We start from the raw sequence: 54,763 nt of genomic DNA on the forward strand, positions 1-54,763 counted from the left end.
GAACACTTTGAAGAGGCCGATTCTTTAGCAACAGACCCTACCGCGCTCTATTCCAGATACGATTCGCCTTCGAAGCGTGAAAGTCCAATACGGAATCGTAGGTTCGTTATAGCGAAATAGCATAAGAGAGCCAACGGCATAAGAGGAGTCCGGAGACGGCACGAATGCGTCTAAAACATATGGCATCAGACGATGGGATGACCTTTGTCTTCGAAAACCGACAGTACTGGCCGACGGTTCGCTGTGCACTGTGAAAGACCCTTCACGCGCCGATCTGTTTCTACGAAACAGAAGGTCCTGAGGAGACTTCGACAAAGTAACTCATTACGTCCCATCCCACAACTCGCAAGGCAACAACGGGAGCTGGGTTATGGCGCGCAACGAAACGAAGCACTTGGAGTCGGTAGTCGCACTTTCGGAGGAGCTGAACTTCACCTTGGCGGCCCAGAAACTGCATGTCAGCCAACCGGTCGTCTCGCGGAATCTCGCGGAGATTGAATCTAGACTTGGCGGCAGGCTTTTTGACCGAGATAGAAAGAATGTGCGACTGAACAAGGCCGGACGAGCATACGTCGATCGGGCGAGGATGGCCCTTCTGTACGGTGATCGAGCATTCGACGCGGCAAAAGCTGCGATGCACGATACAGATACGATTGTTCATGTGGGCAAGTCGCCGTATGTCGATCCTTTCTTGCCGTCCACCTTGGTCTCAGTGCAGAGATCTCGGTTTCCCCACATGAGGCTTGAGCTGTCAAGCCAGTACTCGTTCGATTTGGCTCATGAAATCATTGCGGGAGAGCTGGATCTTGCGATTGCGAATGACCCTCCCGAATCTCCCTCGCTAACGACGGTGAAGATAGCGGAGGCACCGTTCTACATAGCGATGTCGGACACGGATGATCTTACGCGAAATCCGTCAGTCACTCTGAACGATCTGGCAGACCGCTGCTGGATTACGTTTGAGCGACGCCTACATCCCACCCTCTATGACAACGTTCTCGCAGTTTCTCAGGCAAAGGGAGTTGCAGCCTCACGAATCCAACATGTCAGAGGGCCTGAGGAGGCTTTCCCATCTGTGGCAGAAGGAGGATGTATTGCCTTCGTCGTCAAAGCTGGGGCGCTTCGCATTGCTCGAGACGGCGTCACCGTCCGTCCTCTTGCGGAGGGCTCTCTATCACTAAAGACCTATTTAGTCTCCCGTTCGGACAATGACTCTAAGACCTTGAGTGCCTTGGTTAGGTGTTTCATCCGCCAGCTTGAGGGCGCCACGCGTGATATATCAAGGGATGGTCTCACCTCAGCGTAGTGTCTCGTACAGAAGAGTTCATCTGTAACTAGCCGGAGATGCGGTTTCCACGGCGACTAATTTAGCCAACCGCTCCACCGCAGCTTCGATCACAAGCTTCTTCGACCGGAATCGGCGAGGATGAAGTGCCTTGTGTTGTCCAAATCCCATCGCTTCAGATCAACGCGGGATCGTAGCCGTGTAATCTCGGAGAACAGTTGGCTCGCCGCTTGGTCATGAATGTATCTTGCCTCAATGGAGACGTTGGTTTTCAGACAGGCGGAGAAAGTAGTGCCGTCGGTGAATTCAATATGCACTTCCGGACCATATGTGCCGTCTTCATAGATGGTCAGTAGTCGAACGACCTTATCGCTGAGTTCTTTACAATGAATCATCGCTTCTCCATTTTTAGCAGAGCGTGGACCTCAGTTGGCGACTGCTTTTTGTTTCGTCATTCCCAAGGATTTTCGGACTTGGAGCTTTGTTTCGCTGGCCTGACAGGATCGTTTACCGCCAGCGGACTATTCTGTCTTCCAGCGACGCCCCGGCGGCGTGGCCCGCAGCCCGTTTTGACCGGGAGAGTGCATCCACTAAATATAGTGCTTCCACTAAGTCAATGCTGGATGAATGGACCCCGATGTTTGCATCCAGGTTGGCGACCGAATTCGGCAGCTCCGCAAGAAGCGAAGCTGGCGACAAATCGACCTTGCCGAGCAGTCTGGGATTCACGAGGTCCACATCTCCGATCTTGAACGGGGCGCGCGCGAAGTTGGGCTTCGCCATCTTGCGGCTCTTGCGGCCGCCTTCGAAATGTCCCTCAGCGAATTCCTGAGGGGTGTGAAGGGCAGATAGGGCTATAGTTGTTCTCGCTTACGCCGCGCTCGAGCGATTCGTCCGCAAGGTGTACGTTCGCCATCTATAAAGCGGATTTGGAGTGAGTCGAGAACCGGTGGGATCCATTGCATCACTAGGTCGCACACCTCGCACAAACCTTCAGGGCTCTGATCGGTACCGATTCTTGGTAGAACGTGTGATTTAATTCATCATCGCAAAGATGGAAGTGGAAATTTCGTTTCTCCTGCCTTCAGAGCACGGTGGACCAATAGCAAGTCGTGGCTCAAGCGCTCCGCAAGAAGTTTGCCTATTTTCGCGCTCCATCTGCCCCCTAAACAGCAGAGTGCCCGCCTTGGGTCCGGCGAAGGGATGTGACGCAAGCCTGCCCGAGCGGGCGGGAAGACAGTTAAAGAACTGACGGCGGGCTAGGCGAATACAAGGCGAACATGAAACAATGGTTATCGAGTGGACGGCGACGAGTTTATGACGAAGAGGATTTCTCAAGACGGCTTGGACCGGAGGCTGGGAGCCCTGTTCGAAGTAGACGAAGGACTTCCTTGCCCGGTAGGCACAACTCTCCTTCGTGCCCTTGCTAGCGCTCGACTCGCTGAGTTCAGCTTCCTGAAGCCTGGTGATTTGATCGACCTGCACAACTCCGCTTTCGCGGGAATTCCTGAATGGGACGCTTTCTCTCAGCATTACGGCTCTTGGGAGTCCTGCAATGCCTGAGACCACTCACCCCGTGGTAACCGTGACGCACGCCGAACTTGGATCGCGCAAGATCGTGCATGTCGATATGGATGCCTTCTATGCGTCTGTCGAACAGCGTGACGAGCCATCGTTACGCGACAAACCAGTCGTGGTCGCCTGGAAAGGCAAGAGATCCGTCGTCTGCGCCGCGTCCTATGAGGCGAGAAAGTATGGAATACGCTCTGCGATGCCTGCGGTAACAGCGGCGCGCCTTTGTCCGGAAGCCGTATTTGTGCCTCCGGACTTTACGCGTTATAAGGCCGTGTCAGAAGCTGTGCACGAGATCTTTGGCAGGCACACTGACTCGATCGAACCCCTCTCCCTTGACGAAGCGTATCTCGACGTAACTAAGAACAAATTGGGTTTGCCGACCGCGACTCTCGTGGCAAAGGCGATACGGCAACAGATTCGAGAGGAGCTCAATCTCACAGCTTCGGCAGGCATCGCCCCGAACAAGTTCTTGGCAAAGATCGCCTCGGATTGGAGGAAACCGAATGGACAATTTGTCATTCAGCCACATGAAGTCCAAGCATTGCTTCTGCCTTTGCCGGTGGGTCGTGTTCCTGGGGTAGGAAAAGTGACGGAGGCTCGCATGGCGCAAGTTGGGATAAAGACCGTCGGCGATATCTTTGCGATGATGATGCCCACTCTCGAAGAGCACTTTGGCCGATATGGTCAACGGCTTTACGAATTGGCACGCGGAATCGATCATAATCCGGTGGTATCAGATCGTGTTCGCAAACAAGTCTCCGCGGAGGATACATTCCCGGATGATCTTCTTCTCGATCAATGCGAAACCCACATTCGTCGTCTCGTTGAGAAGGTTTGGAATGCCTCGCACCACAATGCGCGAGCAGCGAAAACCATCGGGTTAAAGCTGAAGACGAAAGAGTTTACTTCTCTTACTCGCAGCATCACTCCGCCTGTGGCGCCGGTTTCCCTTGAGGAGTTCACGAAGATCGCCCTCTCATTGCGCGAGCGAGTAGGTTGCGCCCCGGACCAACTGTTTCGCTTAGTCGGCGTAGGCCTGAGCAATTTTCAGATAGACGCCGAACCGGTGCCGCCGCTTTTCGAAGATGCTGCGCCGAATGACCAATCAGCCTTTCTGGCATCCAACGGATGACTCTATGCCCACAAAAACGACCACAAACTCCCACCGTCGCACAAAGCCCGTCTCCGCGCCACCATCTACCGCTTACCACAGGCTCGACGCACTGCTTCAAACGGTGCGCTGTATCGCGCAACACGAGGACGCCCTGTGCGAACTCTCCCATGAGCTGAAGCGAACAGGTCAGTTATCTCCGGAGTTACGCGACGAGGTCGGAGATCTCCTCGATAAGATTCCCTTTCACGATTTCCAACTGGATCTCGACGCTGCAAGAGGAGAGCTCAACGTATGGCGTGCGTCGACCTCCTCCCATGCCAAGAAGTCCGCCAAATCGCTCACAAAACGCAAGCGTCCCATGATTGCCAAGAAGAGATCCGGGAGGGCGTCATCGAAATAGCTAGCTGGAACGTAAATTCGATTCGCGCACGTGCGGAACACGTCAAAGCGTGGCTGGAGGCGAAGAAGCCCGACGTACTCCTGCTACAGGAACTGAAAGGCACGGAGTTTCCCTCTGCCCTGTTCAAGGAGCAGGGATACTATTCGGCGTCCGTCACACAGAAGACTTACAACGGTGTCGCGATCCTCTCGCGCAGCCCTATCGAGACTTTGAGCACCACATTGCTTGGAGATGAATCGGACAGTCATGCTCGCTTCCTCGAAGTGCTCATCGAGGGCGTACGGATCGTAAACATCTATCTGCCGAACGGAAACCCGATCGGAACAGCAAAGTTCGACTACAAGCTGTCCTGCATGGATCGTCTTACGCAGCAGATGAAGCACTGGTTGAAAAGCGATGTTCCGACAGTCATTGGCGGCGACTTCAACGTCATTCCAGAGGACATCGATTGCCATAAACCGTCATCCTGGATTCACGACGCCCTCTTTCAACCAGAACCGCGCGCCCGTTACCGAGCGATGCTTGAGCTTGGCTACATTGACACGTTCCGATCCTTGCATCCGGGCGAAGGAGGCCAGTTCACTTTTTGGGACTACTTCCGTCAAGCGTTCGAACATAATCGCGGTATTCGGATTGACCACTTCCTTGTCACCCCAGACCTGCTGAAGCGGCTCGAAGGTTGTGAAATCGATAAAGGACCTCGAGCTTTAGAGAAACCTTCAGACCATACTCCGATCGTGCTGCACCTGGAGTAACCGTCCTGTCCGCTCATTTAGTGAGGTTCGGGACAAGTGACTTCACTGTTTCCAATAATGGTATTTGTTCAGCGCGGATCGACTCCCGGGCACGATCTAAGCGGAACCATTCTCCACGATCAATCTCAGGAATCTCGATGCGTTTTCCTGAATGCGGCGGCCATTCGATCTCACAGGTGTTGCTAACGAGTCCCGCAGGGTCGCAGTCGCCCTCGAAGGCCCACGCTACGATAACCTTGCCGCTCTTCTGCCTCACTGAGCCAAGCTCTAAGAACGGGCCGGCTACTTCGAATCCGGTTTCCTCGCGGAATTCACGGATGGCTGCCTCGAGCGGCTCCTCAGAGGAATCGTACTCGCCTTTCGGGATGGTCCAGGAACCTTCGCTCTTCTTTGACCAGTATGGTCCGCCGGGATGAACGAGGAAGACATTCAAGTGCCCATCACGAATTCGATACATGAGGAGGCCCGCGCTCCGCTTCGACATCGACCTCATCTCTTAGGCAGCGACCTGATGCACGTAAAAGGGAGTTTCCTTGTCCGATAGAATCTGGTCCAATCGCTCTCTACTAAGGTGCGTCGGGGAAAGCCATTCGGACAAAAAGCGTTCTTGAAGAGTGATCACAGTGCGCTGATGTCCGGTAGCCGCGACTTCCGGCGTCGGTTCATCGGTGATTGCCGCGAAAGAGTACAAATCGGGAGAACCTGGTCTGCTCCATCTGTCCCACACACATGCAACAAGCATGTCTTGCGACGGATACGGATCGAATTCAAGCACAAGGTTCCTTTCCTTCTCGTCTGCCGAGAGTTCACGGTGCTCGTACAGGTGGAGCGGTACGTTCTCATAAAAGCCGCTACTGACCATGACAGCGTGGTTCCGACCGTACACCTTGCTCCAGTAATCATCGAGGCTGTCACGGCGGGCGTTGTAGGTCCCCGGGTAACGTCTGTCATATTCCGCTGGCTTGCCGGCGAGGCGGCACGTGTAGCGCATCGGACGAATGATTGTCTTTCCGTTTTCTGAAATAAGAACCGGCGCGTACATCATCGGAAAGATGCGCGCATCTTCGTTATTCGGCTCCGTCCTTCGAAGGTCAGCGAGCCGGTCCAGAAACATTTGGCTCTTGTTCGTGGCAATGCGGACGTCTTCTTTGGCCTTCTTGGTTTCCCTCTTGATAAGCGATTCCTGGGCGGTCGCTAGACGGCGTCTCTGGACGAAGACCTCATTTTCCCATTCCGATTTCTTGGTCTTTAGATATTGAGCGATATAGCCCGCCGTTTTTTTCTGCACATCGGTGGAGGGATTCTGGTAATTGCGCTGCAGGTCGCGGGCGACTTTGAGGTCCTCGCCCTCGGCGCGACGCTTGAATACGTCCTCAAACGACTCCCAGTCCACCTCCGCTCCGTGGTGACGAGAGAGTTCATCGAATCTTTGCTTTACTCGCGCAGAAAAGCACATACACACATTTTAGGACTTGAAGTCACTGGGCGGTGAATTTGACCCGAAAATGAGCTCATCATTGGTCATCGCCGCCGACAGCGAGCCCTTTACACCGGCACCAATCTTCCGACGGAGCCGTACCCGTTCGCGCGCGGAACTCGGGCCATTCAACCGGTTGATGAGAAGGTTGAACTATGGCTTCGCGTACCACAGCTGCAACTCAAGACGTCGAATCGAAGGGCAAGGAGGTGGCGACCCCGAAGGGGAAAGCAGTAATCGTCGGCTCCAGCTTGCTCTTCGGGATATTGCAAAGCATCTGCCCGGTCGTTGTCGCAATGAATGGATTGTGACTTGCCAGTGGAATAGGTTCACTGGCGATGTCTATTGGTCTTGGCGCCGCTCTGGAAAGCTTTCATCAGATTACCTGGCTCCGTGTCACGTTTCTTGTCGGTGCCCCGGCAGGATCAATCCTCATGCTCACTCTGGTGCTGCGTGACCGAAGACTTCGGGCACGCCCTGCTTCCCACTGGCGCATTCGGCCTCTTACAGTCGGTCAACGCCGAACTGAAATGTGGCGACTCACCCTGTCTGGGCTAACGCTGATCATGGTCGCTGTCGAGGACGATGTCGGTCGTATGCCCGGTTTGGCCAACGCTTGCGGCTCGTGTCTTTGTAGGCCATATGCAGAAACCATCGTGATGGCGCGTGGTCAGGCAGCCCCAGGTCATGTTTCCGGATTTCGCCGCTGCAGCCCACTGATCCGTATCCAGAGCCGTGGGATTGAAAAGGCTGGGTGAAGAAGTGGCATCACCTCACTCCAGGTGCTGAAAAGTAGCCATACTAAAGCGAAGAAACGTACCGAAGCGGACATCGACGAAGCGCTGTTGTAACTCATCATCGGTGTTATACGGACGGTGTTCAATCCGTTTGCGCGAGACGTGCTGTCTTCGGCGGAGACGCAATGAAATTTACTTAGAGCATGTTTTCATAAACACCTCCGGAGTGTGATCCAGAGGCAGGCGAGATAGAAGAAGGCTCTGGAGGTCAAGAGGAGGTGTTTATGAAACATGCTCTAGGACAAGTCGGTATCGCGACTGGTCTTCGTGCGTCAAGGGTTTCGATCCTACTCGCGGGGATTCATGAATAGTCCTTTGGCGTCAGCTCCACGTAGCCGTGGATCGCGAGGAGTGCCGATATACTCTCCCAGGAAGTCGAGCAAAACATGAACCTTTGGGGTAAGGCGTGATTGGCCTGAGAAGAGCGCACAAAGGGTGACCGGCTGGGCAGTCCAGCGTGGCAGAACAGGGACGAGTTTGTTGCCCATCTCCGGCCATCTAGCCATGTAAAGCGGCAACAGTGCGATACCGGAATGCTTCAATATGAGATCTAGCAGCACTGCTGGATCATTCAGAATTACGGAAGATTGAATGTTTGGAGTCACAGTCCTGTCGCCGCGACTCAGCTGCCATGGTCCCGAACCGATGCATGTGTGTGTCAGCAAGTCCTCAGGTCGAGAAGGCATCCCAAACGTTTTGATGTACTGGGCGCTCGCAAAAAGTCCACGCTTTGTGCCGGGATAAGTGCGCATCCGCCGTATCGAATCCCGCGGTGTTCTTACTTTAAAAACGACGTCGATATCTTCACGGAATTCCTGATCGGCTGCCGGAGTGTAAGACTCAATTTGTAATCGCAATTGCGGGTATCGTTCCTGCAACTCTTTGAGTAATGGCGCGAGGATCAGATGGGTCATCGTCACGGGACATGCTACCTTGATGAGTCCACTCGGCCGTTCTCGTTGAGCTGCCAGCATCTCGCCGCCTTCATCCAGGGTGCGTAGCGCGCGCCGGCAGACCTGCAAATAGTCCCTGCCGGAATCTGTCAGAACGTGGCCTCGCGAACTTCGCCGTATTAGTAGTGCGCCCAGGTTCTTCTCCAGGCGTGTTAAAGCGCGGCTGACCGTCGAAGTCGGCACCTTCAGTTTCACGGCTGCGGAGCTTAGGGTGCCTTCCTGACCCACCACCGTGAAAATACGGATGTCGTTAAGGTCGACTGCGTCCATCCTTTAATTCTACGATGCCCCCGTTTCACTTAAATCGCGCTTCCAAGGGCAACTAGCGCTGTTCCGCGTTTTGCAAGCGCGCAATTCCGTTTTGCGCGGCCGTGGCGTGCAACATCTCCCGGGCAAGCATCTTTAACAACATGGCGGAAACCGCAGAACCGCCCGAAGTATGGATTGGAGGCTGGTATGAAGATTCTGGTAACAGGCGGAACCGGAAATGTGGGCGGCAAGGTTGTGTCGGAGTTATTGAAGCGAGGGGCGGACGTTCGCGTGCTCGCTCGCAAGCGGCCGGAAGAGAAGGTGCAGGCCGGCGTAGAGATTGTCACAGGTGACCTGCTTGACCCAGTGTCTGTCGAACAAGCGATGCAAGGGGTCGATAAGCTTTTCTTGTTGAATGCGGTTGTTGCGGATGAATTGACGCAGGCGTTGATCGCGTACGGCATCGCGAAGCGTCTCGGATTGAGGCATGTGACCTATCTTTCTGTCTTCAAAGTTAAACAGTTCCGCGACGTACCCCACTTCGCATCCAAGCTCGCGGTTGAAGGTGCAGTGCGCGAGTTCGGATTACCATTCACCATCCTTCGTCCCGGGTACTACATCCAGAACGATCTTGGGCTGAAGGACCCGCTAACTAAAGCGGGTGTATATCCCATGCCCCTCGGAACGGCCGGGATCGCGGCGGCCGACATGAGAGACATCGCGGAAGCAGCGGCAATCTCACTGACTGAAGATGGCCATGATGGGCAGACTTACGATATCGTGTCGCCCACGCTGATCAGCGGTCCTGGGAATGCGGCTTTATGGAGCAAGCTGCTCGGTGAGGAAATCAGATACACGGGTCATGATTTCGACCAGTGGGAGCAGGGTATGCGTTCACGGATGCCCGCTTGGAGCGCCTTCGATCTCCGCATGATGCTCGAGGGATATTTCGAACGCGGCTTCGCCTCGACCGAAACGGAAGTCGCCCGTCTCACCAAGCTACTTGGTCACACGCCGCGGACCTACGAAGAGTTTGCGACCGAAACGGCAGAGTCGTGGAAAGCCTGACTTCGGGTCCGCAGGAGCACTGGATAGACACGCTGATATTGGAGTAAGGAATGACGACTTACCATAAGGAACACCTCCTCGATCGTGCCGCAATGGTTCTTATGCGCACGATGCTGGCGGTTCAGCCCAAACTACAATTCACTCCAAAAGCCCGTCCCGACTTTGATAGCCTGATGGAGAAGACACCCGAGGCGGCGGGTGTGACGTATGAAACGGCGGAAATTGGTGGGGTAGCGGGATGGTGGTGTAAACCGCAACGATCACTTCCCGGGTCGGCGATTGTTTACTTCCATGGAGGCGCATACGCCCTCGGTTCTGCGAAGGCGTATCGCAATTTTGTCTCGCAGATTGCAGCAGGCGCGGAAACGGCAATTTTCGTAGTTGACTACCGTCTCGCTCCTGAGCATCAGTTTCCCGCGGCGGTCGAAGACGCTAAGGCCGTCTATCTTGGCCTCGCGGCCCTGGGATTTCCCCGGCTGGTTATAGCAGGAGACTCCGCTGGCGGTGGACTGGCTCTCGCGCTTCTTCTGCTCACGACAGAGGGGGCGCAGGAGGAAGGCATACCGAAGGCCTTGGCCGCGGTGGTGATCTCGCCGTGGACCGATCTTGCGCTCACAGGCGACAGCATGGAGGGTCGCGCAGCAGCGGACCCCTTGCTTACGCGGGAAGCACTTGATGGGGCCGCTCAACACTATCTGGGAGATCAGGATCACCGCGATCCCAGAGCCTCTCCGCTGTACGCGAATATGAGCGGTCTACCGCCTGTTCTGTTCCACGTTGGTGAAGACGAGATCCTGCTGGACGATTCCCGACGCTTCGCGAGCCGGATTGATGTTGCGGGCGGAGTCGCGGAACTGCACATCTGAGAGGGAATGACGCACGTCTTTGCTTCCAACCTTGCGCTCCAGAGTGCCAAGGATGCCCTGGCCAATATAGGCGAGTTTTTGCAACAGATTTTCCGTGAGACCAATACTCGTTAGGCTGCGCATCATCCTCCGACGGAGGATGCGAATGATTATTTTGGATGAGGCATAGCAATGAAAGACGGAAGAGTTGTCGTAATCACAGGAGCGGGCGGAGGCATTGGCCGCAAGATTGTGGATCGCTTTCTCGCCAATGGGGATCGAGTGATCAGTCCGGACCGCGCAAGGTCCTCGCTGGAAGAGTTAGCCACGAGCCGGAACGCTGGCAATCAGCTTTCGACGTCTTGCGTCGATATAACTGACGATTATGCTGTCGCCGAATTTGCGAAGCACATCGGCCAAACGCATGGTCATGTTGACGTGCTTGTGAACTGCGCGGGGTTCTACCCCGTTGTCTCATTCGAGCAGATGACGCAGGAGCAGTGGCTGGAGGTGATCGCGATCAACCTCACGGGAACCTTCCGGGTGACACACGCGCTGCTGCCGCTGATGAAAAGTCGGGGTTGGGGTCGAATCATAAACATAGGCTCCGCATCGGTGTTCGAAGGTGTCGTTGGGCAAACTCATTATGTTTCGGCTAAAGCTGGCATCGTAGGCTTCACGCGCTCCCTGGCAATGGAAGTTGGAGATTACGGGATCACCGTCAACATCGTTGCTCCCGGCCTGACGCTTACAGAACCTGTGCTCAGCGGCATGCCGCAAGAGTTGATCAAGACTCAAGTGGACCTCCGGGCCATCAAACGAGATGAGCAACCAAAAGATCTTGCTGGGCCCGTTTTTCTATTGTGTTCTCCGGATGCCGATTTTGTTTCCGGTCAAATGCTTGTCGTAGACGGCGGAAAGATTAAGCACTAACTGACCAGGAATTTGGAGGAAATGAACGATGCAAGCCAACAAGACACTCAGAGTACTCGCAGTGGGAGCGGCAGGTCCGTCAGCAAGCATGGTGGTTCCAGAGTTGCTGACGCGAAACGTATCGGTGCGAGCGTTCGTCCACAAATCGGAAGATAGACCAACCGTTCAAAAGCTCGGCGTCACTGACATCGTTGTGGGCGAGCTCTCCGACGCTGCTGCGGTCGCCAAGGCATTGGAGGGCATAGACGCTGCTTTCTACATCGCCCCGGCAGCCCTTGAGAATGAAGCAGAAGTCGGCAAACAATTTGCTTCGGCAGCGAAGCAAGCAGGGGTACGGCGCGTCGTCTTTTCGTCCGTGATACACCCAGTCCTTAGCGAACTCGTCAATCACGCCGACAAAGCGCCAGTGGAAGAAGCACTCCTCGATTCCGGAATGGAGTATGTATTCCTGCATCCTGCGATGTTCTTCCAGAACATCGGCGCTGCGTGGGCGAGGATGAAGGAAACTGGCGTATATGGCGAGCCTTGGTCCAATGAGACCCGCTTTTCCCGCGTCGATTACCGTGATGTTGCCGAGGTTGCGGCGATTGCGTTGACCGAAGATCGGCTCCTGTATGGAACATTCGAGCTCTGCGCCGAAGGCAACTTGAATCGGCATGGTCTTGCTGCCTTGATGAGCAAGGTCGTTGGCAAGCAGATAAAGCCGATCAAGGTGGAGATTCCCGCGCAGGCCAACATGTCTCCGAAGCTCACGCGGATGTTCGCCTGGTACGACAGACATGCTCTGCTCGGCAACAGCACAACACTTCGAGCGATCCTTGGGCGGGAGCCGCGGACGCTGCAGGCATTTTTCGAAGAACTCAACAGAAATTAGGAGAGCGGAATGTCTCAGTCGAGCGCGCCTGACATAGCAACGTTTCGCAGTGAAACGGCAATCGTGAATGGGGTACGCCTGCACTATTGGCTTGGCGGCAATTCTCATGGTCGGCCAGTCCTGCTATGGCACGGATTTCTTGGCACCGCTTATAGCTGGTACAAGGTCATGCCGCTTCTCGTGGAAGCCGGCTACTGCGTTCTGGTGCCGGATATGCGCGGCTATGGAGACTCCGACAAACCCGCCGGAACAGACGGCTATGACGCACGGGCACTTGCGGAAGACTTCCGAGCCCTGGTCAGGCAGATCGAATTCGGGAATGGTCAGAAGCTGATCCTCGCCGCCCACGATATGGGGGCACACCCAGCCCTGCTGTGGGCTGCAGATCACCCCGACGAAATCAGGTGCCTCGTGTATATGGAAGTTCCCACCATGCTCGAAGAGTTCCTGACAAAAGTAATTGTGTACACGCCGGAGGCGATGGCAAAGGGTTCCATGTGGTGGTGGATTCTCCCGCTCGCACCTGGCGTACCGGAACGCCTTATCGTAGGCAATGAGCGCGCCTTTCTGACATGGTTCTATGAGGGTGCCACCGCAGATGCATCGGCCATCAGCGAAACATCGATTAAGGAAATTCTCCGCAGTTTTAGTGGCACGGAAGGTGTGCTCGGAGCGCTTGGCCTGTACCGTGCCGCCTTTACGACCATTGAGCAGACCACGCCTTTGAAGAAGAACATGGTCGAAGTCCCGGTGCTTGCCATTGGCGGAGAAAAAGCGCTTGGCGCCAAGGTCGCACAGATGGTTGAGGCGGTCGCGAAGAATGTGACTGGAAAAGTAATCCCGGCATGTGGTCACTTCATCCCGGAAGAACAACCCGCTGAATTCATGCGCCTCTTTCAAGAATTCGTCGGAGAGGTCGCTCGAGTATGACAGACCTTAGCCGACGCTCTGTTCTCGCGCTTGCCGCCATGGCTGGCGCAGGACTCTCTTCTTCCAAACTTTGGGCCTCTGCAGTTTTGGGCAGCCCATCCCCCAAATCAGAGCCTCAAGATTCCACAAGGAGAACTGCTATGTCTGAGTCCACGACGCAACACCCACCCGTTCCGCCCGACGATTTGAAGCGTGCGCTCACGATCGCACGACCGGACAGCGATCAAACAGTGCCCCACATCGGCCTCGTAGGCGATACTTATACCATCACCGTTTCGGGCGAGGATACTGCAGGTCGCTTCTGCGTCATTGACATGCACATCCCACCAGGGGGCGGTCCTGCGCCACATCGTCATGACTTTGAAGAAACCTTCATCCTGCTTGACGGCGAAATGGAGGCCACGTTCCGCGGGAAGAAGTCCCTAGTGCGCGCCGGCGACACCATCAATATCCCCGCAAACGCACCGCATCAGTTTCATAACTCATCTTCCAAGCCGGTTCGTCTGCTGTGCATTTGCTCGCCTTCAGGGCAAGAGCATTTCTTCAAGGAAGTGGGAGTGCCTGTAGCCACTCGCACGACCGCCCCACCCAAACTCGACAAAGAACAGCAGCAACGGTTCATGGAGAAAGCCAAGGCTCTTGCTCCGAAGTACCGTACCGAGCTGCTGAAGGAAGCATAGCCATCGGAAGCTGCGGGCAGATGCAATCTGTTCGCAGCACTTTCCATGCCTGAATCGATATAGAACCCTCCATCGCGACTTGCTGGACGCGGGCACCTATCTGCGCAGCATCCGGCTCTTGCTCGGCCACCGCGATCTGGAGACCACCTCGTGATACCTGCACGTCTCCGAAGCCAGACTGCATGGCACGCCCGGCCCGCTCGACGATCTGCCGGTCCGCATTCCACGCACGCCGCAGGGAGGGAACAGGACCGCATGACAGGACATCGGCTTGAGTGGCCAATGTCTTTCATGCTCACCAGAACCAGTTCCTGCAGCGCTGGCGCCATGTGCTCTCGGACCAGCAGCGCACGGTACTCCGCGACATCGGCCGATGCCGAACGGCGGCGCTCGGCACTCATCTCGAACGATGCGATCGCTGCGACTATGAGACCCTCCCTTACGACTCAAGATCATGCCGACCTGCGTGCCGACCCGGTTTCTCTCACCCAACGGCGCTCATCCAACCAACGCCACCCCATGGCTTGAACCGGCTCCAGGTGACCTCGATGCTTGCGTGAGCCCTCTCACCCGTACCGCAGACGCACCACGGGTCGGCCCCGCTAAGCTCAACGCCATCCCAGCTCGTGCCCAGTTAGCCGCATCGGCTCGCCGCCAACAGCTTTCAATCCTCATACTTTTACCGCGCTAGCGGCTTAGCGCAAATCGCCGTATCCGCACCGCTCCGCAACAGCAGCGCCGACGCGCGAAAGTTCTCGCAGCGGAGCACTACCGATACGGCACTAGAGACTTGGCACTCATGGAGATTGCCGACGAGATAAGTTTCTCGTTGGCAATCCCCACAAAAGAACCACGTGAGCCTTACTACAGAGAGCCGAACCCGGACGAAGTGTAACCCTATCCCATCTTCGCAATCTGCAAAGGATCGCCGAAGTAAACCTCGAGGCGACGGGACTGGATGCGCCAGCCTTCCGGAGTGCGTACGAACTCATCATGAAAGGCGCCGGAAGCGTTGTAGTGAACGTTGAAATCGTTCTCTTTCTTGCCGCGGTGTGTCGCGAAGAAGTCAGTGCGGGCCTGCGCAGAATCCCCGGTGAGCGTCACGATGGGCAGGCTCAGCATGTGCTGCCAATTGGAGAACCCGCTCATGCTGCCCGAAGTCGATCCATCTCCGCGCATCCATTTGGCGAGGTCACGGTACGAGCCCTTCGTTCCGCCAGCGGCGCTGTAGTCGACTGTGCCGTCCTTCGCAAAGGTTATGTCCCACTGCTCCAATATGTTAGAGTCCTCGCCTTGGTGGCTATCTTGCCCCTGCGAGTAACGTGAGATTGTGTCCTGAATATCTTGACGATCCAGAAGTTGCTGAAGAAGAAGTTCTGTGTTCTTTGTGTTGCTTTCCATTACGGGAATCCCTTCCTGTATCGGGTTTGCGAAATGACCGAGTCAAAACAAACGGCAATGTCGAATGACAGGTCTACTGCAGGGTGGCCACCCTTCAGTTATTAGGTTATGCGTTTGGTATACGAAGCACAAGAACTGACCAAAACGTGACATACTAACTAAAAGGTAACCATGAAACGAAAAGCAGCGCCCACCTCTCAGGCATGTTCAGCGCAAGAGCTCGAAGACGCTCTAAGCGTTCTCGATGGGCGATGGAAGACACTGATCATCTACCACCTCTTCACCGCGCCTGTACTTCGTTTTTCCGATCTGCGCCGAGCCGTAGAAGGAATTTCTCAAAAGATGCTCATTCAGCAACGGAGAGACCTCGAGGCCGATGGAGTGATCTTTCGGAAGGTCTACCCTGTTGTCCCGCCCAAGGTGGAATACGGCCTGACGAAAGACGGCCTAGCCCTTCGGCCTGCACTTCAGGCACTTCAGGACTGGGCAAAATCCAGAACTCCCCCGAAAGCTTAGCTTTGTGTAGAGCTTGATGGCCGAAGCTACCAAGCCGGGAGAAGTGTTATGCCGAACTTCGGAGCCGCTGCCTTGAGGCGCTCGATATCTTCAGGTGTCGGCGGCCCAACAACCTCATTAGGCGACTTCACGTGGCCCCCCTCCGCCAGAAAGCCTTCAAAGCCGCTCGGCGTGCAGAGCAGCATGTAGTGGGATGGGGATCCACTTGTGTTCATAAGCTGGTGAGGTATGCCACGAGGTAGGAAGATTGACTCACCAGCTTGGATCGTTTGTTCCTTGCCGGAGATGACTGCTTGCATCTCTCCTTCGATGATGAAGAGAGTTTCGTCATCGTTCGCGTGTACATGGATAGGCGTCTTCGACTGCCCGCCGCTGCGATTCTCAAAAAGAGAAAAGGTGCCATTCGTTTCTTCGCCCGAAAGCTGCTGCTTCATCACGACGCCAGCGAGCACGAATTCTTTTTGTTCTGCCATAGGGAAACTCCTTTGGTGCATGGCTTAGGAAAGACGGACGCCGAACCCGGGATACTCGGGCAGCGCCTTCTTTGTCTCTTCTGGGGAGAGGAAGCGGATACCCCACGAGGCTCCGGCCTTGATGGTCTCGGTAGGATCTTCGATCGGCGCTATCGTCGATGGATCAGGGACATTCATGTCCCTGGCGGGTTCCCCCATTTGCATCAGATAGCTGTCCATGCCGACCGTCTCTGCACCAGTGGCCCCAACAAGAATAAGAGCCCGCAGTTCTTCAGTCAGACAGGCGAACGTATGGGCCTTGCCCTGGGGCAAGAAGCCAACGCCACCGGCATGTACATCGAAAGTCTTCTCAGGCGTGTAGAAGCGAACTGATCCCTCGATTACGAAAAACAGTTCGTGTTCACGCTCATGGATGTGCACTGGCGGCTCTAGGCCAGGTCGCACTTTCACTTCCATGAGGGAGAAGCGACCGTTCGTCTCGGTAGCCTTCGCCAGAGTGGTAATCACTTGCCCCATGTATTTGATGGTGGAATCTACTCCGACTTCGCGGGAATACGCGGTCGGGATCTGCTGCGTTTCAGTTCTTGACATGATGATGCCTCTTTCTTGATACCGACGGTCTTTCAAGGTCAGCATGGTTCGCTGGCCTTGACCCGCCCAAAGCGGCTTCCAGCTAGCGAGCTCTCGTCCTGAGCCCAACGATTTGGAAGCACCCTTATGGTTCTACCGACACCGGCTGGGAGGGGTGTGTCTAGAAAATTGGGTTTGGTTCGATAATCCCGTCGAAGTGGGGATTACTTCGCTAGAGAGCTGGATGATCCACATACCCTTCGGGACCATGCGCGTAGAACGTGGCTGGGTCTGCTGAACTCAGAGGCTCGCCATCAGCAAATCGTTTCGGCAAGTCTGGGTTGGCGATGAACAACCTCGCGAAGGATACGGCGTCTGCTTCGCCGCGTGCAAGACTCTCGTTCGCTGATTCAAAGGTGAAGTTTTCGTTAGCGATGAAGACTCCACCGAACTCACGCTTCAGATCGGGACCGAGCGAATCAGCGGCGCGGAACTCGCGCGCATGAAGATACGCTAGCTTGAGTCGCCCGCACTCTCGGGCCACATACTTGAAAGTTTCGGCAGGGTTCGCATCGGACACGTCGTGACGATCGCCTCTAGGAGAAACCCGCACTCCAACACGGCCAGAACCCCACACTGAGGTACATGCGTCGACGATGAGAAGGAGCAGACGCGCTCGATTTTCGACTGACCCTCCAAAGTCATCAGAGCGGTGGTTCGTTCCGGACTCCAGGAATTGGTCGACAAGGTACCCGGTGGCTGCGTGAACCTCTACCCCGTCGAAGCCAGCCCGTTGAGCGTTCTGGGCGGCAACTCGGAATTCTTCCACCACGCCATAGACTTCTCGAGTCTCCAAAGCGCGTGGCGTAACGAAGTTCTTCTCCGGGCGCACGAGAGAGACATGACCGGCTGCGGCGATTGCAGAGGGCGCTACTGGAAGCTCACCATTGAGAAATAGCGGGTCAGAGATACGCCCTACATGCCACAGCTGCAGATAGATGCGACCGCCGTGTTGATGAACTGAAGAGGTAACTTCCTTCCAGGCTTTGACCTGCTCTTCTGACCAAATGCCGGCCACCTGCGCGTACCCGAGGGCGCTCGGCGAAACGGGTGTGGCCTCTGCAATGATCAGACCTGCGGAGGCGCGTTGCGTGTAGTAGTTCGTCATAAGCTGCGTAGGAATGTTGTCGACGGTCGCGCGAAGTCGAGTCATCGGAGCCATAAGGACCCGGTTTGGTAGCTCAATGTCGCCGATTCGTATGGGATCAAGCAGAGTTGGCATCGGTAGAGTTCCTTTTCTGTTCATTGTTCCGTTGCAGGTCAGTTAGTCGACGGCTCGAGGCCCGAATGCATTGCAATCAATTGCCAAACGCCTTGCTCGTGGATCCACACAGACAGCGCTTGATTTCGCAATTCAATCGCCTTGCCTTTCAACTCCAATCGGAGGAAGAGGTGATTGAAGACGAGCGCGGTCGAACCTTGCACAATGATGTTCTGTTGGGAGCGGTCAATCTGGTGATACTCCCAGGCTCGCTCCCTCAACCCGACGAGATAGGCCGCTTTCGTATGTTGATTCCCCGTGGAATGCACGTGTAGCAACCGCTCATGCAACAACTCCTCAAGGGTTTCCACATCCCGGCTCAACATCGCGGCATAACGCCGATCTTCGAGGCGCTCGATCTCAGACATGTTGTTTTCATCCGCCATCTTTATCACGTCATCGCACCGGAACACCGAAGCCTGGGTACTGTGGCAATGCCTGCCTGGTCTCCTCTTCCGACATCACGTAAATACCGTTGTCGTTGCACGCCTTGATCGCACGCTCGGGTGTGCCCTCTACATACGTAACGGCATGATCCGGAAGAGACATGCTCTTCGTGCCTTCACCCATCGTTAGAAAGTAGCTATCTAGCCCGACTGAAGCTTCTCCAGCCGCAGCCACAAGAATTAGTGTGCGTACCTGGGCGGAAAGGCAGTTGAAGGCATGGGCTTTCCCTTTGGGTAGAAAGACAACGTCACCCGCATTGATGTCCAGCGTTTTGTCTTCGCAATAGAAGCGCATGGAGCCCTCGAGCACGAAATACATCTCGTGCTCCCGGTCATGAATATGCGGAGGCGGCTCGTTCCCTGGCTTGGTGTAGTACTCCATCAGGGCAAAGCGCCCATCGGTCTCCGAAGCTTTGGCGAGGAACGTCATCAGACTTCCCATGTAGGCGACCGTGGCATCGATCGTCGCGGCGCGTTCGAACGCAATTCGTGATTGTTCGAGTTCAGTCATCTACTCGGTCTCCTTCTCTGTGTTTACGTCATACGGAGCGAGGTACATCTCGTTCTTGCGAGCAATCTCGGACACGCGGACTACCGCGGCTTTGGGCTCGAGAGAGGCGAAACTCTCCCTTTGGTCGGCTACCTGCACTTCGTCGAAGAAATCCTGATGCGAACCCGTGGAAACATCGAGTAGCCGGCATTCTCCGTCGCTCTTGTTGAAGAGCGCATGGAGTGCATTGGGTGGGATCACGATCGTCGATCCAGGGCCACAGATGAAGTGCTCTTGCGCACCGTCGTGAACGCGGAAGAAGGTCATTTCACCTTCGAGGATGTAAAAGGTTTCTGGAGATGTGTGGCTGTGCAGATCGACGCCACCACCCGGAGCTAGATGTAGCTCGAACATTGTGTAGGCGTGGGCGCTGTCTTCACTGCGGACTTTCCACAGGAAGTGGACCGGCCCCAGATCAAAGGGTCTTCCTTCGTCTGGCTTGATGACGCGAACGCCTTCTTGGGCAGGTAGATATTTGAGAATGTCTTGCATCGTATCCCCGAGTCGCGAGTTGCGACCCTTCTTGTTTTAGCGGGGAGGGACGTGCTTAGCGTGTCCAGAACCTCGGTCTTGGTTCGAAGGACTCAGTCAATCATGGCTCTCAGCCTATTGGATGTTCGACGCGCTAATGACCAGCCTTCATGCGTCCCGCGCAGGTGGCGGTAGATAGCGTTCAAAGACCCCTTGCGTAATCTCGCCGATCTGCTGGGCGCTGAGTTTGTCGTATTGCGGCGAGAACACTTCAACACCCACGTTGTTAAGTGCGCCAATCTCACTCAGAGTCTCAATCAGTCTAGAAATAGGGAAATCGCCATCACCTGGCGTCAACCGATTATTGAGACCGTCATAGGCGAGGGACATTCCTTCAGGAACTCGGGCTGTTGCATCGCAGAGTTGGACTGCGGTGATCTTGTCTCCCGGGATGCTCCGCAGCAGCTTTTCGTCGGGTCCACTTCGCATGTAATGCCAGAAGTCGAAGACGATGCCCGCATTGTCCGCCTTCACCTGCTGGAGTACCTGCCAAGCCATGCTCAGAGAGTTCACCCCGAACACTGGAATGAACTCGAGGTCACACCTCAACCCTTCCTTGGCTGCGCGAGCGCATAAGCCTCCCAAGGCATCCTCTATCTCTGATACGGTGTAGCGGTTCGCAGCGAAGCCACTCCATGCGGTGAACGAATCTACCTCCAAAGCCGCCGCCATGCGGAAGAAATCATCCTCATCGAACCCGACGATGTCCGTTGGGAAATCCATGCCCTCGACGCGTGGCTTCCAGTCTGAGGTCCAGCGAACAAACGGGTCTAGGTGTGTGATTCTCACACCTACGTCCGCAGCGATCTCCCGCAGGTCGCTCGTGCTTAGGCTGGACCCAAGCCACTTGTTGTAATCCGAAGGCGTAATCGCTATCGCAGAACACCCGGCTATCCCAGCCGCCTTGACCTGCTCCCGAAACGGAAGAGCTCGGACCGTTCCATTCCACATGACGCGAGTCTTATTGCTCATGCTGCCCCACACTTCACCTACGCCCGCTTCCAGTCATCGATCGTCGAGTACCAGGCGGGAGTCCGCTCAATCTTGAGATCGACAATCATCTTCTCGAATGCTGCGCGGTACGGCTTCGTCATCTGAGCCTTCATGAACGATTCTGGCGATTCGTCCCATACCTCATAGTTCAAGATGCTTTCGGGATCTCGCATGTCTTGAACCAGGGATGCTTCGATGAAAGTGCTTTCTTTCACAATGTGCGTGAACACTTCGCGGAGCTTCCCAAGGAACTCTGACTTTTGAGATTCGGGGATACGAAAACGTACAACAAGTGTGAGTCTGTTTGACACTGGGGTTTCGCCTTTCGCATAACGTAGTCCGACCATCGCAGCGAGCGTTCCGACCATCATCTCGCGCCGACTCGATAGCCGATATTGGAGGGCGTTAACCAGAGCGTTGGATTCTGATGATTCGGTCTTTCGCATGAGTATCCAACGTGTGATTTCTGCTGCTATCCATCTCAGCTTGTCGCAACTCTAGCACGCAATTGGACGTGCATCCTGCTCCTACAGCGTCTCCCACGATCTTCGGCGGAGCTTCAGACACAATGGCGATGGTTCGTGCACATCTTGAGGAGATCTTCCGTTCGAACGAACTGGATCCTAGTAAAAGATCGATCCCAACCTGTTATCGATGGACACGTCTTCGTTCACAATGAGCCAATGAAACCAGAGGATTATGCACACACCACGCCACGCGGCGATGTCTGATTAGCTTGATGGCGATAGGAGATCTCCGAAATGAAGACACGTTTTGATTCGAAATCGACGGCAGACATGGTTCTTGCTGACCTCGACTTGTCTGATCGGACCATCCTCGTAACAGGGTGTAGTGGCGGAATTGGGTTCGAGACAATGCGCGCGCTTAGCGCACATGGTGCGCGCATCATCGGTGTTGCCCGCTCCCTCGACGGCGCCCAGAGAGCTTGCTCAAGGTTGAGAAGCCCGGCGGCGGCAATCGCTTGCGACCACTCCGATCTTCGGGCCGTCGACCGTGCTGCGTTGCTCATCAGCGAACGCTACGAGAAGGTGGATGCCATCGTAGCGAACGCGGGCATCACAGGATCGCGAACCGTCCAAACCCGCCATGGCATCGAGATGCAGTTTCTCGTTAATTACCTTTCTCATTTCCTCTTGGTAAACCGACTTCTTCCCAAGCTACCGAACCAATCAGGACGAGTTGTCGTCGTCAGTAGCAGCGCTAGTAAGAATCAAGCGCCGAGCGAGGGCATACTCTTTGAAGATCTCGACGGGCACGCGAAATACAACGCCTCAAAGTTTTATGGGCAATCGAAGCTAGCACTCGCTCTTTTCGCGGGCGAATTGGCTAGGCGCGTAGCAGGTCGGGGCATCTCCGTGAATTCGCTGCATCCTGGCGCCGTCAAGGGGACGGACCTCAACCGGAACCTGAAGTTTCCTCTTTCGGCTGTCCTCTCGGTGGCCCAGCTCTTCTTCAAGACGCCCGAGCAGGGTGCGGCGACGCAATGCATGCTGGCGGCAAGCCCCGCTGTGGATGGAATCTCCGGCGAGTATTGGGCGGATTGCCAGATCGCTAAAGGCAGCAAATTCCTGTCAGACAAATCGATGGCCGCACATCTCTGGCAGGTCTCCGAGGAGCTTGTGACGCGCAACTTGAACGTCAAGGTTTGAAGCCAGCGCTGCGTTCACGCGACAATAGAGTGTCGCTGCATTAACGCTTGGCGGGATACCTTATGGACGAAACGCCCCTAATTCGAATCCTCAGTGTCGAAGATCATCCGGTTTTCCGCGAGGGTCTTCGTGCGGTGCTTAGCCTACAGCCGGATATGGTGTTGGCCGCGGGTCGCTTCGAACGCAGTCGAGGCTTTGGAGCAGTATCGCCGTCAGGCCCCAGATATAACGCTCTTGGACTTGCGACTTCCCGGAACAGACGGGTTTGCGACGCTGGCGGAGATACGAAATTTGAACCCCGACGCTCGCGTGATCTTCTTGACGACCTCTGAGGCCGATGCAGACGTGCGTCGAGCAATGCGCGGAGGCGCTTCCGCCTATGTTCTGAAGAGTCTACCGATGCAGGAGCTGGTGATCATGATTCGTTCAGTTCACAGTGGCGAGAAGCATGTGCCGCACAAGTTTGCTGCACGTGTAGCTGAACGCTTCGGCGAAGACAGGCTAACCGATCGCGAACTGGACGTCTTGAAGCTCATTCGCGATGGCCGTCGCAACAAACAGATCGCCTCTGACCTAAAAATCGCCGAAGCAACGGTGAACTTCCACATCAAGAATCTTTCTCAGAAGTTGCAAGCGAACGATCGCACGCACGCCGTGATGATTGCGCTCCGGCGCGGGCTTTTGGAGATCTGATTCCGATGAACAAGTGTGTCCAAGACATCTCGGTCGCGCTACTGCTTGCTGGCTGCGTCACGAGCAAGGCCCTCGAGCCAGATGCACAACTTTCGCAGTTGGGGCACACGGCTTGGCGCATTCGCGACGGTGCCTTTAGCGGTGCAGTGAATGATGTCACGCAAACTGCAGATGGATTCCTTTGGATAGCGACGGACAACGGACTTCTGAAGTATGACGGCGTCCGCTTCTCTCCTGTTGGAAGCGGAACCATCCTGGCGCTCGAAGCGGCGCGAGATGGAAGTCTCTGGTTTGGAACCGGTCAATCCTTGTTCCAAATGAACCATGGCCAAGTTGAAAAAATCGGTGGTCCTGAAGTTCATGTGAACAGCATTCGGCAGGACGCAAATGGAACGATCTGGTTCACTCGCTCTCGAACAAATCCGAGGAACCCCGGACCACTCTGCAAGGTCGCCGCGAAGGCGATTCATTGTCTGACCGCCGCTGACGGTCTTGCTCTCCCCTATGCAGAGGCTCTTGCGGTAGATACAAGGGGAGATCTATGGGTGGCAAGTAGCAGTCAACTGCTACGGGGGGAAGCAGGAGTCTTCAAGGAATTCCCCCATCCTGAACTCAACGCTGCGGCAACCTCAAACGGTATCGAGTCTCTCACTCCGCGCGCAGGCGGTGGCATCCTCGTAGGGATTACGAGATCGGGGCCGGGTCTTGGACTGCAAAGCCTCCAGGACGGGCTTTGGCACGACGCCTACGCCAGCCCTACACGGAGTAGCAATTGGAGCGTCACCGCTACGCTTGTTGATCGTGATGGTGTGGTCTGGGTCGGAACCTCCGATCAAGGCCTCTTCCGGGTGCGGCACGATGGTGTTGACCACTTCGCGGAAACAGATGGGTTAAGTGGCAACGCAATCTCAAGTCTTCACGAGGACCGCGAAGGCAACATCTGGGTCGGAACAAAGAAAGGGCTAGATCGTTTCCGCAATCTAGCCGTCAAGACATTCTCGACAACTGAAGGACTGGGGAGCGACTCGGTTCATTCTGTGACAGCGGCAGCACAGGGCGGTGTATGGATCGGGAACAAGGGCAGCCTCACTGCGCTCCGTGACGGCAAGATGGTCAACTACCTTCCTAAGAGCGGCCTTCCCGGTCAACGAGTAACGGCGCTTCTTGAAGACCACGCAAACCGGCTCTGGGTTGGCGTGGACGCGGACGTCTATATTCTTGAGCACGGCCATTTCACGCGTGTGACAGATAGCGAGGGACACTCGACCGGCGCTGCCGTGTCGATTGTGGAAGACACAGAGCACAACATCTGGGTGCTGGCGAGCAGACGGCCATACGTGCTTTTTCGACTCACGCCGAAGTCACATCTCCTCGAAGAGCAACCACTAATCGTCTCTCCGGAAGCGATTGCGGCCGACCCGGCAGGCGGCCTTTTCCTTGACGGCGGAATGCATGGAGCGCCGCTGGTCCATTACGAACAAGGACGATTGGAGACATGGGCGGCTAAGACCATACTCAAGAGAACCACCTTCGCATTTTCCAAAGATGGATCGAGATGGGCAAGTACATCCAGTGGCGTCGAGCTTTTGGAGCAGCAGGGATCGCGTTTTCTCGACACGACAAACGGTCTTCCTTGTAACCACGTGTTTTCGGTTCTCTTCGATCAGGCCGAGAACCTCTGGGCATATTCCGAGTGCGGCCTGATCTCGATTTCGAATTCAGAACTTTCACGATTCAAGGCCGATTCCCGATACTCCATCAAATCGCATCTGTTCGATATCTTCGACGGTGCTCTCCCTAATGGTGCAGATTTTGCACCACGCGCAACGCGCTCAGCAGACGGACGACTTTGGTTTGCGAACGGCACAGATCTTCAAGAGATTGATCCAGGCCGCGTGCAGCTTACCGCTGCGGCGTTCAATGTCCAGATTGAAGCCATCGTGGCGCGTCACGTTGAACAGCCTGCTGTGACCGGAATGAAATTGCCAGCTCTGACGCAAGATGTAGACCTGAAGTACACGGCTCCTGCACTGGCCGTACCGGAGCGTCTTAGGTTCCGGTATCGGCTCGACGGTCACGATCAGGAGTGGCAGGACGCTACCAGGCTGCGAGATGCGTTTTATACCGACCTGAAGCCCGGTGACTACACGTTTCGCGTAGTCAGTGGCGATGCAGATGGCAATTGGAGCCATGAGGAAGGCCGCTTTTCCTTCACGATCCTTCCCGCCTGGTATCAAACCAAGACATTCCTCATCGCATGTCTCGTGTCTGGCTCTCTTTTGAGCCTCTTCATCTATCGCCTCAGAATCCGACAAGTAAGAGGAGAAGCGCAAGCTCGCTATGAAGAACGTTTAGATGAACGAACGAGAATCGCGAGGGAGATTCACGACACGCTTCTGCAAACGATTCAGGGGAGCAAGATGCTTGCAGACACTGCACTGGTGCAAATGTCTACTCTAGACCCCGCGCAAGCACGAATGCAGATGCTGTCTACCTGGCTAGGAAATGCGATGGAGGAGGGACGGACAGCTCTACGCTCACTTCGAACTCCTGTCATTGAACAGCAATCGCTCGAAACTCTTATTCAAGACGCACTTGACGACTGCGCCATGTCGGGCAAGATCACTACCGATATGAAGACAGTGGGAGAGCCAACGTCGATGTCCATCTGCGTGCGCGAGGAGGTCTACCGCATCGGTTACGAGGCGATCAACAACGCTTGCTTACACTCCGAGGGTTCTCATCTTGAAGTCGTGTTGAGCTATGGAGACCCATTCGAACTCCGAGTAAAAGATGATGGCACCGGCATCGATTCGGAGTTTGTGAACAAAGGGCGTCTCGGGCATTACGGCTTGGCTGGCATGCGGGAGCGGGCGCGTTTTTTGAAGGCGAACCTCACACTCAACTCTTCGCCGGGTAACGGCACAGAGGTATTACTTCGCGTGCCACGTTCCAGTCTGATGGAAAACGCCCGGCTCTCCCTCTGGGCACGCTTCGCTCGCCTAATTCGCGGCGAGTAAAGAGGTCGGGCTACACCTATAGAAATCTGTAGGCAATACCTGAAGTTTGTGAGGTTTTAGGCAAACGCGGCTAAGTCTACTTTCATAAAAGCCATTGTTCCCCCGGGGACGGTGAGCTCGGAAGTGAGGTAGGCATGGCCGAATGCAGACATCACCGGGTCGCCAATTTTTTTGAACCGACCCAGACGAAAAAACTCTTCCTTATTCACGATGCATCGCGAAAGCCCTCGCGACTCGCCATGGTGCATCCCGCCGGCGCGAATACCTTGCTTCCCGGCCCAGCGTGGGTCGAGCAGGACGGGAAGCGTGTGCGCATCCAACTTCTCGATCAGGACGCGGATGAGATGAGCGGTCTGGCGAGCGAAGAGGCAGAGGCTGGGGCTCCGGCCTGCGTTCCACCCGCTCAACTTGCGGAAGACGGCCTCTCACCCTCCCAGTTCCGCCGAGTACTCGCGTTCATAGCCGAGCGTCTCAGCCGGAATCCCACCCTTTCAGAACTGGCTCGGGAAGCCGGGTTAAGCGCCGCTTACTTTTCTCAGCGATTCAAGTCCTCCACAGGGACGTCACCGCACCAATATCTCTTACGCCTGCGAATCTGCAAGGCGAAGACTCTGCTCGAAGAATCAGAATATCCCATCATCGATATCGCCGCCGAGTGTGGTTTTCAGACGCAGCAACACTTTGCGAGGATTTTCAGGAGACTGACCTCCAGCACTCCTACGGAATACCGGCGCCAACGTCAGCAGTCGGAGTTTGTCTCCCTGGCCCCAACGCTCTTTCTCGACCGGAACTGACTGTCCTCCGGGGATTACGGAAAGGAACTGTGAATCGGCGCTGAAAGCCGGAGTTTTGGACACCCTGTCTCCAAGCGGCATTCATCCATTACTAGGCACGACTTACGGTTGGCGACAAATGAAAGGATTGAATATGGGAAAGCTCAGCGGCAAAACGGCGTTGATCACGGGCGGCAATAGTGGGATCGGGCTTGCAACGGCAAAGCTAATGGCAAGCGAGGGAGCGAAGGTATTCATCACCGGGCGTCGGCAAGAAGCTCTCAAAAGCGCACTGGATGAGATTGGGTCTCTCGGCGCTGGTATCCAAGGGGATGTCTCCAAGATTGCCGATCTCGATCGACTCGCCGAAGAACTGACGACTCAAAACGTGAAGCTGGACATTCTGTTTGCGAACGCCGGCGCTGGAACGGTTCTCCCCATCGCCGACGTGACAGAAGAGCACTACTACCAAATCTTTGATACGAACGTGAAAGGCGTAGTCTTCACAGTTCAGAAGGTTCTTCCACTGATGAACGATGGCGGATCGATTATCCTGAACTCTTCCATTACTGAGAGCAAGGGTATGGAAGCCTTCAGCATGTATTCCGCGTCGAAGGCCGCCGTCCGCAACTTCGCGCGCGGGTGGGCGAATGACCTGAAATCCAGAAAGATTCGCGTCAACGCGATCAGCCCTGGCGTTGTGATCACTCCCGGTTACAACGGACTCGGGATGAATGATGAACAGATCAAAGAGTATGCTGCCCAGTCCTCCGCAAAGACCCCAGCAGGACGCACAGGTGAGCCAGAAGAGATCGCGAAGGCGGTGCTCTTCTTGGCGTCCGACGACAGTAGCTTTGTGAACGCCGAGAACCTAGTCGTTGATGGCGGATTCTCGCTCGTATAGCGCCATTCCCCGACGCTACGTCCGCGTCTTCGCCATCAGGAGTAATTCAAACAGTCTTAGTGAGACACCAAATCACTGAGACGAACATTTTTATGGAGCATGTTATGCGGGTTCTGCAACAAGCGATTCGCGTTTACACCGAGCGAGATCGCTGGGAAACGGTCATTAAGTTTTACGAAGTGCTTCAAGGCGTGCAGTGTGAACGGCAGGTACATATTCCCGAGACGAATGTAGATGCCGCAAAGGTAGGGGGCGTTCTCATTCTCGGCGCAGACGGAGATGTCCTCGACGAACTTCGCCTCGTGAACGCGGTTTACTACGTCGATTCCCTCGATGAGTCCTTCGCTTGGCTCGAGATGAACGGGTCAGAGGTAATCCACGCTCCACAGGCAGTGACAGGCGGGAGGAATCTTACCGCACGTCACCCCGACGGGTTGGTTGTCGAATATTTCGAACCAGCGAAGAAGAAGGAGACCGTCTAATGAAGTCTTGGAAGATTGACCGCTTGGGCGGCAAACTGAGTTTCGTGGACGTTCCTCTTCCAGAGGTTCGCCCTGGCAGTGTGCTGGTTCGCGTCGAGTCGCAAGCCCTGATGTCATATCTCAAGCCTTATGTGGAGGGCAAGCTCCCGGCCTATCGCGCGCCCGAGGACTTTACTCCAGGCGGTAACGCAATCGGAACGGTCGAAGCCTTGGGAGATGACGTCTGGCATCTCAAAAAGGGGCAACGGGTCGTAACATCGAGTCACCTTGTTGCACGGGAAAACGTGCAGGAGCCCGGGCAGATCTTGGTCGGCGTTACTTCCCCCGGTGGCATCGGAGATGCGCTCCAGAGTTCGTGGAAAGATGGCACTCTCGCGGAGTACGTACTGCTTCCGGCCCAAGTTGTAACCCCGATTGAAGGCCTCGATCACTACGAAATCCCGCAATTGGCTGCAATCACACGTTGTATCGTTCCCTTTGGCGGCTTGACGCGAGGAAGACTCCAAGCGGGAGAGACCGTAGTGGTGAACGGCGCCAGCGGTGCTTACGGTAGCGCCGCAACCCTCGTGGCACTTGCAATGGGCGCGAGCCGCGTTGTTGCTGCCGGCCGCAGCAAGGAAACTTTGGACAGGCTAGCCAAGGCAGGCGGTGACCGAGTCTTTCCCGTTGTGCTCACGGGCGACGTAGCTAAGGACACAGAGGCGCTTCGTGACGCAGCCAACGGTGGCGCCCATCTGGCTTTCGATCAAGTCGGTAACGCCAAAGACCCGAACTCGACGCTGGCTGCGCTGGGCTCGCTGTACCGTTGGGGCCGCATCGTTTTGATGGGCAGCAGCGCTGTACCCATTCCAATCAACTATCTCCAGATGATGTTCAACAACTGGGAGATCATCGGAAATTTCATGCACCCTCAGGGAGCGTATCTGCCACTGCTCTCGCTGGTCCGATCCGGTCAGCTGGACTTGAGCCCGATCAAAGCCAAAGTGTTCTCGTTGCCAGAACTCGAACCCGCCATGGAATACGCAAGCAAAGCAGGAAGTCTGGAAATAACCGTCGTCACTAGCAACCTCGCAACTCTGAGCGGGTGAAGGAGTAAGAACGATATGTCTCAGGTATGGCTCATCACAGGAAGTTCACGTGGTCTCGGCCGGGAATTTGCAATCGCAGCGCTCGAGGCCGGTCACAAGTTAGCGGCTACGGCACGGAAGGTAACTGACCTCGCGAACCTCCATAAGACCTATGGGGATAGGGTGTTGCCGATCGCGTTGGACGTCACTAACGAGGCCCAGGCAAGCGAGGCAGTTGAGACCACGATCAGCAAGTTCGGTCGCCTCGATGTACTCGTCAACAATGCTGGCTACGGCAATGTGGCCCCCGTTGAAGACACAAGCCTAGCTGAGTTTCGGGAGCAGATTGAGACCAATCTCTTCGGGACCATCATCTTGACGAAGGCGGCTCTTCCACATTTTCGTGAACAGAAAGCCGGGCATTTCATCCAAGTCACTTCGATTGCTGGTCGTATCGGCCCGATCGGTCGAGCCCCTTACGCTGCGGCAAAATGGGGAGTGGAGGGCTTCTCGGAGACGCTGGCGAAGGAAGTCGCGCCATTCGGAGTAAAGGTCACCATCGTGGAGCCAGGTGGATTTCGGACGGACTTTGCTGGAGCCTCCACCAGACTTCAGGAGGGCAGGCCTGAGTACGACGAGACCGTGGGCAAGACCGCGCGCTTTCAGCGCGAGTTTAATGGCAAGCAGCCTGGCGATCCCAAGCGGGCGGCTGCGGCTGTTTTGCGGATCGCCTCGGAAAAGAATCCGCCTTTCCGGCTCATTATTGGGAGTGACGCGTACAACGCCATCGAAAAGAATGACTTAGCAAAGATCGAGTCGGGGAAAGAGTGGAAGGAACTCAGCATTTCAACAGATTACTCGAAGTGAAGTGCCTAGAACGCCCCCGAAGGAAGTTTCCGACTGCTGAGTCAATGCGCAGGCGCTGGCGAAGGCGGATTGGCGCGTTCAGGCCGAGGCACTCATTCAGGAGCGGACTGCCCTATAAGGCCGCAAGGGATTGTCACGCACTTTGGGTTCATAAACCAAAGATCGGGGACAGCGCACGAACGACACCCCACCGGGTCTATCCTATCGAATAGAGGTATTCGCAGGACTGCGGCTAAATGTTGTATTTCTGACGCTTAATGGAGCCCCTTAAGGAGGACAGGTGAAGCCACTGCTTCTGACGCTGGCCTTTTCGCTTTGTGTAATCTTTGCTCAGGAACCCTCCTCGCCAGTGACCCTGATCCAACATGTCACCGTCATAAACGTAGGGACGGGCGAAGAGGCCAAGGAGCAGACGGTCAAGCTTCAAGAAGGCCGGATTGTCTCTGTCGCGTCGACAGCGCCTGGAGATGGGGGATCAGCGGGCGCGGTCGATGGTCACGGAGGCTTTCTCATTCCTGGCTTATGGGACATGCATGTCCACGTCCATGATACGGGCGAGCTGCCTCTTTACATTGCGAATGGCGTAACGGGAGTTCGCATGATGGCCAGGGAGCGGGATACGGCAGCTCCACGAGTTGAGCTCTCCGAAAAGAAACCCTCGCCCTTTATTTATTTGGCGAGCGCAATTGTCGACGGCAGCTCTCCAATGTGGCCCGGCTCAATCGTCGTCAAGAAACCTGCCGACGCCCGCCGTACAGTCGATGAGATCAAAGCTGGCGGGGCTGATTTCATCAAGGTATATGACGGAGTTCCACGCGACGCTTACTTTGCTTTGGCAGATGAGGCGAAGCTGCAGCATATCGACTTTGAAGGCCATGTCCCGGAGGCCGTAACAGCACAGGAGGCGTCAGCGGCCGGTCAGCGCTCGATCGAACACCTTACAGGAATTGCCCTGGCCTGTTCGAGCAAACAGGAGAGCTTGAACACCGCAATCGAACATGCACGATTCTTCCTCGATCGGCTCAGGGTTGAGGCTGAGGGCTACCGTAGCTTCGACCAGGCAAAGTGCCAGACTCTCTTTGCCGAGTTTCGTCAGAACGATACTTGGCAGGTTCCGACCTTGACGGTAAATCGCATGTGGGGCAGGCTGGACGATTCCAAGATGACCTCCGATCCTCGATTGACCTATGTCGATCACAAATCCAGGGAGAGATGGGAGGAAAGAACACAGCCCCAGATCAGGCGCTGGAACAATTCGGACTACCAAATGGCACGAGGCATCGTCGGGGTGGACGAGAAGATTGTGGGCGGCATGTATCGGGCTGGCGTACCGCTCATGGCTGGGACGGATGCAATGAATCCCTATTGCTTACCGGGTTTCAGCCTTCATGATGAGCTAACGTTCATGGTCGATTCAGGCCTTTCGCCGCTCGCCGCCCTGCAAACCGCAACGATCAACCCTGCTCGCTTTCTGCATCGGACGTCCGATTTGGGAAGCGTCGAAGCCGGCAAAAGCGCCGATCTGGTCCTGCTCCGTGCCGATCCGCTTGCCGACATTCACAACACGACTCAGATTGAGGCAGTGTGGCTGCATGGCCAATACTTCGATCATGCTGCGATCTTAGGTCTGTTGGAAGCTGCAAAGTTGGAGGCTAGACATTGACTTTGAAAATGACTCTGCGGGTGCATAGTTACCTTTTTGTCCTGTCAGTCTTCGCGATTGCTGCGATAAACCCGCCATTTTTGCTCGGTCAGGTCGTCCAAAATGGCACCTCAGACCCCAGTTTTTGCGAGAAGGCTGAACACGTTAAGTCCAATCTTCAACTGAGCACCCCCGTACGCATCTCTGGCCGGGTGGTTGATCAGGCTGGAGCGCCCTTGAAGACCTCAAAAGTCGAGCTTCGCAGCTATCTTTCGGCAAAGCAGCAAATGCCAGTCAAAATCGTCACCACAAACGGCGACGGTCGATTCGATCTCGGAAAAATTGGCTCCGGCAAATATCGCTTGCTTCCTTCGTCTACAAGGGCATTTGAACAGCCCCAGCACTTCAACTGTCCGAACGAAGAGTGCAAGCTTGCAATAGAACTCAGAGCTAACCCTACCGATCTTCCTCTATCAGTTTGTCCAATCCGCTGATTCTTCTTTGGTTTCTATCTTTCAGGCCGTGAGGAAGCTGCGACGCGAGTCGCTGAGATGGGCGTTTCCTAGATTAAGAGCGTAGTCATTCAGGCTTGAACGGGCGTTTCAGTGAGCACAAAACGCACAGCGCTCTTTCGCTTATCTCTGGCCTAGGTTTACGATGATTCCCAGTGGAGGTCAACTTTGATGAACAGCACCGACCGAAATAAGCTGCGACATGCTGGTCGAATTCCTCAAGAGACGCTGAATTATTTAGCTTCGAAAAGTCGATGGGATAACAGGCTGCGGTGGTGGGAACTTCCTATCTACCTCACGTTGTCTGTCTCAGTGATTTTGCTGGTCATGCTGCTCTTTCGTAGCCACAAGCCCATCGATTCATTCTTCATCTGCGTGTTGATCTTTATGCTGTCGACCACATTGCTACGCAGAATTCGACTACGTTGCTTGAGATAGGAAGCCAGCGTCCCAAGCCACGCCGGGATCTTGCTTAAACTTGCTGTTGCCAATTCGTCCCTTAGCAAGCCATCCCCGGCCACACACCGCTGCTAGGTAGCGAACCTCTTCTCTCTGCGCTACCCATGATAACTCCGGTTGTCAGGGGTAGTTTCCGCAATCCCGTCTCCGAAGAACTTCTTTTGCGAAGAGCAGGATTTGTCTAGCGCTGGATTGGTTCTCGATGACCAGCACAGCCATGTTCGTGTTCACCCGCGTGCTGAACAAGCGGAGCTATTGAGGTTGGGTGCTTGCCCGGATCGCGTCCATCTCTCTGGGAAACCACTTTTCGGAAATGACGATATGCGAGCGCACTTTCTGCGTCCCCACGGTAGGAAATTGATTTGGGCTCTGTACATCGGCAAGGGGGAAACACACCACGCTTCCTGCGCTCGTTCCATCTCTATAAGCGAGCTGGTATTCACCTTGGGGGCCAACTCTCGTAGCGACAATCGTCGCACCCTTTCTGATGAACTGTGCAGCCACGTCCTCGCTCATTGCATTCATGAAGGAGAGGCTATGGTCAGTCTTGACGGCAAACGTCGAATCGATGGTCCGTTCGTTGGTCACGAACTTTGAACCTGCAGCTGAGGAAACCCCCTCCCCCATCTCAATTGAGTAGGGGACAGCAAAGGATTCGATCACGGGTCGCGCAGAGTATTCCCGCAGGACAACGCTCTCGTGTTCGGAGCTTGGGCTATACAGATGAAAGAAGGTGCTCCCTATCCATTCGCCAGCGACCAGGAGTACGACAAAAAGCAAGACGCATTCGAAAACCACTACCGCAGGTTTATGAGCCTTCATGGGATCTCCGACGCACAAAATCTGACCTAAAGATAATCCCCCCCCGGCATTGCCGAAAAGTCGGGTTTGCGGCAAACTTCAATTCTCCCCGCCGCCGAGGCTGTGGGTTTGTGGGACGCGGGGCTCTTTCCGCGTTCCAAGCGCTTGCGCGTAAAATCCATAGCCTCCCTTGGGTGAGGCCCATGCTTTCCGGTGCCTACTTCGCTTTCCCCTTTGTGCGCTGGTGCAGGCGGCTCGGGCGCTGCAGGAACCGGCTGTGCGGGCGTAGAGAAGAACTGCTCGATGCGGTCTAGCCGGTCATCCATGGCGTTCTGTGTGCGCATGACGGTGAGATATCCGACCATCAGACCGAAAACCGCACCAAGTAGGGGCAGAACCAACAACGCTGTCACTGGGGGCAATCTGGCGGGATAGATTGGCCGCCGCTGGATCCTAAAACCCCAACACCGGACAGTATCCTCTGATCGGTCGCAAAACATATAGCAATAGAGTCCATTTTCGAGACCAACTTCCACGACACGCGTTTGATCCATGGCTGGAGGAGCAAGAATCGTCGCGAACTTTTCAAGGCGTTGGCTCCTGATGATATTGTCTGGGGGATCGGCCCCAGTGCCGCTTGAACGCTGCGCTGAACGCGCTCTCTGACTGATAGCCCAGCGATGGTGCAACGGATGCGATCGACTCACGTTTGTCTTGAATACGGTTTGCAGCCAAGGTCATTCGCCACCGCCTGATGTACGCCATGGGCGATTCTCCTACACTCCCCCTGAAGTTCTGGGCGAACGCGGTTCGTGACATTCCTACAGAACGAGCGAGTTCTTCGAGCGTCCAGCCATGAGCGGGGCTCTGATGAATGAGTGTGAGCACTGTTCTCATGCGCGGGTCTGCGAGAGCGAAAAGCCAACCGGAGCCGCGTCGAGCATCATCCGCGCTGTGCAAACGAAGAGCCTCCACGAGCAGCGTATAGGCGACCTGTTGAGCAACCAAGGTACCTCCGGGCTGAAAGTCTCGCATTTCGCGGAGCATCCTTTCTACCGCCCACCGTACGGACTCTTGTTGCGCCTCATCCTTCAACATGACGATGGTAGGCAACACTTCCAGCAAAAAGCGAGCATCTCCCTCAAGTGCGAAGTGGCTTCCAAGCAGAAAGAAATCGTCTCCCGGAGTGACCGTGAGGACGCCTTGGTACCTTTCAATCGACGCGATAATCGTCCGCGCGTCCACCGGCGGCAGGGCGAGGTCGCTCGCGATCAAAAAAGGGCGGCCATGCGGCAGGAGTAGGCAATTTCCGGCGCGCAATCGGACTGGTTGCTCGACACCTGAAACTGAAAGCCAGCATTCGCCGGTAACCACCGCGTAGCACTTGATGCCTTCGTATGCAGGCAGTTGAAGCGACCACGGATTGCCTGCGGACAAACAGCCAGTAACGTATGCGCGAGGCTTCAGAAGAGACAGCACGTCCGACAGAGGATCCATAAGGGCGATTGTACGATCACGACGATATTGTGAACGTGGCAGCATTGAGCGTACGTCTTCTGAGAGCTATGCTCGACTCTGTGGCCGAAGTAATCCATTTCGGCAGCATTCCAGAGGTGAACAGTGAACGTTTCTGAGACCGGCCCAATCAAGACAAGAACAGTGCGTTTTCATAGTTACGGTGAACCCGCAGACGTCCTGCACATGGAGGAGACCATGCTTCCAGCTCCGACTTCGAATCGCATTCGCGTGCGTGTGATCGCCTGCGGACTGAATCCGGCCGATTGGGCCCTTTGTCGAGGACTCTTTGCGAAAGATCTTCCGCGTGGCATCGGGCTGGAGGTTTCTGGAACCGTGGATGCTGTCGGAGAAGGTGTCCAGGGGGTCACCGTTGGCGACGCGGTCTTTGGACCTGTAGACTTCGTCACGACTGCCAGCGCAGGAGCAGCGGATTTTGGGATTTTGGAGCACTGGGCGCATACCCCAGACACTCTCGATCCGATTCAAGCAGCGGCGCTACCTATGGCCGTCATGACAGCTTTCAGCACAATCGAACTGGTTGGAGTGAAGGCTGAGCATACCGTCTTGATCCATGGCGCGGGCTCTACAGTTGGGTTCGCTGCAGCTCAGATGGCGCTGATGCGTGGTGCTCGTGTAATTACTACTGCCGGCGAGACGTTTGCGGACCGATTGCGCGAACTCGGCGCCGTTGTAACCCCGTACGGCGAAGGCATGGTCGAGCGAGTTCTTCAGCTGGCTGGCAAGTCTCCGGATTTGGTCGTCGACACGGCACCCGTCAGCGGATCCCTGCCTGCGCTCGTCAAGATCGCGGGAGATCCCAAGCGGGTCATGACCATCAGCGATTTCGCTGCAGCCAAGGAATTAGGCGTTCGCAACAACATCGAAGAATCGGCGGGCAAGAAAGTTTCCTACGGTATGCTCGCCGAATTTGCACAGCTGGCAGCGGAAGGCAAGTTTACGGTTCCGCTCGCTCGTACCTTTCCTCTGAGTGAATGGCGCGCAGCACTCGAGGTCAGCCAAAGCAAACACGCTCACGGAAAGCTCGTGCTCCTGACTGAAAGCGCAGAGCGAGACGTATAGCCCGGTTCAGGAGCGCGTGAATGCGCGCTTCTACGAAGCGTAAATGCTTGTCGTCGTACTCCTGAGCTATAGGTCCCGCTATGGCGGCTACGGTCCATCGAACTTTCATCGCAGTTGCTCAACTGTTGCTTTCAGGCCAATGCGCGTTTCGACGTCGAGATTGGACTCGATGGGTGCATCGGCGATTTGCGTAAATCGAAAAACTCCTTGAACCCGCAAGTCCCAGCACTTCGGTCAAACTGCAACCCGATCTGGACGACGCCGTAGGCTCGCCTGAGTCACTGCCGGCGGAGTGTAGAGTGCGCCCATCGGCCCCGCATCGGTCCCCGGCGCAACGACCTCGTCGATCCTATCCAGGATTTCGTCGCTAAGCGCAACTTCGGCGCCGGCGAGCAGATCGTCCAACTGTTGCATCGTGCGTGGACCGAGAATCGCCGATGTTACACCGGGGTGAGCCATCACAAACGCCATCGCCAGGTGTGTCAACGAAATCCCGGCTTCCTCGGCGATGGGGATGAGGCGTTCGACCGCCTCCAGATTGCGCTCGTCGGACATCTGTTTGGGAAAGACCTTGACGCGCAGGCTCTCCGGCAGAGAGTGACCCTTGCGGTAGCGCCCAGTGAGCATACCCTTTGCCAGCGGGCTCCAGACCAGCGCGCCCATCCCATACTTCTCGCAGATGGGCAGAACCTCCTGTTCGATACTGCGGTTGAGGATCGAATAAGGTGGCTGCTCGGTTCGGAAGCGAGCCAGGCCACGGTGCTCCGCCACCCATTGCGCCTCCACGATCTCGGAAGCAGGAAACGTCGATGACCCGATGGCGCGCACCTTGCCAGCGCGCATCAGGTCCGTGAGCACCGACAACGTCTCCTCGATGTCGGTGTCGGGAGAGGGCCGGTGGATCTGGTAAAGATCGATGTGGTCGGTCTGAAGACGGCGCAACGACGCCTCGACGGCCTGTGTGATCCAACGGCGCGAATTGCCCTGCTGATTCGGATCCTCGCCCATTGCGCCGTTCACCTTGGTGGCCAGCACGATATTTTGGCGACGACCCTTGAGCGCCTTGCCGACGATCTCCTCCGACTCTCCGTTGCTGTATCGATCGGCGGTGTCGACGAAGTTGATGCCGAAGTCCAAGGCCTTGTGGATGATACGAATGCAGTCGTCGTGATCGGAGTTGGCGATGCCGCCGAACATCATCGCTCCTAAGCAATATGGGCTGACCTTGATGCCTGTCCGGCCTAGCGTGCGGTATTTCACGGCAGTTTCCTTTCTTCTCTCGGTGTGCGGCCGAAGCAGCCTTTGATGGTCCTATGGACGGAATTCCTACTTACCAGGGGATCGTTTTACCTTCCCAGCGCGTGAAGGTTCCGGTGGGACCATCTGGTCCGAGCAGGGCGACTCGCACAACCTCGCGAGAACCTTCCTCAAGCGACTCCGGCCCGGCATAGCCGTTGAGATTCGTTTTGGTGAAGCCTGGCGATACGAGGTTGACTTTGATCCCGCTGCCTTCCAGTTCGATCATCATGGCTAACGTGATGGCGTTCAGAGCTGTCTTCGAGGCCGCATAGCCCGGGCTGTACATCTTGCGATATTGCAAATCAGGATTTGCATTCGTAGTCAGCGAACCTACGCCGCTGGAGACATTGACGATATGTGCGTGCGCGGATTCCCGCAGGAGCGGCAACATGGCTTGATACACAGCAAGCGCACCGAAGACGTTCGTCTCCCAGATGGCGCGGACCTCGTCCAGAGAAATCTTGCTTGCACGGGTGAGTTTGGAAAACTCCTCGAGCGAGCGGTCGGCCCTGCTTGTGTTCGAGATAGCTGCGTTGTTGACAAGCAGATCAAGGCGGCCAAACTCCGTGCGGACCCGCTCAGCCGCAGCGCCGATCGAAGCCTGATCGGTGACATCGATCTGTAGCGCGATCGCACCGTTGCCGATCTCTTTCGCAGCAGCTTCGCCGCGCTCCAGATTGCGAGACCCGACGTAAACCATCACACCATTGGCGGCGAGTTCCTTCGCAACCTGGAATCCGACTCCCTGATTCGCTCCAGTCACGAGAGCTATACGTTGATTCGACATTTTGTATCCTCCTTGGGACTGTCCTGCTATTCTCAAAGAACAGCGGAACAATGTTCCGATATTACCGGAACATTGTTCCGCAAGCAAGGGAAGCATCGTGAAAACACCGTCTACCGGCGCGCCGAAGAAGAGCACAACAGCGAAGCTGCCGCCGGTGCGTGCGCATGCCAAGCAGAACCTCACAGCTCTTCTAAGTGCTGCCGCCGAGGTGTTCGCGACGTCCGGCGTGGATGCTCCTGTGCGCGAGATTGCGCAACGAGCCGGCGTTGGTCTGGGAACCGTGTATCGCCATTTTCCGCATCGCTCCGACCTCATCGTGGCGGCCATGCAGTCGCATGTGGAAGCATGCGCGGACGAAGCCGCTATCTTCGCAAGCGAATATGAGCCGGAGGAAGCGCTGGCCCGCTGGCTCCACCGCTTGATGGATTTTGTTGGGGCGAAGCGTGGCCTGGCGGCTGCCCTGCACTCGGGCGATCCCGCCTACGCAGCCCTGCCTGGGTACGTGATGGAACGTCTGGGCGGTGCACTTCGTGAGCTGCTCGACGGTGCCATCGCCGTTAAGGCTGTCCGCAGCGATATTGACGCAGAGGAACTCTTATGGACGGTGGCTACGATGTGCCGCGGACCCTATGGAGAAAAACCCGCTTATGCGGGCAAGATGGTGGATGTTCTGATCGACGGACTGCGTTACCGTGCGAATCCCTAGGAACAGCTCACTTCCACCGCGGCAGAGTTTTCGTTCCTTAATCGCCGCCTTGGTGGAGTACCGTGCTCCATATTCATTCAAATGATGAGAACAGGTCAATGCACTCACCGACGTGCCGGTGGTTCCCTGGATCATTTCCGCAAAGAGCGTTGCCCTTACTTATGCGCGCAATAGTTGCGTCCTGTCCTGTTTCTTACTTCACAGACTCGCAAAGATGTTTTGACTTCCAGGTATCTACCAAGGTGGTCGGCGGCTTCGATGCATCATGGAGAATGAGGATCAGCCCGCGTCGAGCCTCTGTTCCAACAGCCGTCAGTTCCATCGGCACGCCCTCGGGAACGACAATGTTCGATCCTTTCCCTCCGATCTGGATTCCGCTCGGAGTCTCCAAACAGGTCTCGCCGCTCTCGGTATAAAAAGCCTCAACTCCTGAATGGAGGTGGGTCTTGCTTACCATCCCGGGCTGTAGACTTGCCTCCATATATTGCGCGGTATAGCTTCGTTCCTTCACGACGGCGAGAGGCCCTATTTGTGTTACGCGCGTTCCCGAGGGAGGAAGTTCCGGCTTCTCCCCGATTGTGAGGAGCCAGACCTTGCCCAACGATTCGACGACTGTTCCATGCGCTCCTTTCGCCTGCTCTGCAAGCTCCTTTGTTGGGAACACATCAATCGTCCAGTAGACGGGGCTTTCAGGAACACCGAGAGGCTGACTCGCAATAATCCAGCACCCGTTCTCGACCGTCTTCTGGCTCATAGGCTTACAACTCACGAGCTCGCGTGGCTGTTGAGCGAAGGCTGCACTCCCGATGCAAAGAAGAGGAAGGCAAACGGCAGCCTTATGGATCATTGGCATGACAGAGATTTCGCGGATCAAAGGCATTCACCTCGGAGGGTTCGAACTACATTCGAAGAATGCCATAGCCGCAGCCCCGGACCAAACATAAATCTCACTCGACTAGATTGCACCGCGACTGGTATACGCATCGACGGTCCGCAGTAGTCTTCTCATATTAGACTCGTCTCAGCACATGGACGGGATACCTTGAGATTTCGCGCCTCGCATTAAATTTCATAGGTACCGAGTGACGCATTTCTCGCCAGTAGAGGCCTGCGAGCGGTACGGAAACCGTTCGGGCCGGATGACTTCCCGAAGTGCGATGTCCCAGTACCAACCCAGCAGGTGATTAATCGTTGCGAAAGCTAGGCCCTCTGTCACCTGCGCGCGTAGGCAAAGATGCAGCCGCAGAGAAGAAGCGTACAAACGATAAGGGCTACGAGCTTTTGTGCGGACATGCCCAAGAACATTGGATCAAGGTCTACGAACTCCGGGTCGTGCCAGGCAGTTCCCGGAAATAGGGGAGCAAAAAGCATGCTGACGAAGTATGTTCCAGAGACTGCCGCAGCTAAACATATCCGTGAGAAGGTAAGCGGCATGGCAAACAGGATCCATAAGGTGATCAAGCCAAGGAGGATGCCTATTACCATTGTTTGGCAGTTGTGAAACTTAGCGTGCGGCGGCCAGCGCGGGTTGTGAAGATGCTGCTTGGCAGTGATCGGAATCAGAGCATCCACGACGAAGCCGCCGCAGTTCCAAACGGCAACAAGAACAATCAACCACTTTGCGATTACCATAAACACCTCATTTGGAACCCTACAGCCATGAAGGAAACAGGCCGATTGGAGACTAGTTATGCAGATAATTGAGAAGAACCGAGCCACTTCTGGCTTGTCTCACGTGGTTCGGAGACGACTGCGGCGTTACTGTATTGAACCGCAAGGGTGTATCTGACTGGCAGAGTGAGTGACGCCCGCAGTCAGAACACCACTGATCGTTTATGGAAGCGGGTTTTGTCCCATTCGCTGCTGGCCCATCGCAACCGACTCGCGCACAACGTCGAAGCCATACCGCAAGAGTTCCTGTTCGTAGGATCCGAGTGCCTCCGCCAACGGCTTCTCTCCTCTCGCAACCGTCTTAAGCTGCCGTCCGAGCAGCGCCGCGTCGCGCATCGCGAGGTTCGCTCCCCGGCCCAGCGTCGGGGTCATGGCGTGCACTGCGTCGCCTAGCAAGGTCACGTTCGTGGGTGAGTCCAGCACTCCAGGCACGCTCGTGGACATGCTAACGATGAAGAACGATTCGCTGTCTCCACCGCCGACCAAGTCTCGTGCCTTTTCCGGCCAGCCCTCAAGCATCTTGACAGCGACCGCCTGCAGATACTTGGGCGTAGCGCTGCGGAGTTCGGCGTGGCTCTGCGGAAACAGTTCATGCCGCCCACCAACGATGCACACCACGTAGTTGTCACGCGGCTCAAGCGTTGCCGAGCGAAGAATCTCCTTTGCGGCAACATCTGGTTTTGTGGGAAATCTGACCGCACCCGTGCCGAGGAATAGCTTACGCTCGTCAGTTGCAATGCCGAAGATGTCCTCCAACGCCTCGGGAGGCAACAGCTTTTCCGCGAGCTCATAAGGCACGCGACCGTAGATGGCCTGCACTCCTGCATCCATGGTATTGAGTTGGGGCGCGCGCTGCGGACGAACGGCGGAATGAATACCGTCTGCACCGATCAATACGTGTCCGTTCGCACTGGTGCCGTCGGCGAAGGTCGCTACCACACCATCTGCCTTGGACTCGTATCTGGTGAGCTGCTTGTTGAAGTGACAGCAGCTCTCAAGCCCGATCAGCGCAATTTCGCGTAGGGTTCCGCGATCCACGTTGCAGTGAATCTTTTCGTCCGAAATGAACTCCGGCCAGAACTGCGCATCCTGTCCGTCGTCGGTTGGAATGCGCTTGGCAACGCTCAGGTCAGTCTTGAGAATGGTGGTGAACGGCTCGGTGCGCATAGCCGTTGCTTCGAAGAGCTGGTGGAGACTCGAGGGGAGCACTTCGCGGAGCGCATTCAGCGCGTCTGCTTCCAAGTGCAAACGGTATCCTTGCGGACGATCCCACGGGCTCGCGTCCCGTTCGAAGATTTCTACGTCAATGTGGGCTTTGCGGAGCGTCTGGGCAAGGCATATACCGCCGAGTCCAGCTCCAACGATGAGTACTTTAATTTGAGCCATAAACGTCCCTTCTCCTCTCAGAGGAAGGGACGTACCGGTTACCGCACCCTTTTAGGGAACGGTACTTGTACGAACGCTCTCGCGTCGCCCGGACTACCTACCGGGCCGTGGCTTTCGCACGTCCAGCTTTATATTACGCCTACCTGCTGAAGCTCGCTTCTAAAGCGCGAGGTGCTCGTCGATAAATGCGATGGACATGCTGCCTGCCACACTCCGCTGGCCGCAATTCTCACCCGTCCGGCAGAAAGAGCGTGCGAGGACGCTTGTCCAGCTCTTGGCCTGCCGTGAGCGATCAGGGGAGCTAGATACCGTCTGCAGAGGGGTCATACGTTCCAGGAAGTGGTATCTCAGCGCTCGAATGTAGGTCCCGAGTCGTGCGCGATGATGAACAATCTGGTTGGTCCCTTGATTGCGAAAGTAAGTAGAGCGATCTCCGGAGAAAAGGACAATTGAACCTCGTTTGATTGTCCAGGACTGAAGGAAGCCCAAATCCGAGTCTGCTTAGAGGCTGCGAGAGCGTCAGTGACGTCATCTTCAAAGCGTATGAGCAACTCCTTCTTGCTGACCATGCCGTAGGCCGCTAAGCAAGAGCCATGTCGATCTTCGAGATCGTGAGCGTGAGCACCATCAAGCGAAACAGATCTGTGGTGCGACTTGCGAGTCTGGTAAGTGCCATGGACCCTTCCGCTCGACAATGGGGGCACGTCCAATTCGCCTTCTGCCTGTTGCTAAGCCTGGATTTGATCATGGATCTTCCTCGCGTAAGGATTGCTCGATCGCTTCCCAAACCAGTCTGACGAATTCGACGCTGTCCCTCACCTGTTCGCGTATTGGATCGTGTTGGCGCTTAGATATTGTGAGTTCCGCAATCGATGAGCCGCGATCCGGCACGCGTTCTCCAACCACCATTCTTTTGGCGGTTCGCGTTCGGGCGGCGAAGTCATGTGTTCGCTCATCAGTGCCAGTCGTGTGACTGCATGGGGGCGGCTGTCACGGTCAGTTCTTCGATATGTTTTGCGCGGATGTGAATGACCTTGTCGACGTTTTGAAGAATCCCTTCGATCAGCAGGAATTTGGCATAGGTTACGAGGGATCGATGGTTCTCATAGAGATCGGGATCGATGATCGCATTCGACATTCCCGTTTCGTCTTCAATCGAGAGAAAGATGAATCCGTGCGCGGTTCCTGGGCGTTGCCTGGCGATGACGCAGCCAGCGATGCGTGCTTTCACTCCGTGGCGAAGCAGCGAAAGGTCTCTCGCCGGCACGATGTCCATCTTTCGGAGTTGAGGGCGGCAGTGTGCCATGGGATGACGCCCTACAGTCACTCCGGTTGAAGCGTAGTCCGCGACCATTCTCTCGTGCGGTTCCATCGGACGAAGTGGTGAGCTATCCTCTTCATCTCTGTCAAGGGACTCGAGAAGGGGACCGGCTGCTCGCCCGGCTCGCTCGACTTGCCAGAGCGCATCGCGCCGATGGACCCCTTCACCGATCGTGTTGAGCGCACCCACCTCGGCGAGCGTCGCCAGATCTGCTCGCGTTAAAGATGGAACCCGTCGCGCCAACTCCTCGATAGATCCAAATGGACGCATGGCGCGAGCGGCCTCAAGCTCAACCGCACTCGCCTCTCTCATTCCGCGGACGTAACGAAATCCGAGCCGTAAGGAGAGCTTGCCGTCCTCTTCTTTCTCAAGCGTGCATGACCAGCACGAACGAAGGATATCGACTGGCTTGACGCGAAGCCCGTGCCGTTGCGCGTCCTTGACTAGCACGGCCGCGGAGTAGAAACCCATAGGTTGGTTGTTCAGGATCGCGGCGGTGAATGCGCCGAGGTAATGGAACTTCAGCCAAGCGCTTGCATACGCGATGAGCGCGAAGCTGGCGGCATGAGACTCCGGAAAGCCATACAAGGCGAAAGAACTGATTGATTGAACGATCTCTTCTTGAGCCGCCGGACTCACACTATTCGCATCCATGCCAGCTCGCAGCTTAAGCTCGAGCGCCTTCATCTTGTCTGCCGATCGACGACTACCCAGAGCGCGGCGCAGTTCCTCTGCTTCGCCACCAGTAAAGTTGGCAATGGTCATTGCGATGCGCAGCAATTGTTCCTGAAAGAGCGGTACTCCGAGAGTTCTTCGTAGGACCGGCTCAAGCAGATGGTGCGGGTAACTAATCTCTTGCCTGCCCTGCCGGCGCTCCATGTAGGGGTTCATCATCTTGCCCACGATGGGTCCTGGGCGGATGATCGCTACTTGAACGACGAGGTCATAGAACTTATCTGGATTGTTGCGTGGGAGAGACGCCATCTGAGCGCGAGATTCGACCTGAAACAGGCCCACCGTGTCGGCTCGGCGAAGCGACTCGTACACCTTCGGATCATCATGGGGGATCCTCACGTCCCACCGCAAGCCTCTGCAGGCGTTTACCCTGCTGGCCGATCCGACTAATGAGGGCGGTCTCGGGTAGCGCCGCCAGTTCTCCGAGATTGCGGATGCCCCAACGCTTCAGTGTAGCAAGGGTCGACATCTCAGTGCGTAAGGCTGAGACCGGCAGCGGGGCTAATTTCCGTTCCACATCACGCTCGCTGACATGTGTGACCCCGCTATAGCTTCTCGCCAGCAACAGACTTGCTTCCGCGTTTGGTGCCACTGCCACGTTAGAGTGAAACTCGATTTCCTGGAGCGCTTCGCGAATCTTGGTCGCATAGCTTCGACCGTCCCCAAACAATGTCTCCGTTCCACTTTGGTCGACCAGTAGCGCTGCTGCTGGACAGCCTGTCTTTGCGTACTCATTCAAGGGAGAGGCGATGATCTGAACCCGTGGAGAAAACCCCTCCGCAGCCTGAAAGACGAGATCGAGGGCTTCCTTCTCCTCGTGAAGCGAACGCGGATGGAAGATGACCCGGCCCGAGGTGTCCGCCTGAACTTTGCTCATGCCATGACTCAGGCCCATTTCCTTCGCAGCTCGATTGAACGAGACCACCTTCTCAAGTGGCGGCTTCCCATCGATCACCGCAACGGCGCGCGTTCGAGCGCCTTTGTCGAGCCGTAGCCAAGCAAGCGTGGGGAACTCCGGAATATATATCGCCGCGTATCCCATGGCTATCGCCCCGTAGCCCGCATCCAGGCAGGTGTTGCTTCCCAACGCATTGCGCGCCCGGGCGCCTTCTTTGCATAAGGGTTGCTGACTCGTTGTCGCGCTACTTCCGCAGTGTGGATGAATCCGCTCAGTAGATCTCCGGAGGCATTCGCAATGCCCGCGGAACAATCGAGGACACAAAGGGCGCTCGATCTTGCACAGGCGATCTGGGTCAACAACAGGAAGACTGCGTCGCTCTCCTGCGCAGCACGCCGAAACCGGAACCACGTTGCCGAGGGGATGCGAAACGCCTGTTCCGAAGGGACTGAAGCAAGGTCAAGAACCCCAACACGAAAGCCGCCTGACTGGAGGATTTGGTTTGCTGCGCGGATGGCGCGATCCAGCCGGGTCCAGGGCTTCTCCGGCTTCTTCGTCATCGCGCTGAAGACTGTGGGAGCCTGCGCGCGTTCGCGAGCCTCATTTGCGGAACGTCGGTCTGCCTGTCGAATCGGATCCGAAGCGTCTGCGTGCCGCGCATTGAAGTTTTCATACTCGATCTGCTCTTTCGGAGCCGCCGCGAGGCTTAGTTTGCGGTTTGGATAACCCGGTGTCCCTTCCATCTTTTCGAGCCGCGCATCTGCTTTCTGGCTAAGCAGGGTGCTGAGAGCACCACCGATGCCCTTCGTTTCCGTTCGAGGATGATGACTGCCGCAATGTCCCCCAACCATCTTCAAGGGATTGGCCAGAGCAACAAGGGGGGCGACAGATGGTAAAGACGTGGGATATTTCTGATCTGCGCTCGCTTCCGCGTTTCGAACCCAAAGCAGATTCCTGAGGTTGACGCCGGCTGCGGCTGCGCTCTTTGGATCTAGCGTGTTGTCCACGTCAATATAGGCGCAGGCCGAGTCAGCGGACATTCCTGCAAGCAGCGAGAACGCCATCGAAGTCCGACCGGAACTTGCAAGGCCGGTAAACTCGGTCACTCCCCCGATCGGTAGACCGCCATCAAGCAAGGCGTCAATCGCTGCGATGCCGGAGGCCATAAGCCGGGGGGCCTGATGAGCCTGAGGTGACAAAGCGGCCGGAATGCGAGACGCGAGCTTTGCCTCGATCTCACGTTTCAGTATCGCGCTTTGTGAGGAGTAGCCCATGATTTGTTATTCGCTTTTTGTTCGCTTTGTAGAGTCAAGAATAGCTCCCCATGCCTGTGTAAAGTCAACGTGCACTGTTTTCGGTGCAGCTGCTCAAGACAGGTAAGTTCAACAGTGGAAGTGGTTTACATGGGTTCGTCGTGCGAAGACAAGGAATTCCAGACCATTGGATGGGCGACCGATCCTAGAGGACGGCGAACTGGGATCTTGCCTGCATATCGCCCATTGTCCTTCCCTAAACAAAAGACCACATTAGGCTCCACAGGCGATTTACAGGCTCAGGAACGTCGAGGGGAGGAATGGTCTTTGACATAGCGTCCGCAATGCTGAGATCGTGTTTCCCCCAAAAACTCCTGGTAACCGCTCTCATAAACCAAAGACGCCGCTCGGTATGTTGCGCTATACGGGTTGAGCTGCGGAAGTGGGCCAAAGCAACATCTTTCCTATAACTTATTTGTTTCGAGGAGCTTGAGCTTTATGGACATGAAGCTATGAGAGCGGATGTAAGCACCGAGGATAGTGCAATTTGCGTTGACCAAGCCATCTAAATCCACGATGATGAATTATGAAGAAAGTGATCCCCAGCGCCTCCTCAAACGGCGCATCTGAGCGTGAGGATCGAACGCGACCCGCCTATAGGTTCTCCGGTCATGAGACCTTCCCCTTTCGTTATTCCTGGTTGCCTAAGGCAGTCGCTGAACTAACGACCGATGCGGAATTGTTCAGTGACGACGAGCGAGCAATGGTTCGTCTCGGTGTCGGCAAGAATATGGTCAAAGCAATTCGGTTCTGGGTCCAGACTGCGGGGATTGCAGCTCCAGATCAAAAGGGATTGATCATCACTGATTTCGGCCGAGAGCTCTTGTCCGAGACAGGAGGACACGATCCTTACCTAGAGGACATCCAGACTCTATGGTTGATCCACTGGAAGATCGCTTCTAATGCAGCGGAGCCTTTATTCGCCTGGGAATTTTTACTAAACCGTTGGCAACGAGCCGATATCGTTCGGAGCGAAGTTCTGTCTACCTTCATCCAGGAAACAGTTCGGATGGAGAAGCAGTTGTCGGAGGTGACTTTAGCGCAGCACTTCGATACGTTCCTCCACACATATATTCCGACTAGAAGCGCCAAAGGAGAGGTCCGAGAGGAGAATCTGGACAGCCCACTCGTCGAGTTGGATCTAATCCGGAAGATCGGTGAGAAACGCTCCGGCGACGGAGGGCGCCTCGAAGCGGTCTATGCCTTCAATAGAGAAGCGAAAAGCTCGATCAGTCCGGAACTCTTCATCTATTGCATCAACGATTACTGGCGGACACGGATTGACTCCGAGGAAACCCTATCGATCCGCGATATCACCGTCAAGACGGGGAGTGTTGGACAGCTATTCAAGCTCCCCGAGGCGGATATGTCTCTCGTGAAATCGCGAAGTATCACGGTGGGGAGCTTTATTTGTCAGATGAGACGACAATGCACCCAGAAAAGCTGAATACGTTTGTTTTTGATCTGCCTTCGGAGGATTGATGCTCGTACTCGATACCGCAGCTGAGCTTAAGGAAATGTTCGAGAAGCAGAATCTTCGTAAGGTGGCCATCATCGATGACGCTTACATCAAGGTTCCGACTAGGGCAGCATTTGAACGAGACAACAGGATGGCTGTACTTCTTGAAGACATTCAAAAGTGGCAAAATCCCCTCGAAGGTTTTGTTGATCTCCCGCGAGCGCTCGAGACAGAAGAATCGATCACTGACGCATTGCTGAAGGATTTGTATTCACACAAAGCCGAATCGGCTGCCCTCGCCGGTGGTGGGCAGGAACTTCGGTGGCACCCATTCGGTCTGATTCGACGCAATGCGCGGCAGGCCTCGGAGGTCAACCGGATCGAGTTGCACGGCCCGGACATCGAGGAAGTCATAATCGAGGTCGGCAGCGACTTGGCCGACGATCTGCGATTTTCCGACGCCGCATGGCCCCCAGATATGTAGGGGCACACGCTCGCCAATGAGCGCATGAAGCGCTTCATAGAGCTTGGAGGGTTTCATGGTTCGTCCTTGATGGAGACTGAAATGGGCTACTGCTGGCGCAGAGAGTCTTGCCTACGGGTATGTGATTGGAAGTGACTAGGAATGTATTACCGGATGGTTCCGTAATCTCGGATCGTTCTTACATTGCCTCTGTTCGACTTCAGAAGACGAACCCGGAACTCGACCCTTGGGACAGGTTCGATAAAAAAGAATGTGCCGTCTGTGAACTGGATTTCGAAGGCCGATAGACCCTGCGAAGGGCCGACGCAGCGGATGAAATCTACTGTCTTTCCTCTCGCGTCCTCGTAGAGGATCCCTTGAGTAGCGTTCTCCGGTTCGGAGGGTGATTCGGCAGAGTGCTCCGTGGAACTTTGTTTTGCCTGTGTCGTTTTCCGCTTCATGTCCCCTCCCCGATCAAGACCCATGGTGTGCAATTCGTGCAAGGAGCCACGCGGCCGAGAAGCCTGGCAGTCGTTCTCTTGCGAGGATACCCAGTTCATCAAGCCGGCAAGCCGGACGGAGGCGCCGTCCAGCCAGCGCACCAAGATAGCCATGGATTCCACCCCATCCCCATAGGAGAAGATGGTTTTCATAGTTTTCCTTGTTTTGGGTGATAACACTGAGACTGGCGAACAGGCCTACTCGATCAATACTTTGAGATCTGAGGCGAGCGCCATTGCGCCCGCATGGACAACGCCATTTTCCATCAGTGGGGTGGAGGCGCCAGCAGGACGAAGTTCTGAGGCTTTGACCCTGGTCCCGAACAGAACGACCGCACGAGCGCGGTCATCCTGCCTGCTCGGCCAGATCAGTCCATGCGCCTGTGGGTACGCAGAGTATAAAGTTTCGGCCCACCTCCTGGTTTCCGGGTAGTGGGCCTTTGTTGTATCGATGAGTTCGTGAGGATGAACGCCGAGTCGGCGCAAACCGACCTTTCCGAGGTCGATGAGCTGGAAGTCTGAAAGAAAGACGAGTGTCGATGTGAGCTTGTCTTTGAATCTGTCGATCGAGACTCGTTTGAATCCCGGCTTGTACGGGACATCATGAAAGACGGTCTCCATCAGCGCTCCCTGTGAAGTGGTAGCCGCATAGAGGGTCGGGATCACCTCTCCAGCCGAATCATGTATCGGGCTGAAACGCGCATTGCCCTGCTTCCTCGGGTTGAACAAGTCGACCGCATACGCGGTGTCATGAACCCGGTACATGATCTCGCTGGCACCCCATGAGATCAACTTGGCGTCGAGCGGTCCAGCAGGCGGCGCCGTGCCCGGCACCGGATTAGCCATGTTGCACTCCAGCGACCTCATCCTTCGCGGCTGCGATCACCCGATCCGGATCGACCGCCAACACGTCCTGGGGTCGCTCGTCATTGAGAAAGCTATTCAGCGCGGCGAACCAGAAAGCCAAGCTCCAGCCATCCTTGGCATCACCGAAGATTCGGAGGATCTCCGCCATCTGCTTGCGGGGACGATGGTCATCCGGATTCAGGGCATACAACGGGAAATAATCATCTCTCCCGTGCTGGATCGCAAAGATGTCTCGATTGCGCTTCCACTTGTTCGGCTGAACGCTCGGATTGACGGCGCTAAAACCGGCGAGCTTTGCCAACGCGCTTGCTGGGAGGAAGTCCCCGCTATTGAGGATGTCCGTCTTCGCGTCGATCATCATGCGAGCTTGCTCACGCGCCGCCTTCGAAGGCGCAACATCCGTGAGGAAGATGCTGACGAACTTCTGAAGCGTCTCCGCCTGACGTTGCTCGATGAGTTGGGGGAGGAACTCGGCAACGCGCTGAAAAACACTTTCTGCGGCTGCCACCTGCTCGTCGTCTGCAAAGCTCACAGCGACCGTCCGCCTATTCGGCGATTTATGGAGCAAAGCGATGACGTCTTGCCCACTGCCGCTCATCACGAACGGCGTAACCTGCTCAAATCGCTTGCCATTCGACATTCAAAGCACCTCGCTATATACGCATTTTGCATATCTAGATTATCACGTATTTTTTGATAATCTATCTCATCTTAGCAATCGAGCAGTTCGAGCGGAACCGCCTGGGGTGAATGTGCGTCGTCTTGATAGCACAATCATCCAAAGGGCTGTTCGTCATCCAGGGGTACGCATGTCAAAAACCGTAAAGATTGTTCGCTTTCACAAGACCGGGCCAGCCGAAGTACTGCAATTTGATGAACTTCCGCTTCCGCAGCCAGGCCCCGGTGAAGTCCGCCTGCAGGTGAAAGCTCTCGGGTTGAACCGCGCTGAGATCATGTTTCGGAACGGACAGTATCTGGAGACTCCCGTCACTCCAGCCAAGAATGGTTACGAGGCGGCCGGAATCATCGATTCCGTCGGATCGAGTGTGGACTCAAGCTGGATCGGCAAGACGGTCAGCACCGTTCCGGGAACTTTCAAGCTCAATGACCACGGAGTCTACGGTGAGGTCGCCATCGTCCCGGTTCAAGGAATCGCCGAATATCCCTCGGCTCTTTCCTATGAGCAGGGAGCGTCGATCTGGATGCAGTACCTCACGGCATATGGCGCGCTCATTTGGCTTGGACAGATTGCCAAGGGAGATTTCGTCGTCATCACTGCGGCTAGCAGCAGCGTTGGCATTGCAGCAATAGAGATGGCAAAGGTGGAAGGCGCTATCAGCATCGCGGTTACCCGCACTGCCTCGAAGAAACCGGCGCTGCTCGAAGCTGGTGCGGATCATGTCATCGTCACCGACGACGAAGATCTGATTGAACGCGTCCACGAAATTACTTCAGGCAAAGGCGCGCGCATCGTCTTTGACCCCATCGGCGGTAAGATCCTCGAATCGCTCGCCACCCTAGCTGCGCCCAAGGGCATCATCTTCGAATACGGGGCGTTGGCACCCGAACCCACACCTTATCCGCTTTTCACGGCGCTGGCCAAGAGTCTTACCATCCGGGCGTACACACTCTTTGAGGTCACCCCAGATCCGGTTTTCCCGAAGGCCAAGCAATACATCTTTGATCATCTGGCGTCAGGCGCTTTCAAGCCGCTCATTGACAGGACCTTTCGATTCGCCGAACTCATCGAAGCGCATCGCTACATGGAGTCGAACGCGCAGATCGGCAAGATCGTCGTCATCTTATGACTTGCCACGGGAGGTTTATCGAATGGCCACAGTAAAGCTCTGGACCGACGTAGAGGTGGAAGCCGTTCCTGCCGTCAAAACGGTGTTTGACGACATACGTGCCACGCGGAAGTCGGATTTCGTGAACAACTTCTGGCGCGCTCTCGCAAATCAACCCAGCCTCCTAGAGCGAACGTGGAGCAGCGTCAAGCAGGTGATGATCGAGCCCGGCACGCTCGATCCACTGACAAAGGAGTTGGTTTATATCGCGGTATCCACGGCGAACAGTTGCAGCTACTGCGTCCACTCGCACACCGCCGCGGCACGCACCAAAGGGCTCTCGGACGAGCAGTACGCTGAGTTCCTGGCGGTCATCGGCATGGCCGCAGAAACGAATACCCTCGCGAATTCCATGCAAATCCCTGTCGATCAGGAGTTCTTGATCGGCTAGAGAACGCAGGCCGCCCGAAAGGCCTCGCGACAGAAGATCAACAATTACCCGTCTTATTTCTAAGGACATAGTCACGATGCCTTCGTTTTCGGATCAATTCTCGTCTGCGCTCCCGTACGAGCAGTACCTTGCGAACGGCAACGAAGAGCAGCAGCGCCGCTGGACGCAGGTCTACGACATCGCACAGGTCGATTCAGCTCAACGGCAACTCATCTCCGGCTTCGAACGGAAGATGAAAGTTCTTGTCCATTCCGGAATTTGGTGCGGAGACTGCGTCGAGCAATGTCCTCTAATCCAAAGAATTGCCGAAGCTAATCCTGCGAAGATCCAGCTGCGATTTCTGGAACGAGAGATGAGCACGGAACTCAGTGAGGAGTTGCGCATCAACGGAGGGAGCCGGGTTCCTGTCGTTCGCTTCTATTCCGAAGATGACCTATGGTGCGCGACGTCTGGAGACCGGACGCTCAATCGGTATCGCGCACTCGCGCTGAAGCGCCTTGGCCCAAGCTGCCCGACCGGCATCCTCCTTCCTGAGAAGGGTGAAGTAGAAGCGACAATCGCGGACTGGATCAACGAGGTGGAGCGGGTACAACTCATGCTTCGACTCACTCCCCGGCTGCGCGAAAAGTATCAGGACTAGGCGGGCGATGAGGATCAAGATAGCCAGCGTCGGCGACGCTGTACTGCGCGATCCCGCGAGGCCGCTTCGTCCGGAGGAAATCGGCAGCGAGACCATCCGTGAGTTGATCGAACATATGCGCGAGACACTGGCCGATGCTCCCGGCGTCGGTCTGGCGGCCCCTCAGATTGGGGAGCCCTTGCAACTCGTGATCATTGAAGACAAAGCGGAATATCAAGCGACTCTGACCCCGGCGGAACTGGCAGAACGCGAACGGCGCCCTGTCGCCTTCCATGTGCTCATCAATCCTGAGATTGAGTTGCTATCGCCTCTGGAGGTGAACTTCTTCGAAGGCTGTCTGAGCCTGCCCGGTTTCATGGCGATTGTGCCACGTGCCCGAAGGGTGAGAGTGCGGGCTCTCAACGAAGCCGGCGAGATCGTCACCATCGAAGCCGAAGGCTGGTATGCGCGGATCCTCCAACATGAGATCGACCATTTGAGAGGGACTTTGTACATAGACCGCATGTTGAGCCGGAGCTTCTCCTCGATCGACCACTACAACCGGCACTGGAAGTCCAAATCGAAAGAAGAGTTGCTGCAGGGCTTTCGTCCCAAGATCAGCTGATAACGGTCGCAGAACATAACTTTGTTCTGCGACCGAGTGAGTCTGAGCTAAGCTGCTTGATCGAGGTCTTCGTCCTCTTCCTCTTCTTCTCGGTTTGCATTTGCCTCAGCAAGAATCTCTTCTTCCTCATCCACATCCTGAGCAACCTGAGCTTCGGTGACAGGGGCATCGAAGAGACCAAAGGTCTTCGCGGGTTCCGGCTTGGGGACTACTGCTGGCTTCGTAGCAGCGTCGGTTTTCGCAGACTCTCCGTTCGAAGTTTCCTTCTTCGCCGGCTGCTTCTTCGCACGCGCTTCAGCCTGAGCGGCTTTCCCGGCGGCGTCCATCTCCGCCTTCGCCCGCTCGAGTGTGTTCTTCAGTTGTAGATGAGCTGCGACGAAGCCAACGATGGATGATGGCAAATCTTCGTCAAGCTCTTCTGCGGTGCCGGTGAGCTTGATGGGTGTGGTCAGTGCGGTGTTCTCTCCATCCTTCAGCTTCTTCGGGATGATACTGACACTGATCTGATCGTCTTCGAGGTGAGTTATGGTCAGCAGGACCGCGCGCTGCCGCAGGTAGGGTGCAAGCTCTTTGAACATGGCTTCTCCGGGTAGGTCACTTCGGGCGCGACCCTTCCCTCGGCGTCTTGAGTTCAGGATCATCCCAATGAATGGTGTTACGGCGTCCAAACGCCAGCGCTTCGTTGTAGGCGATGGGATCGTAGTCTCGCTGCCCCAGGAGGCGGTACATTGCGTTGACCGCGGACTTCAACAGGAGCTTCATCTCGTCGTCGGAGATATGGGAGACGTCAGCCATTCCGCTGCAGACGGGACACGATTTCCCTGCGTGCAAGTCTTCGATAGGGCCGTTGCGAAAGGCCAAAACGACCAGGGCTTTTGCTTCCATCGCGAGATCGGCATCGAGCTTCATCTTCATGGGCGGCGTTCTCCGGTACGTCATTACCATACCGCCGCAGCGCCTCTGAAGTCTCAGGTCGTCCGATACTACGCAGCCACCCGCCACACCAGTGGCGGCTGCGGCAAAACTCGGCCATTCAACTCTGAGGCTTTGCCCTCTGAGTTCTGATAGAACATCTGTCGCCGCCGTACTGGTGTCCACCACACGATCATGCGATCGCCCTTCGCGAGAATATTCTCCGGTAGGACCTCCGCGACTAAGCCCCCGCTGAGAGAGCGCACCAGGGATTCTACAAAGGCCACAGTCAGCGGCTGAGCGGGACCCAGAGTGAGTGGGGCGTCCTTCTGAAGCGCTACGTCGTGGCGGGTGACGAAGCTCTTCTGGCGGTCTCCATACACCAGAAGCGCCTCACGCAGCTCGAAGCGATGGTTCTCCCCGATCGACACGTTGATCTGCATGGCTCTCCTCCGATTTTTCCCACTCCTGCAACTCTTCCAGCCATTGGAAAAGCTCATGATTGAAGAGAACGAAGCGCTCCACAGTGCGGACCACCTGTCGCACTTCGTCTGGGTTTTGCGGATCGAAAGCGACGCCTATAGCGGGCTCCAAACTTCCCTCAAGCATGTACTGGCCCTCTTCATCGAAGCAGGCGGTAATGGCATCTCGCTCCTTGAACGCTACCAACAGGGACGGCAGCGGCGGGCTGTCGTAGTTGCCCTCTTCGATGAAGCTTTGAGTAAGTCGCACTCGCACCC

The 54,763-nt window shown here is 55.8% G+C and carries 62 protein-coding genes and 2 pseudogenes; 32 read left to right on the plus strand and 32 right to left on the minus strand.

What is annotated here, in order from left to right; translation table 11 throughout:
• Positions 1-370: 370 nt before the first annotated feature.
• Entirely contained in the window at positions 371-1,306 is a 936-nt protein-coding gene (locus tag ACPOL_RS14160) for a LysR family transcriptional regulator (RefSeq protein WP_114207625.1), read from the plus strand.
• A gap of 89 nt (positions 1,307-1,395) precedes the next feature.
• On the opposite strand, the gene ACPOL_RS14165 is transcribed toward ACPOL_RS14160, so the two are convergent.
• The gene (locus ACPOL_RS14165) at positions 1,396-1,680 is read right to left on the minus strand and encodes a hypothetical protein (RefSeq protein WP_114207626.1); all 285 of its coding nucleotides are present in this window, start codon (positions 1,678-1,680) and stop codon (positions 1,396-1,398) included.
• A gap of 232 nt (positions 1,681-1,912) precedes the next feature.
• Between ACPOL_RS14165 and ACPOL_RS36275 the strand changes: the two genes are divergently transcribed.
• The 3 genes from ACPOL_RS36275 (at position 1,913) to xth (ending at position 5,129) form a co-directional block, all read left to right on the plus strand.
• On the plus strand, positions 1,913-2,137 hold the full coding sequence (locus ACPOL_RS36275) for a helix-turn-helix domain-containing protein (RefSeq protein ID WP_114207627.1): 225 nt from the start codon (positions 1,913-1,915) through the stop codon (positions 2,135-2,137).
• Positions 2,138-2,840: 703 nt separating this feature from the next.
• A complete protein-coding gene (dinB, locus tag ACPOL_RS14180) occupies positions 2,841-3,992 on the plus strand; it encodes a DNA polymerase IV (protein WP_114207629.1) in 1,152 nt (383 codons plus the stop codon).
• A gap of 273 nt (positions 3,993-4,265) precedes the next feature.
• Entirely contained in the window at positions 4,266-5,129 is an 864-nt protein-coding gene (gene xth, locus ACPOL_RS14185; RefSeq protein ID WP_114207630.1) for an exodeoxyribonuclease III, read from the plus strand.
• A gap of 13 nt (positions 5,130-5,142) precedes the next feature.
• On the opposite strand, the gene ACPOL_RS14190 is transcribed toward xth, so the two are convergent.
• Both ACPOL_RS14190 and ACPOL_RS14195 read right to left on the minus strand, forming a co-directional pair.
• Positions 5,143-5,622 (minus strand): NUDIX hydrolase, encoded by a 480-nt coding sequence (locus tag ACPOL_RS14190; RefSeq protein ID WP_414633351.1) that lies wholly within the window; start codon positions 5,620-5,622, stop codon positions 5,143-5,145.
• A 3-nt stretch (positions 5,623-5,625) separates the two neighbouring features.
• Positions 5,626-6,522, minus strand: coding sequence for an SOS response-associated peptidase family protein (locus ACPOL_RS14195; protein ID WP_161557358.1), 897 nt, complete (start codon positions 6,520-6,522; stop codon positions 5,626-5,628).
• A gap of 239 nt (positions 6,523-6,761) precedes the next feature.
• On the opposite strand from ACPOL_RS14195, the gene ACPOL_RS33555 reads away from it, so the two are divergent.
• On the plus strand, positions 6,762-6,917 hold the full coding sequence (locus ACPOL_RS33555; protein ID WP_161557359.1) for a hypothetical protein: 156 nt from the start codon (positions 6,762-6,764) through the stop codon (positions 6,915-6,917).
• Positions 6,918-7,160: 243 nt separating this feature from the next.
• Here the strand turns inward: ACPOL_RS33555 and ACPOL_RS34780 are convergent.
• Both ACPOL_RS34780 and ACPOL_RS14205 read right to left on the minus strand, forming a co-directional pair.
• Positions 7,161-7,346, minus strand: a pseudogene (locus ACPOL_RS34780) (alpha-L-fucosidase); the annotation flags it as partial.
• A 344-nt stretch (positions 7,347-7,690) separates the two neighbouring features.
• Positions 7,691-8,626, minus strand: coding sequence for a LysR family transcriptional regulator (locus tag ACPOL_RS14205; protein WP_114207633.1), 936 nt, complete (start codon positions 8,624-8,626; stop codon positions 7,691-7,693).
• 186 nt (positions 8,627-8,812) lie between these two features.
• Here ACPOL_RS14205 and ACPOL_RS14210 point away from each other — a divergent pair, with 186 nt between their 5' ends.
• The 7 genes from ACPOL_RS14210 (at position 8,813) to ACPOL_RS36280 (ending at position 14,495) form a co-directional block, all read left to right on the plus strand.
• Complete coding sequence (locus ACPOL_RS14210; RefSeq protein WP_114207634.1) at positions 8,813-9,673, plus strand: SDR family oxidoreductase; 861 nt, start codon at positions 8,813-8,815, stop codon at positions 9,671-9,673.
• A gap of 50 nt (positions 9,674-9,723) precedes the next feature.
• Entirely contained in the window at positions 9,724-10,539 is an 816-nt protein-coding gene (locus tag ACPOL_RS14215; RefSeq protein WP_114207635.1) for an alpha/beta hydrolase, read from the plus strand.
• Positions 10,540-10,710: 171 nt separating this feature from the next.
• On the plus strand, positions 10,711-11,451 hold the full coding sequence (locus ACPOL_RS14220) for an SDR family NAD(P)-dependent oxidoreductase (RefSeq protein ID WP_114207636.1): 741 nt from the start codon (positions 10,711-10,713) through the stop codon (positions 11,449-11,451).
• 28 nt (positions 11,452-11,479) lie between these two features.
• Entirely contained in the window at positions 11,480-12,325 is an 846-nt protein-coding gene (locus tag ACPOL_RS14225) for an SDR family oxidoreductase (RefSeq protein WP_114207637.1), read from the plus strand.
• Positions 12,326-12,334: 9 nt separating this feature from the next.
• Positions 12,335-13,255 (plus strand): alpha/beta fold hydrolase, encoded by a 921-nt coding sequence (locus ACPOL_RS14230; protein ID WP_114207638.1) that lies wholly within the window; start codon positions 12,335-12,337, stop codon positions 13,253-13,255.
• Between the two features lie 140 nt (positions 13,256-13,395).
• A complete protein-coding gene (locus ACPOL_RS14235) occupies positions 13,396-13,935 on the plus strand; it encodes a cupin domain-containing protein (protein ID WP_114207639.1) in 540 nt (179 codons plus the stop codon).
• Between the two features lie 275 nt (positions 13,936-14,210).
• Positions 14,211-14,495: a transposase zinc-binding domain-containing protein gene (locus ACPOL_RS36280; protein ID WP_114207640.1), complete on the plus strand. Its 285-nt coding sequence runs from the start codon at positions 14,211-14,213 to the stop codon at positions 14,493-14,495.
• 337 nt (positions 14,496-14,832) lie between these two features.
• Here ACPOL_RS36280 and ACPOL_RS14245 read toward each other — a convergent pair whose 3' ends face one another.
• A complete protein-coding gene (locus ACPOL_RS14245) occupies positions 14,833-15,336 on the minus strand; it encodes a nuclear transport factor 2 family protein (RefSeq protein ID WP_114207641.1) in 504 nt (167 codons plus the stop codon).
• Between the two features lie 171 nt (positions 15,337-15,507).
• Between ACPOL_RS14245 and ACPOL_RS14250 the strand changes: the two genes are divergently transcribed.
• Entirely contained in the window at positions 15,508-15,852 is a 345-nt protein-coding gene (locus ACPOL_RS14250) for a winged helix-turn-helix transcriptional regulator (RefSeq protein WP_114207642.1), read from the plus strand.
• A 26-nt stretch (positions 15,853-15,878) separates the two neighbouring features.
• Here the strand turns inward: ACPOL_RS14250 and ACPOL_RS14255 are convergent, their stop codons facing one another.
• The 8 genes from ACPOL_RS14255 to ACPOL_RS14290 all read right to left on the minus strand — a co-directional run bounded on the left by ACPOL_RS14255 (position 15,879) and on the right by ACPOL_RS14290 (position 21,182).
• Complete coding sequence (locus ACPOL_RS14255; RefSeq protein ID WP_114207643.1) at positions 15,879-16,325, minus strand: cupin domain-containing protein; 447 nt, start codon at positions 16,323-16,325, stop codon at positions 15,879-15,881.
• 24 nt (positions 16,326-16,349) lie between these two features.
• On the minus strand, positions 16,350-16,916 hold the full coding sequence (locus ACPOL_RS14260; protein WP_114210827.1) for a cupin domain-containing protein: 567 nt from the start codon (positions 16,914-16,916) through the stop codon (positions 16,350-16,352).
• 211 nt (positions 16,917-17,127) lie between these two features.
• Positions 17,128-18,177 carry an alkene reductase gene (locus ACPOL_RS14265; RefSeq protein WP_114207644.1) on the minus strand — a complete coding sequence of 350 codons (1,050 nt, stop codon included), beginning with the start codon at positions 18,175-18,177 and terminating at the stop codon, positions 17,128-17,130.
• Positions 18,178-18,215: 38 nt separating this feature from the next.
• Positions 18,216-18,584 (minus strand): nuclear transport factor 2 family protein, encoded by a 369-nt coding sequence (locus tag ACPOL_RS14270; protein ID WP_161557360.1) that lies wholly within the window; start codon positions 18,582-18,584, stop codon positions 18,216-18,218.
• 28 nt (positions 18,585-18,612) lie between these two features.
• The gene (locus ACPOL_RS14275; protein WP_114207646.1) at positions 18,613-19,173 is read right to left on the minus strand and encodes a cupin domain-containing protein; all 561 of its coding nucleotides are present in this window, start codon (positions 19,171-19,173) and stop codon (positions 18,613-18,615) included.
• Positions 19,174-19,704: a cupin domain-containing protein gene (locus ACPOL_RS14280; RefSeq protein ID WP_114207647.1), complete on the minus strand. Its 531-nt coding sequence runs from the start codon at positions 19,702-19,704 to the stop codon at positions 19,174-19,176.
• A 147-nt stretch (positions 19,705-19,851) separates the two neighbouring features.
• Positions 19,852-20,715, minus strand: coding sequence for a sugar phosphate isomerase/epimerase family protein (locus ACPOL_RS14285; protein ID WP_114207648.1), 864 nt, complete (start codon positions 20,713-20,715; stop codon positions 19,852-19,854).
• Between the two features lie 17 nt (positions 20,716-20,732).
• Positions 20,733-21,182 (minus strand): antibiotic biosynthesis monooxygenase family protein, encoded by a 450-nt coding sequence (locus tag ACPOL_RS14290; RefSeq protein WP_114207649.1) that lies wholly within the window; start codon positions 21,180-21,182, stop codon positions 20,733-20,735.
• 315 nt (positions 21,183-21,497) lie between these two features.
• Here ACPOL_RS14290 and ACPOL_RS14295 point away from each other — a divergent pair, with 315 nt between their 5' ends.
• From ACPOL_RS14295 to ACPOL_RS14340, 11 genes and pseudogenes are all read left to right on the plus strand, one after another.
• Entirely contained in the window at positions 21,498-22,406 is a 909-nt protein-coding gene (locus tag ACPOL_RS14295) for an SDR family NAD(P)-dependent oxidoreductase (protein WP_114207650.1), read from the plus strand.
• A gap of 129 nt (positions 22,407-22,535) precedes the next feature.
• Positions 22,536-22,769, plus strand: a pseudogene (locus ACPOL_RS34785) (response regulator); the annotation flags it as partial.
• 36 nt (positions 22,770-22,805) lie between these two features.
• Entirely contained in the window at positions 22,806-23,099 is a 294-nt protein-coding gene (locus tag ACPOL_RS34790; protein WP_236657539.1) for a response regulator transcription factor, read from the plus strand.
• A 5-nt stretch (positions 23,100-23,104) separates the two neighbouring features.
• Positions 23,105-26,119: a sensor histidine kinase gene (locus ACPOL_RS14305; protein ID WP_114207651.1), complete on the plus strand. Its 3,015-nt coding sequence runs from the start codon at positions 23,105-23,107 to the stop codon at positions 26,117-26,119.
• Positions 26,120-26,253: 134 nt separating this feature from the next.
• Positions 26,254-26,913, plus strand: a complete 660-nt coding sequence (locus ACPOL_RS14310) for a helix-turn-helix domain-containing protein (protein WP_114207652.1) — start codon at positions 26,254-26,256, stop codon at positions 26,911-26,913.
• Positions 26,914-27,046: 133 nt separating this feature from the next.
• Positions 27,047-27,796, plus strand: a complete 750-nt coding sequence (locus tag ACPOL_RS14315) for an SDR family NAD(P)-dependent oxidoreductase (protein WP_114207653.1) — start codon at positions 27,047-27,049, stop codon at positions 27,794-27,796.
• A 104-nt stretch (positions 27,797-27,900) separates the two neighbouring features.
• Positions 27,901-28,278 (plus strand): VOC family protein, encoded by a 378-nt coding sequence (locus ACPOL_RS14320; protein ID WP_114207654.1) that lies wholly within the window; start codon positions 27,901-27,903, stop codon positions 28,276-28,278.
• The gene (locus tag ACPOL_RS14325; protein ID WP_114207655.1) at positions 28,278-29,366 is read left to right on the plus strand and encodes a quinone oxidoreductase family protein; all 1,089 of its coding nucleotides are present in this window, start codon (positions 28,278-28,280) and stop codon (positions 29,364-29,366) included. Before ACPOL_RS14320 ends, ACPOL_RS14325 begins: the two co-directional genes overlap by 1 nt.
• Before the next feature lie 15 nt (positions 29,367-29,381).
• Complete coding sequence (locus ACPOL_RS14330; protein WP_114207656.1) at positions 29,382-30,212, plus strand: oxidoreductase; 831 nt, start codon at positions 29,382-29,384, stop codon at positions 30,210-30,212.
• 280 nt (positions 30,213-30,492) lie between these two features.
• Positions 30,493-31,875: an amidohydrolase family protein gene (locus ACPOL_RS14335; protein ID WP_114207657.1), complete on the plus strand. Its 1,383-nt coding sequence runs from the start codon at positions 30,493-30,495 to the stop codon at positions 31,873-31,875.
• Positions 31,872-32,348, plus strand: a complete 477-nt coding sequence (locus ACPOL_RS14340) for a carboxypeptidase-like regulatory domain-containing protein (protein WP_114207658.1) — start codon at positions 31,872-31,874, stop codon at positions 32,346-32,348. Before ACPOL_RS14335 ends, ACPOL_RS14340 begins: the two co-directional genes overlap by 4 nt.
• 729 nt (positions 32,349-33,077) lie before the next feature.
• Here ACPOL_RS14340 and ACPOL_RS14350 read toward each other — a convergent pair.
• The 3 genes from ACPOL_RS14350 to ACPOL_RS14360 form a co-directional block, all read right to left on the minus strand.
• Positions 33,078-33,647: a hypothetical protein gene (locus ACPOL_RS14350; protein WP_114207660.1), complete on the minus strand. Its 570-nt coding sequence runs from the start codon at positions 33,645-33,647 to the stop codon at positions 33,078-33,080.
• A gap of 26 nt (positions 33,648-33,673) precedes the next feature.
• Positions 33,674-34,039, minus strand: a complete 366-nt coding sequence (locus ACPOL_RS14355) for a hypothetical protein (RefSeq protein WP_150133004.1) — start codon at positions 34,037-34,039, stop codon at positions 33,674-33,676.
• A 172-nt stretch (positions 34,040-34,211) separates the two neighbouring features.
• On the minus strand, positions 34,212-35,168 hold the full coding sequence (locus ACPOL_RS14360) for an AraC family transcriptional regulator (protein WP_201759232.1): 957 nt from the start codon (positions 35,166-35,168) through the stop codon (positions 34,212-34,214).
• Positions 35,169-35,339: 171 nt separating this feature from the next.
• On the opposite strand from ACPOL_RS14360, the gene ACPOL_RS14365 reads away from it, so the two are divergent.
• Positions 35,340-36,224: an NADP-dependent oxidoreductase gene (locus ACPOL_RS14365; RefSeq protein WP_201759233.1), complete on the plus strand. Its 885-nt coding sequence runs from the start codon at positions 35,340-35,342 to the stop codon at positions 36,222-36,224.
• Positions 36,225-36,458: 234 nt separating this feature from the next.
• Here the strand turns inward: ACPOL_RS14365 and ACPOL_RS14370 are convergent, their stop codons facing one another.
• Positions 36,459-37,484, minus strand: coding sequence for an aldo/keto reductase (locus ACPOL_RS14370; RefSeq protein WP_114207662.1), 1,026 nt, complete (start codon positions 37,482-37,484; stop codon positions 36,459-36,461).
• Positions 37,485-37,554: 70 nt separating this feature from the next.
• On the minus strand, positions 37,555-38,310 hold the full coding sequence (locus ACPOL_RS14375; RefSeq protein ID WP_114207663.1) for an SDR family NAD(P)-dependent oxidoreductase: 756 nt from the start codon (positions 38,308-38,310) through the stop codon (positions 37,555-37,557).
• A 97-nt stretch (positions 38,311-38,407) separates the two neighbouring features.
• Between ACPOL_RS14375 and ACPOL_RS14380 the strand changes: the two genes are divergently transcribed.
• A complete protein-coding gene (locus ACPOL_RS14380) occupies positions 38,408-39,016 on the plus strand; it encodes a TetR/AcrR family transcriptional regulator (RefSeq protein ID WP_236657473.1) in 609 nt (202 codons plus the stop codon).
• A 193-nt stretch (positions 39,017-39,209) separates the two neighbouring features.
• On the opposite strand, the gene ACPOL_RS14385 is transcribed toward ACPOL_RS14380, so the two are convergent.
• From ACPOL_RS14385 to ACPOL_RS14415, 6 genes are all read right to left on the minus strand, one after another.
• Entirely contained in the window at positions 39,210-39,770 is a 561-nt protein-coding gene (locus tag ACPOL_RS14385; RefSeq protein WP_150133005.1) for a cupin domain-containing protein, read from the minus strand.
• A gap of 458 nt (positions 39,771-40,228) precedes the next feature.
• Positions 40,229-40,648 carry a DUF6640 family protein gene (locus ACPOL_RS14390; protein ID WP_114207665.1) on the minus strand — a complete coding sequence of 140 codons (420 nt, stop codon included), beginning with the start codon at positions 40,646-40,648 and terminating at the stop codon, positions 40,229-40,231.
• A 201-nt stretch (positions 40,649-40,849) separates the two neighbouring features.
• Positions 40,850-42,073: an FAD-dependent oxidoreductase gene (locus ACPOL_RS14395; RefSeq protein ID WP_114207666.1), complete on the minus strand. Its 1,224-nt coding sequence runs from the start codon at positions 42,071-42,073 to the stop codon at positions 40,850-40,852.
• A 955-nt stretch (positions 42,074-43,028) separates the two neighbouring features.
• Positions 43,029-44,468 (minus strand): helix-hairpin-helix domain-containing protein, encoded by a 1,440-nt coding sequence (locus tag ACPOL_RS14405; protein WP_338026794.1) that lies wholly within the window; start codon positions 44,466-44,468, stop codon positions 43,029-43,031.
• On the minus strand, positions 44,452-45,216 hold the full coding sequence (locus ACPOL_RS14410; protein ID WP_201759234.1) for a Y-family DNA polymerase: 765 nt from the start codon (positions 45,214-45,216) through the stop codon (positions 44,452-44,454). The genes ACPOL_RS14405 and ACPOL_RS14410 overlap by 17 nt, the downstream gene beginning before the upstream one ends.
• A complete protein-coding gene (locus ACPOL_RS14415) occupies positions 45,174-46,301 on the minus strand; it encodes a P-loop NTPase family protein (RefSeq protein ID WP_114207668.1) in 1,128 nt (375 codons plus the stop codon). The genes ACPOL_RS14410 and ACPOL_RS14415 overlap by 43 nt, the downstream gene beginning before the upstream one ends.
• A 565-nt stretch (positions 46,302-46,866) precedes the next feature.
• Between ACPOL_RS14415 and ACPOL_RS14420 the strand changes: the two genes are divergently transcribed.
• Complete coding sequence (locus ACPOL_RS14420) at positions 46,867-47,787, plus strand: DUF4007 family protein (RefSeq protein ID WP_114207669.1); 921 nt, start codon at positions 46,867-46,869, stop codon at positions 47,785-47,787.
• A gap of 34 nt (positions 47,788-47,821) precedes the next feature.
• Positions 47,822-48,283, plus strand: a complete 462-nt coding sequence (locus ACPOL_RS33560; RefSeq protein ID WP_114207670.1) for a hypothetical protein — start codon at positions 47,822-47,824, stop codon at positions 48,281-48,283.
• A 146-nt stretch (positions 48,284-48,429) separates the two neighbouring features.
• Here ACPOL_RS33560 and ACPOL_RS14430 read toward each other — a convergent pair whose 3' ends face one another.
• Genes ACPOL_RS14430 through ACPOL_RS14440 form a run of 3 tightly spaced genes read right to left on the minus strand, consistent with a single transcriptional unit; the run spans position 48,430 to position 50,269 of the window.
• Positions 48,430-48,915: a hypothetical protein gene (locus tag ACPOL_RS14430; protein ID WP_114207671.1), complete on the minus strand. Its 486-nt coding sequence runs from the start codon at positions 48,913-48,915 to the stop codon at positions 48,430-48,432.
• A gap of 45 nt (positions 48,916-48,960) precedes the next feature.
• Positions 48,961-49,608, minus strand: a complete 648-nt coding sequence (locus ACPOL_RS14435; RefSeq protein WP_161557361.1) for an RES family NAD+ phosphorylase — start codon at positions 49,606-49,608, stop codon at positions 48,961-48,963.
• Positions 49,601-50,269 carry a hypothetical protein gene (locus tag ACPOL_RS14440; protein WP_114207673.1) on the minus strand — a complete coding sequence of 223 codons (669 nt, stop codon included), beginning with the start codon at positions 50,267-50,269 and terminating at the stop codon, positions 49,601-49,603. The genes ACPOL_RS14435 and ACPOL_RS14440 overlap by 8 nt, the downstream gene beginning before the upstream one ends.
• A gap of 169 nt (positions 50,270-50,438) precedes the next feature.
• On the opposite strand from ACPOL_RS14440, the gene ACPOL_RS14445 reads away from it, so the two are divergent.
• From ACPOL_RS14445 to def, 4 genes are all read left to right on the plus strand, one after another.
• On the plus strand, positions 50,439-51,437 hold the full coding sequence (locus tag ACPOL_RS14445) for a zinc-dependent alcohol dehydrogenase family protein (RefSeq protein ID WP_114207674.1): 999 nt from the start codon (positions 50,439-50,441) through the stop codon (positions 51,435-51,437).
• Between the two features lie 22 nt (positions 51,438-51,459).
• Positions 51,460-51,867: a carboxymuconolactone decarboxylase family protein gene (locus tag ACPOL_RS14450; RefSeq protein WP_114207675.1), complete on the plus strand. Its 408-nt coding sequence runs from the start codon at positions 51,460-51,462 to the stop codon at positions 51,865-51,867.
• A 76-nt stretch (positions 51,868-51,943) separates the two neighbouring features.
• Complete coding sequence (locus tag ACPOL_RS14455; protein WP_114207676.1) at positions 51,944-52,507, plus strand: thioredoxin family protein; 564 nt, start codon at positions 51,944-51,946, stop codon at positions 52,505-52,507.
• Between the two features lie 7 nt (positions 52,508-52,514).
• A complete protein-coding gene (gene def / locus ACPOL_RS14460; RefSeq protein WP_114207677.1) occupies positions 52,515-53,111 on the plus strand; it encodes a peptide deformylase in 597 nt (198 codons plus the stop codon).
• Between the two features lie 47 nt (positions 53,112-53,158).
• Here the strand turns inward: def and ACPOL_RS14465 are convergent, their stop codons facing one another.
• The 4 genes from ACPOL_RS14465 to ACPOL_RS34795 all read right to left on the minus strand — a co-directional run bounded on the left by ACPOL_RS14465 (position 53,159) and on the right by ACPOL_RS34795 (position 54,755).
• Complete coding sequence (locus ACPOL_RS14465; protein WP_161557362.1) at positions 53,159-53,689, minus strand: PRTRC system protein E; 531 nt, start codon at positions 53,687-53,689, stop codon at positions 53,159-53,161.
• A 16-nt stretch (positions 53,690-53,705) separates the two neighbouring features.
• A complete protein-coding gene (locus ACPOL_RS14470) occupies positions 53,706-54,026 on the minus strand; it encodes a hypothetical protein (protein ID WP_114207679.1) in 321 nt (106 codons plus the stop codon).
• 68 nt (positions 54,027-54,094) lie between these two features.
• Positions 54,095-54,466 carry a hypothetical protein gene (locus tag ACPOL_RS14475; RefSeq protein ID WP_161557363.1) on the minus strand — a complete coding sequence of 124 codons (372 nt, stop codon included), beginning with the start codon at positions 54,464-54,466 and terminating at the stop codon, positions 54,095-54,097.
• On the minus strand, positions 54,417-54,755 hold the full coding sequence (locus tag ACPOL_RS34795) for a hypothetical protein (protein ID WP_236657474.1): 339 nt from the start codon (positions 54,753-54,755) through the stop codon (positions 54,417-54,419). The genes ACPOL_RS14475 and ACPOL_RS34795 overlap by 50 nt, the downstream gene beginning before the upstream one ends.
• Positions 54,756-54,763: the final 8 nt, after the last annotated feature.

The sequence above is a fragment of the Acidisarcina polymorpha genome (assembly GCF_003330725.1).
In the GTDB taxonomy this organism is placed as follows: Bacteria; Acidobacteriota; Terriglobia; order Terriglobales; family Acidobacteriaceae; genus Acidisarcina; species Acidisarcina polymorpha.

What these genes read in the sequence shown, in the direction of transcription:
- ACPOL_RS14270 (WP_161557360.1), bottom strand. Translation starts at nt 18,584, where the DNA reads ATGTCTGAGATCGAGCGCCTCGAAGATCGGCGTTATGCCGCGATGTTG.
- ACPOL_RS14260 (WP_114210827.1), bottom strand. Translation starts at nt 16,916, where the DNA reads ATGTCAAGAACTGAAACGCAGCAGATCCCGACCGCGTATTCCCGCGAA.
- ACPOL_RS14275 (WP_114207646.1), bottom strand. Translation starts at nt 19,173, where the DNA reads ATGACTGAACTCGAACAATCACGAATTGCGTTCGAACGCGCCGCGACG.
- ACPOL_RS14415 (WP_114207668.1), bottom strand. Translation starts at nt 46,301, where the DNA reads ATGGGCTACTCCTCACAAAGCGCGATACTGAAACGTGAGATCGAGGCA.
- ACPOL_RS14330 (WP_114207656.1), top strand. Translation starts at nt 29,382, where the DNA reads ATGTCTCAGGTATGGCTCATCACAGGAAGTTCACGTGGTCTCGGCCGG.
- ACPOL_RS14385 (WP_150133005.1), bottom strand. Translation starts at nt 39,770, where the DNA reads ATGAGCCAGAAGACGGTCGAGAACGGGTGCTGGATTATTGCGAGTCAG.
- ACPOL_RS14325 (WP_114207655.1), top strand. Translation starts at nt 28,278, where the DNA reads ATGAAGTCTTGGAAGATTGACCGCTTGGGCGGCAAACTGAGTTTCGTG.
- ACPOL_RS14255 (WP_114207643.1), bottom strand. Translation starts at nt 16,325, where the DNA reads ATGGCAGAACAAAAAGAATTCGTGCTCGCTGGCGTCGTGATGAAGCAG.
- ACPOL_RS14305 (WP_114207651.1), top strand. Translation starts at nt 23,105, where the DNA reads ATGAACAAGTGTGTCCAAGACATCTCGGTCGCGCTACTGCTTGCTGGC.
- ACPOL_RS14465 (WP_161557362.1), bottom strand. Translation starts at nt 53,689, where the DNA reads ATGTTCAAAGAGCTTGCACCCTACCTGCGGCAGCGCGCGGTCCTGCTG.
- ACPOL_RS14445 (WP_114207674.1), top strand. Translation starts at nt 50,439, where the DNA reads ATGTCAAAAACCGTAAAGATTGTTCGCTTTCACAAGACCGGGCCAGCC.
- ACPOL_RS14160 (WP_114207625.1), top strand. Translation starts at nt 371, where the DNA reads ATGGCGCGCAACGAAACGAAGCACTTGGAGTCGGTAGTCGCACTTTCG.
- ACPOL_RS14375 (WP_114207663.1), bottom strand. Translation starts at nt 38,310, where the DNA reads ATGTCGAATCAACGTATAGCTCTCGTGACTGGAGCGAATCAGGGAGTC.
- ACPOL_RS14310 (WP_114207652.1), top strand. Translation starts at nt 26,254, where the DNA reads ATGGCCGAATGCAGACATCACCGGGTCGCCAATTTTTTTGAACCGACC.
- ACPOL_RS14230 (WP_114207638.1), top strand. Translation starts at nt 12,335, where the DNA reads ATGTCTCAGTCGAGCGCGCCTGACATAGCAACGTTTCGCAGTGAAACG.
- ACPOL_RS14395 (WP_114207666.1), bottom strand. Translation starts at nt 42,073, where the DNA reads ATGGCTCAAATTAAAGTACTCATCGTTGGAGCTGGACTCGGCGGTATA.
- ACPOL_RS14165 (WP_114207626.1), bottom strand. Translation starts at nt 1,680, where the DNA reads ATGATTCATTGTAAAGAACTCAGCGATAAGGTCGTTCGACTACTGACC.
- ACPOL_RS14430 (WP_114207671.1), bottom strand. Translation starts at nt 48,915, where the DNA reads ATGAAAACCATCTTCTCCTATGGGGATGGGGTGGAATCCATGGCTATC.
- ACPOL_RS14435 (WP_161557361.1), bottom strand. Translation starts at nt 49,608, where the DNA reads ATGGCTAATCCGGTGCCGGGCACGGCGCCGCCTGCTGGACCGCTCGAC.
- ACPOL_RS14280 (WP_114207647.1), bottom strand. Translation starts at nt 19,704, where the DNA reads ATGCAAGACATTCTCAAATATCTACCTGCCCAAGAAGGCGTTCGCGTC.
- ACPOL_RS14360 (WP_201759232.1), bottom strand. Translation starts at nt 35,168, where the DNA reads ATGCTGCCACGTTCACAATATCGTCGTGATCGTACAATCGCCCTTATG.
- ACPOL_RS14350 (WP_114207660.1), bottom strand. Translation starts at nt 33,647, where the DNA reads ATGAAGGCTCATAAACCTGCGGTAGTGGTTTTCGAATGCGTCTTGCTT.
- xth (WP_114207630.1), top strand. Translation starts at nt 4,266, where the DNA reads ATGGCGTGCGTCGACCTCCTCCCATGCCAAGAAGTCCGCCAAATCGCT.
- ACPOL_RS14250 (WP_114207642.1), top strand. Translation starts at nt 15,508, where the DNA reads ATGAAACGAAAAGCAGCGCCCACCTCTCAGGCATGTTCAGCGCAAGAG.
- ACPOL_RS14210 (WP_114207634.1), top strand. Translation starts at nt 8,813, where the DNA reads ATGAAGATTCTGGTAACAGGCGGAACCGGAAATGTGGGCGGCAAGGTT.
- ACPOL_RS14315 (WP_114207653.1), top strand. Translation starts at nt 27,047, where the DNA reads ATGGGAAAGCTCAGCGGCAAAACGGCGTTGATCACGGGCGGCAATAGT.
- ACPOL_RS14225 (WP_114207637.1), top strand. Translation starts at nt 11,480, where the DNA reads ATGCAAGCCAACAAGACACTCAGAGTACTCGCAGTGGGAGCGGCAGGT.
- ACPOL_RS14265 (WP_114207644.1), bottom strand. Translation starts at nt 18,177, where the DNA reads ATGCCAACTCTGCTTGATCCCATACGAATCGGCGACATTGAGCTACCA.
- ACPOL_RS14365 (WP_201759233.1), top strand. Translation starts at nt 35,340, where the DNA reads ATGCTTCCAGCTCCGACTTCGAATCGCATTCGCGTGCGTGTGATCGCC.
- ACPOL_RS14235 (WP_114207639.1), top strand. Translation starts at nt 13,396, where the DNA reads ATGTCTGAGTCCACGACGCAACACCCACCCGTTCCGCCCGACGATTTG.
- ACPOL_RS14245 (WP_114207641.1), bottom strand. Translation starts at nt 15,336, where the DNA reads ATGGAAAGCAACACAAAGAACACAGAACTTCTTCTTCAGCAACTTCTG.
- ACPOL_RS14220 (WP_114207636.1), top strand. Translation starts at nt 10,711, where the DNA reads ATGAAAGACGGAAGAGTTGTCGTAATCACAGGAGCGGGCGGAGGCATT.
- ACPOL_RS14205 (WP_114207633.1), bottom strand. Translation starts at nt 8,626, where the DNA reads ATGGACGCAGTCGACCTTAACGACATCCGTATTTTCACGGTGGTGGGT.
- dinB (WP_114207629.1), top strand. Translation starts at nt 2,841, where the DNA reads ATGCCTGAGACCACTCACCCCGTGGTAACCGTGACGCACGCCGAACTT.
- ACPOL_RS14470 (WP_114207679.1), bottom strand. Translation starts at nt 54,026, where the DNA reads ATGAAGATGAAGCTCGATGCCGATCTCGCGATGGAAGCAAAAGCCCTG.
- ACPOL_RS14455 (WP_114207676.1), top strand. Translation starts at nt 51,944, where the DNA reads ATGCCTTCGTTTTCGGATCAATTCTCGTCTGCGCTCCCGTACGAGCAG.
- ACPOL_RS14285 (WP_114207648.1), bottom strand. Translation starts at nt 20,715, where the DNA reads ATGAGCAATAAGACTCGCGTCATGTGGAATGGAACGGTCCGAGCTCTT.
- ACPOL_RS14475 (WP_161557363.1), bottom strand. Translation starts at nt 54,466, where the DNA reads ATGCAGATCAACGTGTCGATCGGGGAGAACCATCGCTTCGAGCTGCGT.
- ACPOL_RS14295 (WP_114207650.1), top strand. Translation starts at nt 21,498, where the DNA reads ATGAAGACACGTTTTGATTCGAAATCGACGGCAGACATGGTTCTTGCT.
- ACPOL_RS14290 (WP_114207649.1), bottom strand. Translation starts at nt 21,182, where the DNA reads ATGCGAAAGACCGAATCATCAGAATCCAACGCTCTGGTTAACGCCCTC.
- def (WP_114207677.1), top strand. Translation starts at nt 52,515, where the DNA reads ATGAGGATCAAGATAGCCAGCGTCGGCGACGCTGTACTGCGCGATCCC.
- ACPOL_RS33555 (WP_161557359.1), top strand. Translation starts at nt 6,762, where the DNA reads ATGGCTTCGCGTACCACAGCTGCAACTCAAGACGTCGAATCGAAGGGC.
- ACPOL_RS14390 (WP_114207665.1), bottom strand. Translation starts at nt 40,648, where the DNA reads ATGGTAATCGCAAAGTGGTTGATTGTTCTTGTTGCCGTTTGGAACTGC.
- ACPOL_RS34790 (WP_236657539.1), top strand. Translation starts at nt 22,806, where the DNA reads ATGCAGGAGCTGGTGATCATGATTCGTTCAGTTCACAGTGGCGAGAAG.
- ACPOL_RS14190 (WP_414633351.1), bottom strand. Translation starts at nt 5,622, where the DNA reads ATGAGGTCGATGTCGAAGCGGAGCGCGGGCCTCCTCATGTATCGAATT.
- ACPOL_RS14450 (WP_114207675.1), top strand. Translation starts at nt 51,460, where the DNA reads ATGGCCACAGTAAAGCTCTGGACCGACGTAGAGGTGGAAGCCGTTCCT.
- ACPOL_RS14320 (WP_114207654.1), top strand. Translation starts at nt 27,901, where the DNA reads ATGCGGGTTCTGCAACAAGCGATTCGCGTTTACACCGAGCGAGATCGC.
- ACPOL_RS14440 (WP_114207673.1), bottom strand. Translation starts at nt 50,269, where the DNA reads ATGTCGAATGGCAAGCGATTTGAGCAGGTTACGCCGTTCGTGATGAGC.
- ACPOL_RS33560 (WP_114207670.1), top strand. Translation starts at nt 47,822, where the DNA reads ATGCTCGTACTCGATACCGCAGCTGAGCTTAAGGAAATGTTCGAGAAG.
- ACPOL_RS36275 (WP_114207627.1), top strand. Translation starts at nt 1,913, where the DNA reads ATGGACCCCGATGTTTGCATCCAGGTTGGCGACCGAATTCGGCAGCTC.
- ACPOL_RS14215 (WP_114207635.1), top strand. Translation starts at nt 9,724, where the DNA reads ATGACGACTTACCATAAGGAACACCTCCTCGATCGTGCCGCAATGGTT.
- ACPOL_RS14420 (WP_114207669.1), top strand. Translation starts at nt 46,867, where the DNA reads ATGAAGAAAGTGATCCCCAGCGCCTCCTCAAACGGCGCATCTGAGCGT.